This window comes from Streptomyces sp. NPDC030165 (assembly GCF_055573595.1).
The window spans coordinates 170562-227271 of sequence record NZ_JBVIBD010000014.1 but is presented as its reverse complement, the minus strand read 5'-3'; the positions used below and the strand labels follow the sequence as shown (position 1 = coordinate 227271).

The window sequence follows — 56710 nt, the reverse complement described above, 5'->3', positions numbered from 1 at the left end:
CTCCTCGGCCGGGAACGCGCCGCCGACGACCTCCTCGGCGAAGTCCTTGGCCGCAGTCCCCAGGACGTCCCGCAGGTTCGCGTACTTCTTCACGAAGCGGGGCACGTGGCCGCTGGTCAGGCCCGCCATGTCCGTCCAGACCAGGACCTGCGCGTCGCAGCCGGACCCCGCGCCGATACCCACCGTGGGGATGTGCAGCGAGCGCGTGACCTCGGCGGCCAGCTCGGCCGGTACGGCTTCCAGCACGACGGAGAAGGCCCCCGCGTCCTGGACGGCCTTGGCGTCGCGCAGCAGCTGCTGGGCGGCCTCCTCGCCGCGGCCCTGCACCGGGTAGCCCCCGTACGCGTTGACGGACTGCGGGGTCAGGCCGACGTGGGCCATGACGGGGATGCCGGAGGAGACCAGCAGCTCGACCTGGTGGGCGGAGCGCTCGCCGCCCTCCAGCTTGACCGCGCCGACCCCGGCCTCCTTGACCAGGCGGGTGGCGTTGCGCAGGGCCTGGACCGGGCTCTCCTGGAAGGCGCCGAAGGGCAGGTCGGCGACGATCAGGGCGCGCTTGGTGCCGCGGACGACGGCCGCGGACAGGATCGTGATCTCGTCCATCGTGACCGGCACGGTGGACTCGTACCCGAGGTGGCAGTTGCCCATCGAGTCGCCGACCAGCAGCACCGGGATGCCGGCCTCGTCGAAGACGGAGGCGGTCATCGCGTCGTAGGCGGTGAGCATCGGCCACTTCTCGCCGCGCTCCTTGGCGGCGGCGATGTCGCGTACGGTCACCCGCCGCGAGCTCTTTCCTCCGTACAGCGCCTTGCCGGAGCTGCTGTCGGTTGCGGGCTTGGCGGCGGCCCCGCCGGGCGTGGGTGTCCCGTCCGCGGGCGGGTTCTGGGCAGGCGAAAGCTGCGTCATGGTGACGGCTCCTGTTCATCATCTCGAAGCGCCCTGACGGCGTCTCCGGACTCCCTTCCATGCTGGCACGCGCTCCCGGGGGAGCGGAAGGGGCACCGGGAGCAGGGCAGGCCACGCCCCGCGGGGAGGGGGCACTCCGGGCCAGAGCGATACGGAACGGACCCGTATCGGAACCGGCGTACGCTGGCTGCCATGACCAGCTCCCCACCCTCCGGCATATCCGCCGCCCCCCGGCACGTACCCGAGCACATCCACCGCCGCCGCTGGGCGATCCTGTCCGTCCTCATGCTCAGCCTGCTGATCGTGGTGCTGGACAACTCGATCCTCAACGTGGCGATGAAGACGATCGCCACCCCGGCCCCCACCGGCCTCGGCGCCACACAGAGCCAGCTGGAGTGGGCGGTCAACTCCTACACGCTGGTCTTCGCGGGGCTGCTGTTCACCTCCGGGCTGCTCGGCGACCGGCTGGGCCGCAAGAAGGTACTGATCTTCGGGCTGCTGGTGTTCGGCGCCGGCTCGGTGCTGGCCGCCGTCGCCGGGTCGCCCGGCCAGCTCATCGCCTTCCGGGCGGTGATGGGCCTGGGGGGCGCCTTCGTGATGCCCGCCACCCTCGCGGTCCTGATGAACGTCTTCGAGCGGGACGAGCAGCCCAAGGCGATCGGCATCTGGGCGGGCGGCGTGGGCCTGGCCATCGCGATCGGCCCGATCGCCGGCGGTCTGCTGCTGGACCACTTCTGGTGGGGTTCGGTCTTTCTCGTGAACGTTCCGATCGTGCTCGTCGCGCTGGTCGCGATGCTCCTCCTGGTGCCCGACTCCCGGGACCCCCGGCCGGGGAAGCTGGACCCGGTCGGCGTGCTGCTCTCGGTCGTCGGCCTGGTGCTGCTGGTGTACGGGATCATCAAGGGCGGCCAGCTCGCCGACTTCACCGATCCGCAGGTGTTCGGCACGGTCCTGGGCGGCGCGCTCATCCTGGTCGGATTCGTGCTGTACGAGAAGCGGATCGATCACCCGTCGATCGACGTCAACCTCTTCCGCAAGCCGGCGTTCTCCGCCGCCGTCGGAGCCATCGCGCTGGTCTTCTTCGCGCTGATGGGTGTCACGTTCTTCGTCGTCTTCTACGTCCAGAGCGTGCGCGGCTTCACGCCGCTCCAGGCGGGCCTGCTGATCCTGCCGCTGGCCGCCGCCCAGATGATCTTCTCGCCGCGGGCCCGGCACATCGTCGACCGCGTCGGCTCGCGCGCCGTCTGCACGGGCGGGATGCTGCTGGTCGCCGCCAGCATGGCCGGCTTCCTGCTGCTGGGCGCCGATACCCCGATCTGGGTGCTGGAGGTGCTCTTCTTCCTCCAGGGAACCGGTACGGCGCACATCATGCCGCCGGTCACCGTCTCGATCATGCAGGCGCTGCCGCGCGAGAAGGCGGGCTCCGGATCGGCGCTCAACAACACGTTCCGGCAGGTCGGCGGCGTGCTCGGGGTCGCCGTACTGGGCTCGCTGCTGTCCACCGTCTACCGCGACGGCATCGAGGGGACGCTGCGGTCCGTCCCCGGCCTGCCGGACGGCGCCCGGCACGCGGCGGGCGAGTCCATCGAGGCCACGCTCGGCCTCGCCCGGCACCTCGGCCCGGCCGGAAAGGCACTGGCCGACGCGGCGGACACCGCGTTCCTCCACGCCATGCACGTCACCGCGCTCGGCTCGGCCGCCGTCGCGCTGCTCGGCGCCGTGGTGGTCGCGGCCTTCCTGCCGGGCAGGATGGGGGACGGCACGCGCGGTACGGACCGGGCGGAGCAGGACAAGGCGGGAGCACGGTCATGAACGGTACGGCGGGGACGGACGCGGCGGGGACGGAAACAGCGGCGGGAACGGGCACGACGGCCGGTACGGCGGCCGCCCCGGACCCCCGCCGCGGGCGCCCCCGCAGCGCCGCCGCCGACACCGCGATCATCGAGGCCGTCCTGCGCATGATCGAGGACGGCGTCTCCATCGGCGAGCTGTCGATGGAGCGCATCGCCCGTGAGGCGGGCGTCGGCAAGGCCACCGTCTACCGGCGCTGGCCGGGCAAGAGCGCCCTGATGCTGGACGTGATGCGCTCGCTGGACACGGACATCCCGCCGCCGGCCGGGATCTCCGTCCGCGACGACCTCGTGGGCATCATCGAGTTCCTGCGCATCCGCGGCCTGGCCAAGCGCAACTCGGCGCTGCTGCGCACCGTCGTCACGCACGTCAAGGCGCAGCCCGCGCTCTGGCGGGAGTACCACGAGACGGTCGTCCAGGCCCGCCGCGAGGTGCTGCTGACCGTACTGCGCCGCGGCATGGAGCGCGGCGAGGTGCGGACGGACCGGGACATCGACCTGCTCGCCGACCTCTTCGTCGGCCCGGTGCTGTCCCGGGCCCTGCTGCACGAGTGGGCGGACCTGCCGGAGGGGCTGGCCGAGGAGATCGTCGACACGGTGCTGGACGGCGTACGGCCGTCCGCCGGTCCCCCGGCCGCCGTACCGCCGCGAACCTGACCGCCCCGTCCGCCGCCCGCGGACGTCTCACCGTCAACCGGCCGCCGACAGCCCCCCATCGAGCGACAAGCAGCCGCAAAAGGCACATCACCTGACCGCTCCATGACGGGACTATGCCCGTTCTGTCACAGCCGCCGCCGCGGCCCCCGGAGCAGGAACCCCGGGCCGTCAGCGCGCCGTCATCACTTCTAAGAAAGCGCATTACGGGCCATCGCCTAGGGTCGGAGACCACAGGCGGGGCGTACGGAGCAAGGCAGTGAGGACGGCGGCATGGCGCAGGCATACATGACGGAGTCGGGGCAGGGCCACGACCCTGACGGGACTGCCTCCCGAGCGCGGCGCCTGCGTGACTGGTGGCGCCCGGAGGGGATGTGGCGACGGGGCATCGTGCTCGCGGTGCTGGCGGTCCTGCTCGGACTGCTGATGATCCTGCACGCGCACGTCCCGAACACCGTGGGCAACCTCGGCAGCCTGCTGGAGACGTTCCTGCCGTGGCTCGGCATGCTCGGCATCCCGGTGCTGCTGATCGCCGCCGTACTGCGGCGCTCCACGACCGCGGTCGTCGCGCTGCTGCTGCCCGCCGTCGTCTGGGTCAGCCTCTTCGGCGGGCAGGTCACGGACAAGAAGGGCACCGGCGGCAACCTGACCGTCGCCACCCACAACGTCGACGCCGACAATCCCGACCCGGCGGGCACGGCGGAGGACATCGTGAAGTCCGGCGCGGACGTGGTGGCCCTGGAGGAGCTGACCGGCGACGCGCTGCCCAAGTACAAGGAAGGGCTGGCCAAGGCGTACCCGTACCGCACGGTGCAGGGCACGGTCGGGCTGTGGAGCAAGTACCCGCTCTCCGGCGCCGCGCCCGTGAACATCAAGATGGGCTGGACCCGCGCGCTGCGCGCCACCGTCAAGGCGCCCGACGGCCGGGAGGTCGCCTTCTACGTCGCGCACCTGCCGTCGGTACGGGTCAAGCTCAACGCGGGCTTCACCGCCAACCAGCGCGACGACAGCGCGGCCGCCCTCGGTGAGGCCATCTCCAAGGAGAGCGTCAAGCAGGTCATCCTGCTGGGCGACCTCAACGGCACGATGAACGACCGTTCGCTCGCCCCCGTCACCTCGCAGATGCGCTCGGCCCAGGGAGCGGCGGGCGACGGCTTCGGGTTCAGCTGGCCGGCCGGGTTCCCGATGGCGCGGATCGACCAGATCATGATGAAGGGGATCGACCCGGTGTCCTCCTGGTCGCTGCCCCGGACCGGCAGTGATCACCTTCCGCTCGCCGCCTCGGTCAAGATCTGACAAAGCCCGGACGGTCGCCGCACCCCGGCCGAGCAGGCCCTTCCTGCTCTGTGCCGGGGTGTTCCGTTCTGTCCGCCGCTCCTGCGTAACATTCCGTTCTCCCGTCGGAATGAATGGGCTGAGAGACTTTGTTCCGTACAAGAACTTACGGACATCCAGCCGCGTACGCCGTACGGAACCCCGGTGCCCCCAGCGCACCGCACGGACCACCCCGGTGCCCTGTCCCGGCGCACCGCACCACCATCCGTCCCCGGGGGTCGTACGCACCGTTTTCGAAAGGTCTCTCATGCCTCTGGCGCTGCTCGCGCTGGCCGTCTCCGCCTTCGGCATCGGCACCACCGAGTTCGTGATGATGGGCCTGCTGCCCAATGTCGCGGGCGACCTGGGTACGTCCGTGCCCACGGCCGGCTATCTCGTCTCCGCCTACGCCCTCGGCGTCGTCATCGGCGCCCCGTTGCTGACCGCGCTCGGCTCGCGCATCCCGCGCAAGCGGATGCTCCTGCTGCTGATGGCCGTGTTCACCGTCGGCAACCTGGCCTCGGCCCTGGCGCCCAACTTCGGGCTGCTGATCGGGGGCCGGCTGCTCGCCGGACTGCCGCACGGCGCGTTCTTCGGCGTCGGCGCGGTGGTCGCCGCCCGGCTGGTCAAGGAGGGCCGGCAGGCCCGCGCGGTGGCCACCATGTTCCTCGGCCTGACCGTCGCCAACATCGTCGGCGTACCCGCCGCGACCCTGCTCGGCCAGCACCTCGGCTGGCGCGCGACCTTCCTGGTCGTGGCCGCCATCGGCCTGGTCGCGATGGCCTCGCTGGCCCGCCTCGTGCCGCACATGCCGCGCGAGGAGCACGGAGGCGTGGCCCACGAGCTGCGCGCCATGGGCAACCGGCAGGTCGTCCTCGGCCTGGTCACCGCCGTCTTCGGCTTCGCCGGCGTGTTCGCGGTCTACAGCTACCTCGCCTCGATGATGACCGAGGTCTCCGGCTTCGCCGAGGCGTCCGTCCCGCTCGTCCTGGCGCTCTTCGGCGCCGGCATGACGCTGGGCGCGCTGGCCGCGGGCCCGCTGACCGACCGCGCGCTGCGGCCCACGCTGTACGGGGCGCTCGCCGCCCTCGCCGTGACGCTCGTGGTCTTCAACTACGCGGTGCACGTCAAGTGGGCCGCCCTGGTCTGCGTCGTCATCCTGGGCGCGGTCGGCTTCATGACCACCACGCCGCTCCAGATGCTCGTCATGAAGAAGGCCCGGCACGCGCCCACCCTGGCCTCCGCCTCCAACCACTCGGCGTTCAACCTGGCCAACGCGGGCGGCGCCTGGATCGGCGGCGTGGCCATCGCGGCGGGCTGGGGCTGGACCTCACCGGCGCTGGTCGGCGCGGTGCTGGCCGTCGTCGGCCTGGGCATCGCGGTGACCGCTGGACTGCTCGACCGCGACGGTTCCGCCTCCTCGCGCATCGTCGCGAGCAGCGAGGGCGCCGACGAGGTTCCGGCGGAGCTGTCGGACCGGGTGAGCTGACCCCGGCCCGCTGCGTCACAGCTGCATCACACCGAAAGCGGCCCCCGACCACGACCGTGGCCGGGGGCCGCTCACGGTATTGGGGCCGCTCCCGGTACCGGCCGGCAGGCGGGGGCCGGGTGGTGGCGGTCACCCGCGTACGTGTCCGGCGAGGGATGAGGCGCCGGGCCGGGCGTGTGCGGCGGCCCTTTCGCCGTACGCGACCGGACCGGCACCCTCCGGAACCGGGCCGCCGGCGCACGTGAGTACGGAATGAGCGCGAGCTGTGCGCCCGCTGTGTGCAACGGGCCTGTGGCACGGCCGCGCGGCGGCTGTTCCTCGACGGCCGGAAAGCGGCAACAGCGGCTCCCCAGCGTTCCGGACGGGGGCCTTCACCGCTCGCACGTGGGCCTTCACCGGCCCGCACGCCGTACACGATGGACTCGGCCGTGTCGACGGCCACCGTGCACGTCAACGACAACGGGAAGGTCAAGGACTACTCCTTCCTCAAGGCATAGGACTGGTCCGTGAAGCGGGAAGTCCGCTGCCCCGGTGTGCCGCACCGGGGCAGCGGATCTCCTTGGCGCGGCTCGGCGGGACGGGGGGCCTCGCCGGTCCGCGACGGGTCAGCGGTAGGAGACCGGCATGAGGGAATCGCTGGCGTCGCACCACACCTCGTGATGCCGGGTGGTCACGTGTGGGCGCTGATCGCGCCGCCGTCGCTGAGCACGAAGTACACGCCGTTGGCGACGGCGCAGTCGCCAACGCCGCGCCGGCCGGCCCCGACCGTGCCGTGCACCGCGCCGTCCCGGCCGACACGGGGCCGGCCGTACGCCGGCCCCGCTCCCGGCTCACCGGCTCATCGCTGCTTCTGGTACCCGAGGACCGTCATCATCCCGGATTCCGCGTGGTAGACGTTGTGGCAGTGCAGCATCCACAGGCCGGGGTTGTCGGCGTCGAGGTCGACGTCCAGGCGGCGGCCCGGCAGCACGATCGCGGTGTCCTTGCGCGGGCCGCCGTCCGGCAGCGCGAAGGTGTGGCCGTGCAGGTGCATGGGGTGCCACATCGTGGTGTTGTTGCGGAACGACAGCCGTACGCGTTCCCCGGCCCGCACCGGACAGCGCTGTGTCGGCGCGTACTTCTTGCCGTTGACCGCCCAGTCGTACTTCGCCATCGAGCCGGTGAGATCGAACCGGAGGGTGCGGTCCGGCTTGCGGGCCGCCAGGCGTACCGATCCGTCGGCCCTCAGGCGGTCGGCCGTCAGCAGCCGCCCGTCCAGCTCCCCCGGCCGTACGGACGCCTCGGGCGCCGTCCCGCCGCCGGTGCGCAGTAGGGCCAGCGCGGTCCGCTTCTTGCCCTCGGCGAGCGCGGTCAGCGGGAAGACGCCGTCCTTGACCGTGACCACCACGTCGTAGCGTTCGCCCATGCCGAGCAGCAGGGCGTCCGTGGGGGCGTGGGTGACGGGGAAGCCGTCGGTGTGCGTCACCGTCATGGTGTGGCCGCCGAGCGCGACGCGGTACGCGGTGTCGCCGCCCGCGTTGACGAAGCGGATGCGGACCCGGTCGCCGGGCCGTGCGCGGAAGGTCTGCGGGTCCTGCGGCGTACGGCCGTTGACGAGGTGGTACGGGTAGTCCACGTCGCCCGCGTCGCCGCCCAGCAGCTTGCTGGTGGCGCCCATCATCATGCGGGAGGGGCCGGTGGGGGACGGTGCCTTGCGGCCGCCCACGGAGTGCGCTCCGTGGCCTATTCCGCCGGAACCGGAGCGGTCCATACCACCGGAGCCCGAGTGGCCCATACCCCCGTGGTCCATCTCCCCGGACCCGGAGCCGTGGTCCATCCCGCCCATCCCCCTGGACAGTTCGGCCAGCACCGCGTCCGGCGTGCTGCCGTCCACGCCGTCGACCCAGTCGTCCAGGACGACGACCCACTCCTTGTCGTACGCCAGGGGCTCCTTGGGGTCCTCGACGATCAGCGGCGCGTACAGGCCGCGGTCCTGCTGCACGCCGGAGTGCGGGTGGAACCAGTACGTGCCGGGGTGGCTGACGGTGAAGCGGTACGTGAAGGAGCCGCCCGCCTTGACGGGGCGCTGGGTCAGGTCCGGCACGCCGTCCATGTCGTTGCGCAGGGCCAGGCCGTGCCAGTGCAGGGACGTGGCCTCGGGCAGGTGGTTGGCGAGCGCCAGTTCCAGGGTGTCGCCCGCGGTGACCCGTACCTCCTTGCCGGGCAGGTCGTCCCCGTACGCCCAGGTGCTGACCGTACGGCCGCCCAGGTCGAGCCGGGCGGCGGTGGCGGTGAGCGCGACCTTCCGTACGGGCCCTGAGCCGCGCTCGGCCTCGGCGGCGGCCACTTCCGGGCCGTCGGGGGAGACGTAACCGCCCGGCGCCTCGGCCGGGCCGCCGGCGTGGCCCGAGTGGCCCGCGCCCTTCGTGCTGTCCGTGCCGGAGCCCGGCGAGCAGGCGGCGAGCAGGCCGCTGCCGGCGGCTGCGATGCCCGCGCCGAGCACGGCGCGGCGGGTGTGCGTACGCATGGTGGAGAGACACCTCGTGGTGGTGGGAAACGGTTGCGGTGAGCGCGCGTGGGCCGGGCCGTGGACGCGCGCAGGCGTCGGCGGCCGGGCCGCGCGTCTACACGCGCAGGACCGAGAGCCGGGCGAGGTGTTTGTGGCGGGGGACCGGTGGCGGCAGCGGGCGCAGGCCGCGCAGCAGCCGGGCCCGTACGGCGGCCAGGAGGTCGGCGGCCTGCCGGCCCAGCAGCCGTCCTGTACGGACGAGGACGAGGACGCAGAGGGAGAGCACGGCGAGGCAGACCGCGCCGGGGTTCATGGCGTGGTGGTCGTCGGCGGTGGCGGAGCCGTCGGCCGGGGTGAGTGCCGGGGGATCGGCCGGCGCCCGGGCGGAGCCGTGGTGCCGGTCTCCGTGCCCCTGGTGGAGCCCCGGCGCCGGCCCCGAGCCGTGCCCGCCCACCGGGTGCCCCAGCGTGTGCATGCCGACGATGCCGACGAGCAGCGCGGCGAACAGCAGCAGGCGGCCGCACCACGCGGCGGCCTTCCCCTGTCCTCGCGCTCCGTACGGCATGAACGGTCCTCCTGCATCCAGCGGCACCCAGCACCCTACCCCCGCGGGGTATGCCCCTCCCGGGTGCCCCGGCCGCCGGGGCCACCGCAGCACTTTGCTTATCCTTGACCTTGCCCAGCGCCCCCTGGCGTCCGTGTCCGACCACCAGGATGTCCGTGCAGCAGAGCAAGAGCCGCCGTGCCGCCCCCGTACTCCTCCTGCTCGGCGCGGTCACGTACACCGCCTGGGTGCTGGAGGTGGTCCTGTCCACCGGACTCGACCCGGTCCGCACGTACGTCAGCGAACTGGCCGCCGCCGACCAGCCGCTCGGCGGTCTGTTCCGCGCCACGGACCTGCTCGCCGGACTGCTGGTACTGGCCGGCGCGCTCGCCGCGCTCCGCACCCTGCCGCGCCGCCCCTGGGCCACGGCCGGCTGGTCGGCGCTCGCCCTCTTCGGCGCCGCCACCGCCGTCGACTCCCGGCTGCCGCTGAGCTGCGCGCCGACCAGCGACCCGGAGTGCGCGGCCCGCGAGACCGCGGGCCTGGTGCCCGCCACCCACACCGCGCACGCGATCAGCAGCTCGCTGGCCATGGTGGGCGCGCTGGCCGCGCTGGTCCTGCTGACCGTCGCCGCCCGCCGGTACGGCTGGTGGCCGCCGCTCGGCCGCCTCGCGCCGTGGCTGACCGCCGCCGAACTGGCCGCCACCGCCTGGACGCTCAGCTCCATCGCGGCCTTCACCGAAGGCCACGGCACCTGGGCGCTCGGCGTCGGCCAGCGCCTCCAGGTGCTGCTCGTCGCCCTGTACGTGGGGCTGCTCGCGTGGTGTGTCGGGCGAGCGGGCACCACTACGGGGAGGGAAGGGGACACGGCATGAGCGGGGACGGTGGACGCAGGCGGTGGAAGGGCACGAGGGACGGCCCCGGCGGGGCCGCGCACGGGCCGGGCCCCGCCCCCGGCCGCATGCTGCGCGTCGGCGGCGTGGTGCTGCACGTGCTGCGCGAGGGCAGCGGCCCGGTGTGCGTGCTCAGCGGCGGGCTGGGCATGAGCTGGTTCGACTGGGACGCGGTCGCGGCCCGGCTCGTCCCGCACCGTACGGTGGTCCGCTTCGACCGGCCCGGCCTGGGGCTGAGCGCGCCCGCCCAAGAGCCGCCCACCGCGGCGGGCGAGGCCGCCCGGATCGCGCACGTCCTGGACGCGCTCGGCCTGCCCGGACCGTGCACCGTCGTCGGCCACAGCCTGGCTGCCTTCCACGCGGAGGCGTTCGCCCGGCTGTACCCGGACCGCGCCGCGGGCGTCGTGCTCGCCGACGGCAGCGTGGAGGAGGATTCGCGTCCGCTGCTGCCGCGTACCGTCCGTACGGCCTGGGCGGGCGGCCTGGCCTCCGTACTGTCGGCCGCCGGCCTGCCGCGCGCCCTCGGGCCCGCCGCGCGCCGTCTGACCGTCCGCGCCTCGACCGTGCGCGAGCACCCGCGCGACCCGAACGAGGCCGGTGCCTACCGCACCAGCCGGGTGCTGCGCGCCTGCGCCCTGGAGAACGCGACGTACGCCTACCAGGCCGCCGAGGTCGCCGCGCTGCGCCCGGACCACCCGCTGCCCGGCGTGCCGGTGACGGTCCTGGCGGCGTACGAGGGCAGCGAGACGCCGCGCGAACTGCGCTGGCTGGAGCGGCAGCGGGGGCTGGCCACGCAGCTCGGCGGCACCTTCGCCGTCGCCGCCCCGGCCGGGCACCTGGTGATGGCCGACGCGCCGGACGCGGTGGCCACGGCCGTCCTGTCGCTCACCGCCGACCCGGACCTGGAGGGCCCGCAGCAGTACGGGCGCTGAGCCCTGTGCCGTGGCCCCGGCCGGGCGCGGTCACGGGACCGGCGCCGAGCCCCGGGCGGTTCACGGTTTCGCCGTCCGCCGCGCCCGCAGCTCGAAGAACCGCGCCACGGACGCCGCGCCGACGAGCGCGTCCCACAGGCGGTCGGCCTCCGCCCCGGTGGGCGGGGGCGCCACCACCGGGCCGAAGAAGCCGCGTTCGCCGCGGGCCGTGGTCAGGACCGTGACGGGCGAGCCGGCGTCCTCGCCGGAGTACTCCTGCGCCTGCCGGCGGGCGCGGGCCACCGGCCGGTCCAGTGCGGTGTCGTGCAGCACGGGGGTGTACGTCGCGCCGCCCGCCTCCGCCAGGCACCGCTCGGCCAGCTCGGGCGACGGGTCGGCGCCGCCGTCGTGCACCGCGGCGCCGTACGCGGCGTAGACGGCGCCGGTCAGGGTGTCCCGGCCGTCGGCGTGCGCGGCCTCGGCCAGCCGCAGCAGGCAGCGGCTCCCGGCGGCGGCCGGGCGGCGTCCGGCGGGCAGCTCGTCGAGCGGGGCGCCGTCGGTCAGGTCGAAGGCGCGGTACGCGAGCGGGATGCCGCGCCGCCCGGTGGCGTCCACCAGCCACTGCGCGGTGCGCCAGGTCCAGGGGCACACGGGGTCGAAGTGGAACGTCACGGCCGTGACGTCGAAGGGGTCGCTCACAGGGTCTCCTCGGCCGTCGTGCGGGATCGGGCGGTCCGGGCCCGCCACCGGCACGGCCCTCAAGGACGAACCAGAACGATCCGGACTCCCTTCCTCCGGGTACCGCCCGTCGCTCCCGGGCAAACGTGCCGGTGCCGCCGTGCGGCCCGGCGGTTCTGTTCCCGGCCGAGGGTGCGTAATGTGACGGTAACCCCCTCACGTGATACTGGTGTGCCACACCTCGTTGTCCGATGGGGTGCGGACAGGCCGATTGACCTGCAAGGATTGGTGAGCCATGGACAAGCAGCAGGAGTTTGTGCTCCGCACGCTGGAGGAGCGCGACATCCGCTTCGTACGACTGTGGTTCACCGACGTGCTGGGATTCTTGAAGTCCGTGGCCGTGGCGCCCGCCGAACTGGAGCAGGCCTTCGACGAGGGCATCGGCTTCGACGGCTCCGCGATCGAGGGCTTCGCGCGGGTCTACGAGTCCGACATGATCGCCAAGCCGGACCCGGGCACCTTCCAGATCCTGCCCTGGCGCGCCGAGGCCCCCGGCACCGCCCGGATGTTCTGCGACATCCTGATGCCGGACGGCTCCCCGTCCTACGCCGACCCGCGCTACGTCCTCAAGCGCATCCTGGCCAAGACCTCCGACCTCGGCTTCACCTTCTACACCCACCCCGAGATCGAGTTCTTCCTGCTCAAGGACAAGCCGGTGGACGGCACCCGGCCGAGCCCGGCGGACTCCTCCGGCTACTTCGACCACACCCCGCAGAACGTCGGCATGGACTTCCGCCGCCAGGCGATCACCATGCTCGAATCGATGGGCATCTCGGTGGAGTTCAGCCACCACGAGGGTGCCCCGGGCCAGCAGGAGATCGACCTGCGCTACGCCGACGCGCTGTCCACGGCCGACAACATCATGACGTTCCGGCTGGTGATGAAGCAGGTCGCGCTGGAGCAGGGCGTGCAGGCGACGTTCATGCCCAAGCCGTTCTCGGAATACCCGGGTTCGGGCATGCACACCCACCTCTCGCTCTTCGAGGGCGACCGCAACGCCTTCCACGAGTCCGGCGCCGAGTACCAGCTCTCGAAGGTCGGCCGCTCCTTCATCGCCGGCCTGCTGCGGCACGCGGGCGAGATCTCCGCCGTCACCAACCAGTGGGTCAACTCCTACAAGCGCATCTGGGGCGGCGCCAACCGCACCGCGGGCGCCGGCGGCGAAGCCCCCTCGTACATCTGCTGGGGCCACAACAACCGCTCCGCGCTCATCCGCGTGCCCATGTACAAGCCGGGCAAGATGGGCTCCACCCGGGTCGAGGTCCGCTCCATCGACTCCGGCGCCAACCCGTACCTGACGTACGCGGTCCTGCTCGCCGCCGGCCTCAAGGGCATCGAGGAGGGCTACGAGCTCCCGGCCGGCGCCGACGACGACGTGTGGGCGCTGTCGGACTCCGAGCGCCGCGCCATGGGCATCGAGCCGCTGCCGCAGAACCTGGGCGAGGCCATCGAGCTGATGGAGCGCAGCGAACTGGTCGCCGAGACCCTCGGAGAGCACGTCTTCGACTTCTTCCTGCGCAACAAGAAGCAGGAATGGGAGGAATACCGCTCCGAGGTCACCGCCTTCGAACTGCGCAAGATGCTGCCGGTCCTGTGACCGCGCTCCCCGCTCCGCAGGGCCAGGGGCGGCGCAGCAGCGCCTTCTCCCGGCTGCTGCGGTACGGCTTCACCGACCCGTCGGCGGCCGGGCGGCTCCTCGAGGCGCCCGAACTGGCCGCCGTAAGCGACGACTCGGTGCTCCTGGAGGCGCTGGGCGGTACCGCCGACCCGGACCTGGCGCTGACCGCGCTGGTCCGGCTGGCGGAGGCGCAGGACGAGGACGAGCGGCAGAAACTGCTGTCCACGCTGATCACCGCGAAGCCGCTGCGGGACCGGCTGCTGGGCGTGCTCGGCGCGTCCGAGGCGCTCGGCGACCACCTGGTGCGGCATCCGCGCGACTGGCACTCGCTGGTCATGTACGAGGCGGCCGACCTGCACCCGACCACGCCGGAGTTCGAGGCGGCGCTCGCCGAGGGCGTCTGGGGCGAGCCGGGCCGGGACCGGCCGCGCCCGGACGCGCTGCGCGCCGCGTACCGCCGGTGCCTGCTGGGCATCGCGGCGCGCGACGTGTGCGGGACGACCGACGTGGCCGAGACCGCCGCGGAGCTGGCGGACCTGGCGACCGCGACGGTACGTGCCGCGCTGGAGATCGCCGCCGAGGAGCAGCCCACCGACAACGCCGCCTGCCGGCTCGCGGTCATCGCCATGGGCAAGTGCGGCGGCCGGGAGCTGAACTACGTCTCGGACGTGGACGTCATCTTCGTCGCGGAGGCCCGCGACGGCACCGAGGAGGCCAAGGCGCTCCAGGCCGCGACGCGGCTGGCGGGCCGCATGATGCGGGTGTGCTCCGAGGTCACCGCCGAGGGCACGATCTGGCCGGTGGACGCCAACCTGCGCCCCGAGGGCCGCAACGGCCCGCTCGTGCGCACCCTCAACAGCCACCTGGCGTACTACGAACGCTGGGCCAAGACCTGGGAGTTCCAGGCCCTGCTCAAGGCCCGGCCGATGGCGGGCGACGAAGAGCTGGGCAAGGAGTACGTCGCCGCGGTCACCCCGCTGGTCTGGCAGGTCTCCGAGCGCGAGAACTTCGTGACCGACGTACGGCAGATGCGCCGCCGCGTCGTGGAGAACATCCCCGCCGCCCAGGTCGACCGCGAACTGAAGCTGGGCCCAGGCGGGCTGCGCGACGTCGAGTTCGCCGTGCAGCTCCTGCAACTGGTGCACGGCCGCACCGACGCGACGCTGCACAGCCCCACCACCCTCGAAGCCCTCTCGGCGCTGGCGTCCGGCGGCTACGTCGGCCGTGAGGACGCCAAGGCGCTGGACGCCGCGTACTGCTTCCTGCGCACGCTGGAACACCGCATCCAGCTCTACAAACTCCGCCGCACGCATCTGATGCCCGAGGACGAGCCCGACCTGCGGCGTCTCGCCCGCTCCATGGGCCTGCGCACCGAACCGGTGGCGACGCTGCGCAAGGAGTGGAAGTGGCACGCCCGCGAGGTGCGGCGGCTGCACGAGAAGCTGTTCTACCGGCCGCTGCTGGACGCCGTCGCGCACCTGGAGCCCGGCGGCACCCGGCTCTCCGCCAAGGCCGCCGGCCAGCGCCTCGAAGCGCTCGGCTACGCCGACCCGGTCGCCGCGCTGCGCCACCTCGAAGCGCTGGCCTCCGGCGTCACCCGCAAGGCCGCCATCCAGCGCACCCTGCTGCCGGTCCTGCTCGCCTGGTTCGCCGACTCCGCCGACCCCGACGCCGGACTGCTCAACTTCCGCAAAGTCTCCGACGCGCTCGGCAAGACGCCCTGGTACCTGCGGCTGCTGCGCGACGAGGGCGCCGCCGCCGAGAACCTGGCCCGCGTCCTGTCGGCCGGCCGCTTCGCCCCCGACCTGCTGCTGCGCGCCCCCGAAGCGGTCGCGCTGCTCGGCGCCAAGGACGGCTTGCGGCCGCGCGGCCGGGCCGCGCTGGAGCAGGAGGTGCTGGCCGCCGTCGGCCGCGCGGAGGGCGCCGAGCAGGCCGTCGCGGCGGCCCGCGGCGTACGGCGGCGGGAGCTGTTCCGTACGGCCGCCGCCGACCTCATCGGCGCGTACGGCACGGAAGGCCACCCGGCCGAGGCGGACCGCGGCCACGCCGCCGACGTGGTCGGCACCGCCGTCTCCGACCTGACCGCCGCCACCATCGCGGGCGCGCTGCGCGCCGCCGTACGCGACCGGTGGGGCGACACCCTGCCCACCCGTTTCACCGTCATCGGCATGGGCCGCTTCGGCGGCCGCGAGCTGGGCTACGGCTCCGACGCCGACGTGCTGTTCGTGTACGAGCCGCGCGAGGGCGCCGACGAGCAGGAGGCCGCCAAGGCCGCGCACGCCGTCGCCAACGAGATGCGCCGCCTCCTCCAGCTGCCGTCCTCCGACCCGCCGCTGCCCATCGATGCCGATCTGCGCCCGGAGGGCAAGACCGGCCCGCTGGCACGCACACTCTCCTCCTACGCGGCCTACTACCGGCGCTGGTCGCTGGTGTGGGAGTCGCAGGCCCTGCTGCGCGCCGAGCCGGTCGCGGGCGATGCCGGCCTGGGGGAGCGGTTCGTCGAGCTGATCGACCCGCTGCGCTACCCGGTGGAGGGCCTGGGCGACGACGCCGTACGGGAGATCCGCCGGCTCAAGGCCCGCATGGAGACCGAGCGGCTGCCGCGCGGCGCCGACCCGACCACGCACACCAAGCTGGGCCGCGGCGGCCTCAGCGACGTGGAGTGGACCGTGCAGCTGATCCAGATGCAGCACGCCTGGCACGAGCCGGGGCTGCGCACGACCCGGACCCGTACGGCGCTGGCCGCGGCCCGCGACGCCGGGCTGCTGGCCACGGAGGACGCGCAGATCCTCGACGAGGCGTGGTTGCTGGCGTCGCGGGTGCGCAACGCCACGATGCTGGTACGGGGCCGCCCCGGCGACACGTTCCCGTCCGACGCCCGGGAGCTGGCGGCGGTCGGCCGCTACCTCGGCTACGAGGAGGGGCACGTCGGGGAGATGCTGGACGACTACCGGCGGACGACCCGAAGGGCCCGCGCGGTGGTCGAGGAGATCTTCTACGGGGCGGCGGGCTGAGCCGGGCGGCGGACCGGGGGACCGCCCTGCTCACGATGGCTCCCGGAGGCCCGGGAGCCGCTGTCCCGCCGGCCCGTCAGCGCGTGCGGAGCGAGCCGTCCCGGTCCCTGATCCACCGGATGACGGTACCGAGGTGACCGGGGGCCGGGCGGGAGCCGCCGTCCACCCGGACGCGGTGATCAGCGCCGGGGAAGACCTCGACGGTCAAGGCCGCCGCCGGGTGACGGCCGGGGTGGCCGGCCGCAGCGCTGAAAAGGGCGACGCTCTCGGCGACGGGCGCGACCGGGTCGGCCGCGCCGAAGACGGCCAGGTGCGGACAGCGCAGACGCCGTGCGTCGGGCAGCGGATCATGGTCCTGCTTGCGTGTGGGGAATTCCCAGAGGCGGTCGTCCAGTTCCCCCACAGCCTGGGCGCCCAGGAAGGGCTTCCCGCCGCGGCGATGAGCCGCTCAAGCTCCGGGAAGCCGGGCCGCGGCCACCCGCCGCGGCAGCCGGTGCGGCAGCGCCGTGTACCAGGCGAAGGCCAGGCCGATCCCGAAGGCGAGGCACAGGATGCCGCCCACCGCGTCGAGCCAGAAGTGGTTGGCGGTGGAGACGATGACCATCAGGGTCGTCGTCGGGTAGAGCAGGCCCAGGACCTTGGCCCACACGGGCTTGGCGATCAGCGCGATCATCACGCCGCACCACAGCGACCAGCCGATGTGCATGGACGGCATCGCCGCGTACTGGTTGGACATCGAGGCCAGGTTGCCGGAGGCCATCGAGCCCCAGGTGTGGTGGACGATGACGGTGTCGATGAAGCCGCCGCCGTTCATCAGGCGGGGCGGGGCCAGCGGGTAGAAGTAGTAGCCGAGGAGGGCGACGCCCGTGGTCGCGAAGAGCGCGAGGCGGGCGGCCGCGTATCGGCCGGGGTGCCAGCGGTAGAGCCAGACCAGCACACCGATGGTCAGTATGAAGTGCAGGGTGGCGTAGTAATAGTTCATCGAGACGATGAGCCAGGTCACCGAGTCGACGGCGTGGTTGACGGTCTTCTCCACCGCTATGCCGAGGGTCTGCTCGGCCTGCCAGATCCAGTCCGCGTTCTTCAGCGCCTGGGCCTTCTGCTCGGGCACGGCGTTGCGAATCAGGGAGTAGACCCAGTAGCTGACCGCGATCAGGAGGATCTCGAACCACAGCCGCGGGGAACGGGGAGAGCGCAGGCGGGCCAGCCGGCCACCGGAGGGCGCGCTCGGCGCGGCGTCCTCGGTGGGTGGCGGCACGGCCGTACGGCCGTCAAGAGTCTTCACATGCGCTTCACCCATAGGCAGACAGTCTGCCAGAAAGGGGTCGGCGGCCGATCACCCTGTGGTCGGGACCCGGAGGGCCCGCGCGTAGCACCTCAGACGGAGACGCCACCCCTCCCAGGGTCAGGGTTGGCCCTGATCTACGGCGGAGGCGGAAGGGTTCCATCCGTATCAGCGGGTGCTGCCGGAGCGGGAATCCGGGCGGTCTTCGGCGCCGAAGCGGTTGAACCGCGAACGACCAGCTCCGGGTGGAAGACGAACTCGCTGTGCGGCGCCGGGGTACCACCGACCTCCTCCAGCAGGGCGCGCACCGCAGCCTGCCCCATCGCGGTGACCGGCTGGCGGATCGTGGTCAGCGGCGGGTCCGTGAAGGCGATCAGCGGGGAGTCGTCGAAGCCGACGACGGAGACCTCCCGGGGCACCTCCAGGCCCTGCTGCCGGGCGGCCCGGATCGCGCCGAGCGCCATCATGTCGCTGGCGCAGACCACCGCCGTGCAGCCACGGGTGATCAGTGCGCCGGCCGCGGCCTGCCCGCCTTCCAGGGAGTAGAGGGAGTGCTGGATCAGCTCCCGGGCCGCCTCCCGGTCCAGGCCGAGCTGCTCCTTCATGCTGTGCAGGAAACCCTCGATCTTGCGCTGCACGGGCACGAAGCGCTTCGGCCCGAGGGCCAGCCCGATCCGCTCGTGGCCCAGCGCCGCCAGATGGGTGACGGCGAGGCGGATCGCGGCCCGGTCGTCCGGTGAGACGAAGGGCGCCTGCACCTTGTCGGAGAAGCCGTTGATCAGGACGAAGGGCACGCCCTGGCCGCGCAGCTGCTCGTAGCGCTGCATGTCGGCGGAGGTGTCCGCGTGCAGTCCGGAGACGAAGATGATGCCGGCGACGCCGCGGTCCACCAGCATCTCGGTCAGCTCGTCCTCGGTGGAGCCGCCGGGCGTCTGGGTGGCCAGCACCGGCGTGTAGCCCTGGCGGGTCAGTGCCTGGCCGATGACCTGCGCGAACGCCGGGAAGATCGGGTTTTCCAGCTCCGGCGTTATCAGGCCGACCAGTCCGGCGCTGCGCTGCCGCAGCCGGACCGGGCGCTCGTATCCGAGCACGTCGAGCGCGGCCAGCACGGACTGGCGGGTGGTGGCGGAGACGCCGGGTTTTCCGTTGAGCACCCGGCTGACGGTGGCCTCGCTGACACCCGCCTGTGCTGCGATGTCGGACAGCCGGGCGGTCATGGAGGGGACTGTACCCGTCGGCTGTCGGATTGCCCATGTTGCCCGCACCGTCCGGCGGGCCGGGCGGCAGCACCGTACGGCCCGCCGGACGCGACCGTCAGACGGACCACCAGGTGCAGGAGTCGCCCGGCAGGACGGCGGTGGTGCCCTCGGCGGTGAGCGTCGCGGAGGAGAGCAGCAGCCGTCCGGGGAGCGGGAGTTCGACGGCGTGGTCCAGGGTGTTGAGGGTGCACAGGAACGGGCGGCCCGACCGGCCGTTCCGGGTGAAGGCCAGCAGCCCTTCGGGGGCGTCGGCCCAGGCGAGGTCGCCGTCCCCGAGGCAGGGGTGTTCGCGGCGCAGGGCGAGCGCCGCGCGGTACAGCTCCAGCGTGGAGGACGGGTCGCCGGTCTGGGCCCGTACGGACAGGTCCTTCCAGGCGCGCGGCTGGGGCAGCCAGCTGCCGCCGGGCCCGAAGCCGTACGCGGCGGTCTCGCCGCACCAGGGCATCGGGACGCGGCAGCCGTCGCGGTACCCGTCCTGCCCGTCACCGCGGAAGAACGCGGGGTCCTGGCGGACCTCGTCGGGCAGGTCGGTGACCTCCGGCAGGCCCAGTTCCTCGCCCTGGTAGAGGTAGGCCGAGCCGGGCAGGGCGAGCATCATGAGCGTGGCGGCGCGGGCGCGCCGCAGGCCGCCGAGGCGGGTCGCGTGCCGGACCACGTCGTGGTTGGACAGCACCCAGGAGGTGGTGGCGCCGACCGAGGTGGTCGCGGCGAGGGAGGCGTCGATGACGGCGCGCAGCGAGGCGGCGGACCAGTCGGCGGTCAGGAACTGGAAGTTGAACGCCTGGTGGCACTCGTCGGGTCGGACGTACAGGGCGAGGCGTTCGGGGCTGGGGGCCCACGCCTCGGCGACGCCGATGCGCTCGCCGGGGTAGGAGTCCAGCAGGCGGCGCCAGGAGCGGTGGATCTCGTGGACGCCGTCCTGGTCGAAGAAGGGGAGCACCTGGCTGCCGATGAGTTTGGCCTGCTCCTTGCGGCCGATGTCGGGCAGGCCGGGCGCCTTGACCATGCCGTGGGCGACGTCGATGCGGAAGCCGTCCACGCCGAGGTCGAGCCAGAACCGCAGGACGGACTCGAACTCGGCGTGCACGTCCGGGTCGTCCCAGTTCAGGTCGGGCTGCTGCGGGGCGAACAGGTGCAGGTACCAGTCGCCGCGCTCGGTACGGGTCCAGGCCGGCCCGCCGAAGACCGACTCCCAGTCGTTGGGCGGCAGCTCGCCGGACGCGCCCTTGCCGGGGCGGAAGATGTAGCGCCGCCGGGCCAGTTCCGGGTCCTGGAACCAGGGGTGCTGGTCGGAGGTGTGGTTGGGCACGATGTCGACGATCACCCGCAGGCCCAGCGCGTGCGCGGCCCGTACCAGGTCGTCGGCGTCCTGGAGGCTGCCGAACAGCGGGTCGACGGCGCGGTAATCGGCGACGTCGTACCCGCCGTCGGCCTGCGGGGAGGCGTAGAACGGGGTGAGCCAGACGGCGTCCACGCCCAGGTCGCGCAGGTACGGCAGGCGTTCGCGGGCGCCGCGCAGGTCGCCGATGCCGTCCCCGTCGCAGTCGGCGAAGGAGCGGACGTACACCTGGTAGATGACGGCGTCGCGCCACCAGCCGGGACGCCGGCCGGGCGGTGCCGCCGCGCGGCCGGGATCGGTCGAAGTCAGCTCCTGGGTCATCTGGTGTCCCTGTCGAGAGTGGGGCGTTTCGGGGCAGAGCGTCCATGCATCGTCTTGCAGGGTCCAGGCATCGATCGGCGGACGGTCGTCTACGGGCTCAACGCGCGGGGCACGGCGGGGTGACGGGCCGGTGGGGCGCTCGGAGCCCTGGTGAGCGGCCTGCCGGCGTGCGGTGGGCGTGGCGTGCGCGGGCGCCGCCCCCTGCAACGCCTTCCGGAATCCTTGCAGAAATTTATCGCAAGGTCTTTCGGTTTCATTTCCGCGCTGTTACGTTCCTGTCCGCCATCACAGGCGTTCCGAACGGCCGGGCGAGGCGTTTTGACGCCATCTCGGGCGTCCCCCTAAGGAGTTCACATGCGGCGTGGCATAGCGGCCACCGCGTTGGTCGCGGGTCTGGCAATGGCGGCGACAGCGTGCGGAGGTGACGGCGGAGGCGGCCGGCAGAGCGGCGGTGAGCTGTCGGGCACCGTGACCTTCTGGGACACCTCCAACGACGCCGAGAAGGCCACGTACAAGAAGCTGGCCGAGAGCTTCGAGAAGGAACACCCGAAGGTCGACGTGAAGTACGTCAGCGTCGCGTTCGGCGAGGCCAACGCCAAGTTCAAGAACGCCGCCGGCGCCGGCGCGGGCGCCCCCGACGTGATGCGCACCGAGGTCGCCTGGGTCGCCGACTTCGCCAACCTCGGCTACCTCGCCCCGCTGGACGGCACCCCGGCCCTGGACGGCACCGGCGACTACCTGCCGCAGGCTCTCGGCAGCACCAGGTTCAAGGACAAGACCTACGCGGTGCCGCAGGTCACCGACACCCTCGGCCTCTTCTACAACAAGCGGCTGCTCAAACAGGCCGGCGTCGAGGTGCCCAAGACCTTCGCCGAGCTGACCGCCGCCGCCAAGCAGATCAAGGAGAAGACCGGCGCCACCGCGCTGTACCTGCGCGGCGACGACCCGTACTGGTTCCTGCCGTACCTCTACGGCGAGGGCGGTGACATGGTCGACGCCCGCGACAAGATCGTCACGATCGACGACGACGCCGGCGTCAAGGCGTTCAAGGCCGTCAAGGACCTGGTCGAGTCCAAGGCCGCCGTCACCGACGCCACCGACGGCCAGGAGAACCAGCTCAAGGCCCTCAAGGACGGCAGCGTCGCGATGGCCGTCAGCGGCCCCTGGGACATCGAAGGCGTCCGCGCGGGCAAGGAGTTCAAGGACAAGAAGAACCTCGGCGTCGCGCCCGTACCCGGCGGCAGCGCCTCCCAGGGCTCCCCGCAGGGCGGCTGGAACCTCTCGGTCTACGCGGGCTCGAAGAACCTCCAGGCGTCCTACGCCTTCGCGAAGTACATGAGCTCCGCGAAGATTCAGCAGCAGACCACCGAACAGCTGAGCCTGCTGCCCACCCGCAAGTCCGTGTACGAGGTGCCGTCCGTCAAGAACAACGAGATGGTCGGCTTCTTCAAGCCCGCCGTCGACAAGGCCGTCCAGCGCCCCTGGATCGCCGAGGGCAACGCGCTCTTCGAGCCGGTCAAGGTCCAGATGAACAAGGTCCTCACCGGTGCCAGTACGCCCGAGCAGGCCGCCAAGGCCGTCGGCGACAGCTACCGCAAGATCCTCAAGGACTACAAGTGACGGACACCGTACGGATGTCCCGGCCCCGGCGGAAGGAGGCCGCCGCCGCACCGCCGGGCCGGGTGCGCAGGGCCCTGGGCACCCACTGGTACGCCTGGACCATGGTCACCCCGGTGGTCCTCGTCATCGGCGTCATCATCGGCTACCCGCTGCTCCGCGGCGTGTACCTGTCGCTGACCGACGCCGACGAGGCCAACGTCGAACGCAACATCGGCATGAACCACATCCCGGCCACCTACAAGTTCACCGGTCTGGACAACTACACCGAGATCCTCGGTGACGGCGTCTTCTGGGGCCGGCTCGGCTGGACCGTGGTGTGGACGGTGGCCTGCGTCGGCCTCACCTTCGCCATCGGCCTGACCCTCGCCAACCTGCTCAACCGCACGCTGCGCGGCCGCACCTTCTACCGGCTGGCGCTGATCCTGCCCTGGGCCATCCCCGCCTTCGTCTCCGTCTTCACCTGGCGGCTGCTCTACAACGAGAAGAACGGCCTGCTGAACAAGGTCCTGGCCGGCGGCGGCATCGACGCGGTGCCGTGGCTGAACGATCCGACCTGGGCCAAGCTGTCGGTCATCGCCGTCAACGTGTGGCTGGGCGTACCGTTCATGCTCGTCGCGCTGCTCGGCGGTCTCCAGTCGATCCCGGGGGAGCTGTACGAGGCCGCGGAGATGGACGGCGCCAACGCCTGGCAGCGGTTCTGCAACATCACCCTGCCCGGGCTGCGCGGCGTGAGCAGCACCGTGATCCTGCTCTCCACCATCTGGACGTTCAACATGTTCCCGGTGATCTACCTGCTCACCCGGGGCGGCCCCGGCGACGCCACGGAGATCCTGGTGACGTACGCCTACCGGCTCTCCTTCGTCGACAGTCCGCGGGACTTCTCCGGCTCGGCCGCCTGGGGCGTGCTGATCCTGCTCCTGCTGTCCCTGATCGCGGTGGTCTACCGCCGCTCGCTGCGCAAGCAGGGTGAGGTGTGGTGATGGCCAAGACCACGCGCAACAGGCGCGGCCCGCTGGCCTCCGCCGGCCTGCACCTGACCCTGCTGGTCGCCGCCGCCGTCGCGGTCTTCCCGCCGCTGTGGCTGCTGATCACGTCCTTCAAGCCGAAGAACGACGCCTTCTCCACCGAGCTGGTCACCCATTTCACCTTCGCGAACTACCGGCACGTGGTCGCCGACACCGAGTTCCTGACCTGGTTCGGCAACTCGCTGGTCGTCGTCGGCATCACCACCGTCATCGGTGTCTTCGTCGCGGCCACCACCGGCTACGCCGTCAGCCGGTTCCGGTTCCCCGGGATGCGCCCGCTGATGTGGCTGCTGCTGATCACGCAGATGTTCCCGGTCGCCGTGCTGATCGTGCCGCTGTACAACCTGATGGCGGACCTGGGCCTGCTCAACCAGCCGGCCGGCCTGGTCGTCACGTACCTGACCATCGCCGTCCCGTTCTGCGCCTGGATGATGAAAGGATTCTTCGACACCATCCCGGTGGAGATCGACGAAGCCGGGCGCGTCGACGGCCTCAACCCCTTCGGCACCTTCTGGCGCCTGGTCCTGCCGCTGGCCCGCCCCGGCCTGGCCGTCACCGGCTTCTACACCTTCGTGACGGCCTGGGCCGAGGTCGCGTACGCCTCCGCCTTCATGACCGGCGAGGAGAACCTGACCCTCGCCGGCGGTCTGCAGACCTTCGTCAACCAGTACGTCAACGACTGGGGCTCGATGACCGCCGCCGCCGTGATCATCGCGGTGCCCGCCGGCCTGGTCTTCGCCTTCGCCCAACGCCACCTCGTCGCCGGACTGACCTCCGGCACCACCAAGGGATGACATGACCACCCAGCACCCCGCCACCGGAGCGACCGCCGCCGCGGACCCGGCCGCGTCCGCAGCCACCCAGTGGTGGCGCGACGCGGTGATCTACCAGGTCTACCCGCGCAGCTTCGCCGACGGCAACGGCGACGGCATGGGCGACCTGCCCGGCATCCGCACGCGCCTGCCGTACCTGAAGGACCTGGGCGTCGACGCCGTCTGGCTCAGCCCCTTCTACGCCTCCCCGCAGGCCGACGCGGGCTACGACGTCGCCGATTACCGCGTCATCGACCCGGCCTTCGGCACCCTCGCCGACGCCGAGGCCGTCATCCGCGACGCGCACGGCCTGGGCCTGCGCATCATCGTCGACGTCGTCCCCAACCACTGCTCCGACCAGCACGCCTGGTTCCGGCAGGCGCTGGAGGAGGGACCCGGCTCGACGCTGCGCGACCGCTTCCACTTCCGCAAGGGCCGCGGCGAGAACGGCGAACTCCCGCCCAACGACTGGGAGTCCGTCTTCGGCGGCCCCGCCTGGACCCGCGTCGCCGACGGCGAGTGGTACCTGCACCTGTTCGCCCCCGAACAGCCCGACTTCAACTGGGACCACCCCGCCGTCCACGACGAGTTCCGCTCCATCCTGCGCTTCTGGCTCGACCTGGGCGTGGACGGCTTCCGCATCGACGTGGCCCACGGCCTGGTCAAGGCCCCCGGCCTGCCCGACATGGGACGCACCGATCAGCTCAAGCTGCTCGGCAACCAGGTGCTGCCCTTCTTCGACCAGGACGGCGTCCACGAGATCTACCGCTCCTGGCGCCGCGTCCTGGACGAGTACGCAGGCGAACGCATCGGCGTGGCGGAAGCCTGGACCCCGAGCGCCGGCCGCACCGCCCTGTACCTGCGCCCCGACGAACTCCACCAGGCGTTCAACTTCCACTACCTCAACACCACCTGGGACGCCGCCGGACTCCGCGCCGTCATCGACGCCTCCCTCGACGCGATGCGGCCGGTCGGCGCCCCCACCACCTGGGTCCTGTCCAACCACGACGTCGTACGGCACGCCACCCGACTCGGCGGCGGCGCCCGCCGCGCCCGCGCCGCGGCCCTCCTCATGCTGGCGCTGCCCGGCTCCGCGTACGTCTACCAGGGCGAGGAACTGGGCCTCCCCGAGGTCACCGACCTGCCCGACGAGGTCCGCCAGGACCCCGCGTTCTTCCGCGGCGACGGCCAGGACGGCCTGCGCGACGGCTGCCGTGTCCCCATCCCGTGGTCCGGCGACACGGCCCCCTACGGCTTCGGCACCGGTGGCAGCTGGCTCCCGCAGCCGCCGGAGTGGGCGGGGCTGAGCGTCGCCGCGCAGACCGGCGACCCGGACTCCATGCTGGAGCTGTACCGTACGGCCCTCAGGCTGCGCCGCACCCACCCCGGGCTCGGGGCGGGCGACAAGGTCGAGTGGCTGGACGCCCCCGAAGGCGTCCTGGCCTTCCGCCGCCCCGACGGCTTCGTCTGCACGGTGAACACCACGGCGGAGCCGGTACGGGCCCCGGCCCAGCCGGCCTGGCGGCCGTTGTTGTCCTCCGCCGAACTCCTCACCGTCGACGACGAACCGACCATCCCGGCGGACACCGCCGTGTGGTGGGAAGCGTGACCGACCACCCCGAGGTGCCGCCGGCCGGGGGCAGCGGCCCCCGGCTGGCGCACATCGCCGCGCAGGCGCAGGTCAGCGAGGCGACCGTCAGCCGGGTGCTCAACGGGAAGGCGGGCGTGGCCGGCGGGACCCGGCAGCGGGTGCTGGCCGCCCTCGACGTCCTCGGTGGCGAACGCCCCGTACGGCTGCGCCGCGCCAGCGCCGGACTGGTCGGCCTGATCGTCCCCGAGCTGACCAACCCGATCTTCCCGGCCTTCGCCCAGCTCATCGAACAGGCCCTGGCCGGCCACGGCTACACCCCCGTCCTCTGCACCCAGCTTCCCGGCGGCGCCACGGAGGACGAGATCGTCGAACAGCTGGAGGCCCGGGGCGTCACCGGCATCATCTTCCTCTCCGGCCGCCACTCCGACAGCACCACCGACCCCGCCCGCTACACCCGCCTCACCGACCGCGGCCTCCCGTACGTCCTCATCAACGGTTACCACGAGGGCATCGCCGCCCCCTTCATCTCCCCGGACGACCGGACGGCGGCCCGCATGGCCGTGCGCCACCTCGCCGAACTCGGCCACCGGAACATCGGCCTGGCCGTCGGCCCGGTCCGCTACGTCCCGTCCCGCCGCAAGGCCGAAGGCTTCGTAGCGGCACTGACCGAGGTGTTCGGCCTGCGGAGGGGGCAGGCCGAACACCTCGTCCGACACACCCTGTTCGGCGTCGAAGGCGGCCACGCGGCGGCGGCGTCGCTGCTGGACGCGGGCTGCACGGCGGTCGTCTGCGGCAGCGACCTGATGGCCCTCGGCGTCGTACGGGCGGCCCGTCAGCGCGGCCTGGACGTACCGGCGCGGGTCTCCGTCGTCGGCTTCGACGACTCCCAGCTCATCGCCTTCACCGACCCGCCGCTGACGACCGTACGCCAGCCGGTACGGGCGATGGCCTCGGCGGCAGTGGACGCGCTGGTCGAGGAGATCCGCGCTCTGGCGGACGGCGACCGGTCACCGGACCGGCACACGGAGTTCGTCTTCCAGCCGGAACTGGTGGTACGGGGCTCGACGGCACGCAACCCGCCTGCGGCGGGGTAGGGCCGACGGCGGCGAATGGCAGGATGACCACGTCGATCGTGTGATCAGCGCAGCCACTTACGGGAAGGTGCCGGACCATGGCCGTCATCCACCACACCACCCTCTCGCCCACCAAGCTGGAACTGCTCGCCCGCTGGCTCCCCGCCCGGCCCTGGTACGCGGGTGACGGGGCCGCCCCCGACCTGACCAAGGCCGGCGGCTTCCGCCTCGACGACCCGGAGGGCGAGGTGGGCATGGAGTTCATGGCCGCCACCGACTCGTCCGGCGCCGAACCCTTCACCTACCTCGTCCCCCTCACCTACCGGGGCGCCCCCCTGCCCGGCGCCGGCCACGCCCTCATCGGCACCCTGGAGCACGGCGTACTCGGCAAGCGCTGGGTCTACGACGGCACCCACGACCCCGTCCTGGTCACCCAGCTCTTCGCCCTCCTCGCCGGCGCCACCGACGCCCACGCCCAGAGCGAGAACGACACCCTCGACCCCACGGTCCACGCGCGGCTCACGGGCACGGACCACAGCCCCCTAGCGGGCCCCGAGTCGGTGACGCAGAGTGCGACCGCCACCGACATCCGCGTCCGGCCGGCCCGCCCCCTCACCCTGCGCCTGCAGCGCGTGCTGACGCCGGGCGGGGCCGACGGCGGGTCCACGCTGGGGCATGTCAGCGCCACGTGGACGGAGTTGTCGGGGGAGAGGGTGCGGGGGGTGTTCGTCACGGTGCACGAGGCGTTGGGCTGACAGCCGCCCGGACCGGGCTCACGTGCCGAGGGGCGCACCGAGCAGCCAGTTGCCCGGGGCGTCCGGGTCCGGGCTGAGGTAGAACTCCTCGATGGCCTTGCGGAACTCGGCGTGGCTGATGGCGCCGTCGCCGTCACGGTCCAGCCGCTGGAAGGCGGGGGCGGAGGTCGCCGGGTCGATGTGCAGCGCCTCGTACATCCGTACGTACTCGTCGGCGGTGATCCGGCCGTTGCGGTCGGTGTCGAGGGCCCGCATCAGCGCGTCGACGATCTGGAGCACGACGTGCTCGAACGTCTTCGGATCGGTGACGTGCGAGCGCATCAGGCCGAGGAACTCCGCACGGCCCACGCGCCCTTCACCGTCCGTGCCGCCCGCGTCCCGCAGCACCTCCCACCACCGGGCGAACGCCTCCCGCAGCGCGGCCCGGCTCTCGTGGTCCTCGGGCGGCACCACCGCCATGAACAGCCCGGCCATCACCTCGAAGTCCTCATGGGTGAGCCAGCCGTCCTCGGTACGGTCGAACCAGTCGAAGAGGATGCTGAACTTGCGGTCGAGAGTGTCGTTCGCCATCGAACCCACCGTCCTTCCGCGGTCCGCGATGCGTCGGGTGCGCGTCCCATGCAACTGCCGACGCGGGGCGCGGTCAACGACGGTTCGGGTCAGGTTGCCTGGCGGGCGGCGTACGGGAGGAGAGCGGTGGAGGTGGCGGGAGAGGCGGCGGCTTCCACGGGTTGGCAACCGTGGGCGCGGGCCTCCTCGATCGCGTCGCGTACCTGCCACAGGACCAGGGGCCGGCAACGGTGACCGCTGGTACCGCCACCGCCTGGCGAGCGGTACCTGGACCAACAACGGGTCGAAGGGGCCTGGCCCGCGCCCGGCAGGACGTGCGGCCTCAGGGCTGTACGTCCCGCCGGGCGCGGCGCTTTGGTGGTGGGGACGGCCGTAACGCCGCTGCAATGCCTTGCGCAAACTATTGAAACAATCAACCGCGGCGGATACAACAACGGCTGAACACCTCCCACCCCCTCAGGAGGAACGATGTCTCCCACCCGCCGACGCCGGCCCGCCCGCAGACTCGTGGCCGCCGCGCTCGCCCTCCTCTCCGGCGCGGCGACGGCCGTCCTCGCCCCGCCGCCGCAGCCCGCGCACGCCGCGCCGCCGGGGACGAAGGACGTGACCGCCGAACTCTTCGAGTGGCGGTACGACGCGGTCGCCGAGGAGTGCGGGAAGACGCTGGGCCCCGCCGGATACGGCTATGTGGAGGTGTCCCCGGCCACCGAGCACATCCAGGGCGGCCAGTGGTGGACCTCGTACCAGCCCGTCAGCTACAAGATCGCCGGGCGGCTCGGTGACCGTACGGCCTTCAAGAACATGGTGAACGCCTGCCACGCGGCCGGGGTCGAGGTCGTCGCGGACGCGGTGATCAACCACATGTCGGCCGGGTCGGGTACGGGAACCGGCGGCTCGTCGTACACGAAGTACGACTACCCGGGGGTCTACCAGCGCCAGGACATGGACGACTGCACCGGGGAGATCACGGACTACCGCGACCGGTGGAACGTGCAGCACTGCGAACTGGTCCGGCTGGCCGACCTGGACACCGGCGAGCCGTACGTCCGGTCCCGCATCGCCGCGTACCTGAACGACCTGCTGTCGCTCGGCGTGGACGGCTTCCGGATCGACGCGGCCAAGCACATGCCGGCAGAGGATCTGGCCGCCATCAAGCGGCAGTTGAAGAATCCTTCCGTCTACTGGAAGCAGGAAGTGATCCACGGGGAAGGCGAGGCCGTCTCGCCCACCGAGTACCTGGGCAACGGTGACGTGCAGGAATTCCGGTACGGCCGCGACCTCAAACGCGTGTTCCAGAACGAGAAGCTGGCCTACCTGAAGAACTTCGGGGAGGGCTGGGCCTACCTGCCGTCCGGCCTGGCCGGCACCTTCGTCGACAACTGGGACACCGAGCGCAACGGCTCCACACTCAGCTACAAGGACGGCGCGGACTACACCCTCGCCAACGTCTTCATGCTGGCCTGGCCGTACGGGGCACCCGACGTCCACTCCGGGTACGAGTTCTCCGACCACGACGCGGGGCCGCCCAACGGTGACGCGGTGCGCGCCTGCCGGCCTGGGGGCACCTCCCAGGCTTCCGGCACCGGGGGAGGCTGGAAGTGCCAGCACAACTGGCCCGAGATCCGCAGCATGGTCGGCTTCCGCAACGCGACCCACGGCACACCCGTCACCCACTGGTGGGACAACGGCAATGACGCGATCGCCTTCGGGCGCGGCGACCAGGGCTACGCCGTGGTCAACCACGAGGGCAGCGCGCTGACCCGGACGTTCCAGACCTCGCTGCCCGCCGGCACGTACTGCGACGTCCAGAGCCGCAAGCCGGTGACGGTGGACGGCGACGGGCGCTTCACGGCCACGCTCGCCCCGGACACGGCACTCGCGCTGCACGTCGGCGCCCGCACCTGCGGCTGATCACCCGAACGTCCTGAAGGAGTCCTTACGTGAGGCGCACCCTCCGCCGTACCGTCGCAGCCGTGGCCATGGCCCTGTGCGCGGCGGTCCTGCCCGCCCCGCCCTCCGCGAACGCCGCACCGCCACCGGCTCCGGCCCAGGCGGCAGCGCAGTGGATCGACCGCGACACCGTGGTCTGGAAGGGCGCCCGGCACGCGGACGCCCGGCTGGAGTTCGGGGCGGAGGGGACGGCGGAGGGTGAGGCGGCCGGGAAGACGGCCGGGAAAGCGGCCGGGCGGATACGGCTCACGCCCGGCACCCTCACCCCCGCCGAGCAGGCCGCCTACCCGCACCTGAAGAACTTCCCGGCGTTCACCGTCGACCCGCGTGACCAGGAACTCGCCCCCGCAGCCCTGCGGGACCGGCTCGTCGCCGTCCAGCCGGACGCGGACGGGCGGCCCGTCAGCACCGGCGTACAGATCCCCGGCGTACTGGACGACCTGTACGGACCGGCCGCGGCCGAGGCGCCGCTCGGCCCGGTCTTCCGGCGCGGCCGCCCCACCCTCTCCGTCTGGGCACCGACCGCCCGCACCGTCACGCTCGAACTCGACGGCCGTACGGTGCCGATGCGGCGGGACGACGCGAGCGGTGTGTGGCAGGCGCGGGGGACACGCGGCTGGGCGGGCAAGCCGTACCGGTACGTCGTGACCGTCTGGGCGCCCAGCGTCGGCCGCTTCGTCACGAACAAGGTCACCGATCCGTACGCGACCGCCCTGACCGCCGACTCCGCGCGCAGCCTCGTCGTCGACCTCGCCGACCCGCGCCTCGCGCCGAAGGGCTGGAACCGGCTCAAGAAGCCCGCCGCGGTGCCGCTGAACCGGGCCCGCATCCAGGAGCTGCACATCCGGGACTTCTCCGTCGAGGACCGCACCTCCCGCCACCCCGGCCAGTACCTCGCCTTCACCGACCGCCGCTCGGCCGGGATGCGGCACCTGAAGGCCCTCGCCGACGCGGGGACCTCGTACGTCCACCTCCTGCCCGCTTTCGACATCGCGACCGTCCCGGAGCGGCGCGCCGACCAGGCCCGGCCGGACTGCGACCTGGCGGCGCTGCCCGCCGACTCCGAGCGGCAGCAGGAGTGTGTGGGGAAGACCGCCGCGCGCGACGCGTACAACTGGGGGTACGACCCGTTCCACTACACCGTGCCGGAGGGCTCGTACGCGTCCGACCCGGATTCCCCACGCGCGCGGACCGGGGAATTCCGGCGCATGGTGCAGGGCTTGAACGGCGCCGGGCTGCGTACCGTCATGGACGTCGTCTACAACCACACCGCCGCGAGCGGGCAGGACGCGCTGTCCGTCCTCGACCGCATCGTGCCGGGCTACTACCACCGGCTGCTCGACGACGGCTCCGTCGCCGCCTCCACGTGCTGCGCGAACACCGCGCCGGAGCACACCATGATGGGGCGGCTCGTCGTGGACTCGGTCGTCACCTGGGCCAGGCAGTACAAGGTCGACGGGTTCCGGTTCGACCTGATGGGACACCACCCGAAGGCCAACATCCTCGCCGTCCGCAAGGCCCTGGACGCACTGACCGTCGCCAAGGACGGCGTGGACGGCAAGGCGATCGTCCTGTACGGGGAGGGCTGGAACTTCGGCGAGGTCGCGGACGACGCGCGCTTCGTGCAGGCCACCCAGCGGAACATGGCGGGCACCGGGATCGCCACCTTCAACGACCGCGCCCGTGACGCCGTACGCGGCGGCGGGCCCTTCGACCCCGACCCGCGCGTCCAGGGCTTCGCCTCCGGCCTCCTCACGGACCCCAACTCCTCACCCGCCAACGGCACCCCGGCCGAACAGCGCGCCCGCCTGCTCCACTACCAGGACCTGCTCAAGGTCGGCCTCACCGGCAACCTGGCCGACTACATGTTCACCGACACCTCCGGCCGTACGGTCAAGGGGTCGGAAGTCGACTACAACGGCAGCCCGGCCGGGTACGCCGCCGCCCCCGGTGACGCCCTCGCGTACGCCGACGCCCACGACAACGAGACGCTGTACGACGCCCTCGCCTACAAACTCCCGCAGGGCACCCCGGCCGCCGACCGCGCCCGGATGCAGGTCGTGGCCATGGCCACCGCCGCGCTCTCCCAGGGCCCGGCCCTCTCCCAGGCGGGCAGCGACCTGCTCCGCTCCAAGTCCCTGGACCGCAACTCCTACGAGAGCGGCGACTGGTTCAACGCCCTGCACTGGGACTGCCGGGACGGCAACGGCTTCGGCCGCGGCCTGCCGCCCGCCGCCGACAACAAGGACAAGTGGCCGTACGCCCGGCCCCTGCTCGCCGACCCCGCCCTGCGCCCCGGCTGCGCGCAGATCACCGCCGCCTCCGCGGCCTACCGCGACCTGCTGCGCATCCACGCCACCGAACCGGCCTTCGGGCTCGGCAGCGCCGACGCCGTGCAGAAGGCGCTCTCCTTCCCCCTGTCGGGGACGGCCGAGACACCGGGTGTCGTGACCATGCGGCTGGGCACGCTCGTCGTGGTCTTCAACGCGACGCCGCAGCGGCAGCTCCAGCGCGTACCGGAGCTCGCGGGCACGCGGTACGGCCTGCACCGCGTGCAGGCGCGCGGCGCGGACCCGGTGGTGAGGACGGCTTCGTACGAGAAGCGGACGGGGACGTTCGGCGTCCCGGCGCGTACGGTCGCGGTGTTCGCGGCGCGGTAGCCGCCGCGTGGCTGTTCGCGCGTGGCCGCCTTGTGGGGCCGTCCATGGGCCGCCCTGCCCATGGACGGCCCATCCGCCGTCGGCGGTTCCGGGGCCCGTTTCCCCCGTGGATCGTCCCCATGGTTCCCCCATCCGTCCGCCGGAGCGGACTCCATGGGCCCCCGTGATCCCGTGCCCTCAGGCCCCGGTGACACCACTGTGAGGCCCCCGGGAATTGTCCGAAAGCCCTGGAGGCGCCGGACAAAGGGCCGTACAACCTGTCCCGGTTGCGCGACGGACCGGCGCGCGCCCGCGTTCCGCGCCGGGCATGCGCCCCACCCGCCGGCGCCTACGCTCCCGGTCCGGGCTCCTGCCGCACCCGCTTCTCCAGCAGCGTGACGGTATACCTGCTCCCGTCCGAGCCCTCCTTCGCCCGCTGCTCGCCGACGACCCGGTAGCCCGCGCTCTCGTAATACGGCCGCAGACGCGGATTGCCCGACTTGCAGTCGAGGCGGCTCAGCGGCCGGCCCGCCTCGGCGATCCGCCGCTCGGCCCGCGCCAGCATCGCGCGGCCGGTGCCCGCCGGGGCCCGGTCCCGGTCGACCATCAGCCGGTGCAGATAGCCCGCGACGGGCGGTTGCGGCCCCCAGGCGGGCAGATCCTCCCACCACAGTTCCCAGGCACCGGCGGTCTCCCCGCCCACCTCGGCGAACCACACCTCGTCCTGCTTGATCCGCAACCGGAAGTGCTCCGCGTCCCGTTCACCCGGCGTCCACTGGTCGATGCCCCGGCCCTGCATCCAGCGGGCGGCCCCGTCGTAGAGCGCGACGAGGGCGGCCACGTCGGCGTCGGTGTCCGCGGCGAGGCGGAAGGTGATCATGTCCATGCGCGGATTGTGCCGCAGGGGCGGCGGAACGGGCCCGTCCGTCTCACGTCGGCTGCGGCGCCAGTGCCAGCAGCCGGGTGAGCAGATCGCCGAACGGCCCGTCGGTCGGCTCGCCGGCCAGCACGCGGCCCAGGACGCCGGCCATCTCCTCGTCGTACGCGGCGCTCACCGCCGCCAGCGCCGCGAAGTCGTGGACGAGCTGGCGTTCCAGTTCACCGCGGGGGACGGCGCGGCTGTCGAGCCAGATCAGCGCGGTGGTCTCGGCGAGCGAGATCCAGGAGCGGACCACCAGCTCCATGCGGGGAGCGGCGTCCCGCACACCGAGGTGGGCCAGTATCTGCTCGTACGCGGCCTGGCGTACCCCGTCGATCATCGCGCTCGTCCGGCCCGGACCCACGCCCTCCATGGCGCCGATGGACGGGCCGCCGCGCATCAGGGCGGAGAAGCCGGGGCCGTGCTCCTCGACGAAGTCGAAGAACCGTTCCATCACGCGGAGCAGGCGGGCACCGAGCGGGCCCTCGTGCGGTTCGACGAAGCGCGCGGCCAGCTCGTCGGCCGCCCGGCGCAACGCCGCCTCGTACAGGCTCTGCTTGCCCGGGAAGTAGTGGTAGACCAGTGGCCGGGAGATACCGGCCGCCTCGGCGATCTCGTCGATCGAGACCTCCTCCGGAGCCCGGCGGCTGAACAGGCCGAGCGCCACGGCGATCAGCTGCTCACGTCGTTCCTCGACACCCATCCTGCGGCGCACCCCGTTGGTCATGCGCACACCCTAACGACCGGGTGCGCGCCGCGGAATCGAGCGGCCGGGGGCCGGACACCGGCCCGGCCCCCCTCGCCCGGGGGACCGTCCGCCTCAGAGGTCGAGCACCAGCCGCTCCCCCCGGGCCCGCGAGACGCAGATCAGCATCGAGTCGTCCCGTTCGGCGTCGGTGAGCAGTTCATCGCGGTGGTCCACCTCGCCGGAGAGCACCCGCTGCTGGCAGGTGCCGCAGAAGCCCTGCTCGCAGGAGTACGGGAGGTCCGGCAGCGCCTGTTCGCGGATGGCGCGCAGGGCGCTGCCGTCCGCCGGGACGGTGACCGTACGGCCGGTACGCCGCAGCTCCACCTCGAACCCGGCGTTCCCGCCCGGGGGCAGCGCCGCGGCGGGCGCGAACCGCTCGGTGTACAGGGTCAGTCCCCGCGCCCCCTGCGGCAGCAGCCCGGCCACGGCGTCCATCAGCGGGTCCGGGCCGCAGCAGTAGACGGCCGCGTGCGGCGGGGCGCCGGCGAGCGCGCCCGCCAGGTCGGGCAGGCCGTCCTCGTCCTCGGCGACCACCGTCACCCGGTCCGACGCGGCGCCCGCCAGCTTCTCGACCTCCTCCAGGAACGGCATCGACGCGCGCGACCGCCCGCCGTACACCAGCCGCCAGGGCACGCCCTCGGACTCGGCCTGCCGCAGCATCGGCAGGATCGGGGTGATGCCGATGCCGCCCGCGAGGAACAGGTAGGCGTGGCACTCCTCCAGCCGGAAGCGGTTGCGCGGCCCGCGCACCTCCACCACCGTCCCCTCGTGCAGCTGCTCGTGCACCTCGCGCGAGCCGCCCCGGCCGTCCTCGACCAGCCGCGTCGCGATCGTGTACGAGCCGGTGTCGGCCGGGCTGCCGCACAGCGAGTACTGGCGTACGGCCCCCGAGGGCAGCACCACGTCGAGGTGGGCCCCCGGCTCCCAGGCCGGCAGGTTGTCGCCCTCCAGACGCAGCCGTACGACGCCTTCGGCCTCCTCGGCGCGCTCCGCGACCAGGAGCCGCAGGGGGCCGGAGCGGTCCCGGCCCTGGCCGGAGACGGGCTGTTCGAGCGCGGGCACCGGCCACAGCGGCGACCGGCCGATGCGCCGGCGCAGCGCCCGCCGGACGGCCAGCGCGGCGCCGGCGGCGACCAGGACCGTACGTATCCGGGGGAGGGACGGCATCTCAGGCGGCTCCTGTCGGGTCGGTCGTCGGTGTGCCGGGCTCCGCGGCGGTGGGCCCCGGACGCGCCTCGGCGGCGGTCGCGGCGGGGGAGCCGGCCAGGTAGGCGGCGGCCTGCTCGGTGCTGCCGTACCGCGACGGGTGGTAGGACCGGCTCAGGTACTGCGGGACGGACCGGGCCATGTCGGCGGCGGTGGGCAGCACGCCCTCGCGCCCGGCCCGTACGAACTCCCGGAAACTGGCCCGGCCGTCCGGCAGCGACGGGTCGTTGGCCATGAAGAAGCGGGTGCCGCGCTGCCAGAGGAAGACGAGCGCACCGAAGGCGGTGGCCCAGGTGCGCACCCGCCGTCGGTACCCGCCGTCCAGGTGCATGAACAGGTCGAAGGCGACCGAGCGGTGTTCGACCTCCTCGGCGCCGTGCCAGCGCAGCAGGTCCAGCATCGTCGGATCGGCGCCCCTGGCGTCCAGCGCCCGGGCGTTGAGCACCCAGTCCCCGAGGAACGCCGTGTAGTGCTCGATCGCGGCGATGATCGCGACGCGCTCCATCAGCCACCACTGGCGTGCCCGGCCCGGCGGCGAAGAGGGTGCCACCCACGCGTTGAGCAGTGGGGGACGGTCGCCGAGCAGCTTCTCGAAGAGCCAGTCGACCTGCGCGGTGTAGGGGGCCGGGTCCAGGCCGAGCCGCTTGAGGTGCGGCAGTACGTCGTCGTGCGCCTGGGAGTGCATCGCCTCCTGGCCGATGAATCCGATCACGTCCGCCCGCAGCCGCGCGTCCCGTATCTGCGGCAGCACCTGCTGGTAGACGTGCACGAACCAGCGTTCACCGGCGGGCAGCAGCAGGTGCAGCACGTTGATGGTGTGGGTGCTGTCCGGGTCGCCGGGTATCCAGTGCAGGGGGTGTCCGCCCAGTCGAAGGCGGCGTTGCGTGCCTTCAGCGGGGTGTGCTCGGACGCGACCGGCCGGGGCCGCAACGAGGCCGTATTAGACATGGCGTCAATGTACTGGCGGGTACGGGATCGGCAACAGGCTTCGGACAGGGATTTCCCGGGAGACCGACGGAAAGACCGCCGGGACGCCGAGGCCCGGTGCCTCACCGCAGCCCCGTCACCCGCCCGCCGCTCCGCAGCCGCCCCGACAGCTCGGCCCGGGCGCCCGCCGTGGCCGGTACGGCCAGCTGGGAGCCGGCCGCGCGGCCCGCGGGTCCGCCGCTCGCGCTGATCTCCGTGAGCTGTCCGCTGCCCGCGGCCACCAGCCACCACTGCCCGCCGGGGGCCTTCCACAGCACCCCGGCCAGCGCCCACGGCTCGCGCGGGCCGCAGCCGGGGCCGCCCGTGGAACGGGCCACCACCGCGCCCGGCGTGTACCGCTGTCCGACCGTGGGCGGCGTCTGGACCTGCGCGAAGGTGCGGCTGCCCGCGCCCCGCCAGGTCTCGGCGCGCGTGCACACCCACGTCGCGGTGCCGCCCCCGGCGGGCAGCTGCTGCTGGGCGAACTCCCAGGAGTTGACCGTGCGGACGCCCTGGCCGCGCAGCCCGCCGAGGTGGCACGCCGTGCGCGCCCAGGCCGTACGCGCCTGTGGGCCGTACGGTTCGCCGGGCCGGTCCGGGGCGCCGGACGTCAGCCGGGCCGGGAGCAGTTCGCCGAGGTCGGTGAAGAGACGGCCGTCCATCCGCAGGGCCTGCCAGGCCGTGCAGGTGGTGGCCTGTGCCGGGGACGGTACGGGGCCGGTCGTGCCGTCGTCGCCGAGGGGCAGGGGCCGGGCGGCGGCGGTGGGCTTCAGCAGGTCGGTCAGTTCGGCGCGTTCGGCCCATGGTGCGGTCAGGTAGCGGACGTTGCTGTCCGCGCGGCTGAGCACCAGGGCCGTGGCGGAGGTGTCGTCCGCGCCGTCCGTACGGGCGAAGTCCAGCGCCGCGCCGCCCTGCCCGCCGGAGCCGTCCGACGGTTCCGCGTAGCGCACCACGCGCAGCCCGTCGTACAGGAGCACCACCGCGGCACGGTCCGCCACGCCCGCGTAGAGCAGCTGTGGCGGACCGGCCGCGGGGCCCTTGGCGGTGCCCGGGGTCGCCGAGACCTGTACGTCCGGGCCGGGCCTGGCCCACACGGCCAGCGCGCGCCGCAGCAGCGCCTGGTCGTGCGTACGGTCTCCACGGGCGGGCCAGGCCGACAGGTCCCGCCGTGTCGCGTTCCGCCACGTACCGGCGGCGGCCCGCGTCACCTTGGCGGGGTCCAGGGCGGCCTGCGCTGCCGCGTTCTCGGCGTACGGGGGAGCCGCGGCGCCATCGGGGCCCCGACCGCCGCCCGGCAGGGTCAGCAGCGCACCGCACACCAGCACCGCCGCCCCCGCCGCCAGCGCCGTGCGCGTGTGCCGGCGGCGGCGCAGGAGGTCGGTGGGCCGGGCCTGGAGGGAGCAGGGGTCGAACTCGGCGGATCCCAGCAGCGACCGGTCCCGGCCGCCCGCTGCCGGTGCCGTACCGGCCGCGGCGGCGAGCGCGCCCGGCACGTCCTCGGCCCCGGCCGCCCCCAGGACCGCCCGCACGTCCGCGTCGCCCAGGCCCTCCAGTGCGCGCAGCACGTACGCCGCGCGGGCCGGGGCGGACAGCGCCGACAGCGTCCGGGCCAGGGTGAGTTCGTCCACGCCCCCGGAGCGGGGGAACAGCCGCAGGCCCCGGACCTGCGGCAGCAGCGGCGGCAACGGGGGTACGGGCACCTCGCGGCGCAGCAAGGGCACCCGTACGCGGGGGTGTTCGGCCGCCAGGGCCGCGCGCAGCACCCGCAGTCGCACCAGCGCGTAACCGGGATCGGTGGCCGGGCGTCCGGGGCGGCGCTGGGACGGCAGGGCGGGGGTGTCCTTGCGCGGCAGGGCGCGCTGGACGACCGAATGCGCTGTCAGGACGCGCCGGTTGCGCCCCAAGGTGGGCGGCAGGACCAGGTAGGCGAGGCGTGTCAGCCGCGGATAGTGCTCGACGAGGGCCGCCTCGGCCTGCTCGACGCCGACGAAGGCGGCCGGGACGTCACCGGTGCCGGGGCGGCGGCTGTCCGGACGGGGTGCTGTTGCCTGCTGCTGCTCCACGTTCGGTGAAACGAGTGAATCCTGGGATGGTCACCTCGCCACGGGCGTCCCGTAAGGGCGGAGCGAACCCGCAGGCGGCGGTACGGCACCGGGAGCGACAGCGCCCCGTACCGCCGCCCGAACCGTGCCCGTTACTGCGGACGCTGCGCGCGGTCGAGGTCGAACTCGCCGTCCCGCGCGCCCAGGACGAACGCGCGCCACTCGGCCTCGGTGTACCGCAGCACCACGTCCGGCTCCTTGGAATTGCGCATGGCCACCGCGCCCTTCTCCAGGAAGGCGATCTCCACCGCCTCCTCGGACTCGCCGGGAGCGCGCTGCCAGGTGGCGCCGGAGATGTCGAGGGCGTAGAGCCACTCCTTGTCCGCTGCGGTACTCATGAGGGGAACTCCTCGCTCGCGTTCCGTACGGGTCTGCGTACGGATCGTCAGCGTACGCGGTGGCCGGACGAGCTTCCAGGGGACCCAAGAGGTGTGCTACAGGAGTCTGGTGGGGCGGGTTTGGCGACGGCCCGCTCGACCAGCTCCTTGGCCTGCGCCGGGTCCCGCTCGGTCAGCGCCTCGACCGTGCCCAGGTCCATGCCCATCGCCACCAGCCGGGCCTGCGCGCCGTCGTGCAGGTCCCGTTCGATGCGGCGCAGCTCGGCCGCCGAGGCGTCCACCGCGTCGTGCCGGGTCTCGGTGAGCCGCGCCACCCTGGCGGCCGGCTCCGCCTTCGGCGGCGTGAGGAATGCCGCGGCGAGCCCGAGCCCACGTGCTCCGGCAACCAGTGTTCGGCGGACCCTCATCCGTACGCTCCCTGCGCTTCACGCGCCCGGACGCCGGGCACGGGAACAGTCTGCCGCGTGGAGAAGACCAGGTCACTGGGTTCAGCCCCCGGAAAGGGGTGGAGCCGGCCCCACCACGACGGGCGGCCGGGGGCCGGTGTCGGCCATGTGCCGCCGGGGCCCGGCGGCCCCGGCCGTCGTCTCCTTTCTCCCGTCCCCGCGACCCCTGCCGGCCTCATCACGTCTCGACTCCTCCGGACGGAGAGCCCCATGAGCGTCCCCGCGACCGTGTCCGCCGCCATCCCTCCCGCCGCTACGCCAGTCGCCCCTCCCGCCGCCCCGCCGGCCGCGTACGAAACCTCGATCGCCGGCACACCGGAGCTGGTACGCGCCGCCCAGCGCCTGCGCCACCAGGTCTTCGGCGAGGAGCTGGGCGCCACCCTGCACTCGCCGCTGGCGGGCCACGACATCGATCCCGTCGACGACCTCGCGGACCACCTGATCGTCACCGAGACCGCGACCGGCGACGTGGTCGGCACCTACCGGCTGGTGCCGCCGGGACGCGGCGACCGCCTCTACTCCGACGGCGAGTTCGACCTGTCGGCGCTGGCCGCGCTGCGCCCCTCGCTCATCGAGGCGGGACGTTCCTGCGTCCACCCCGGCCACCGCAGCGGCGCCGTCATCAACCTGATGTGGGCCGCGCTGGCCCGCTACACCCTGCTCTCCGGTCACCGCTACCTGGCGGGCTGCGCCTCCGTACCGCTGGCGGACGGCGGTACGGCCGCGGCCGCAGCCTGGGAGCTGGTCCGCACCCGGCACGCCGCACCGCCCGCACTGCGCGTCACCCCGCATCGCCCGTGGCGGCCCGCGGGCCCGGGGCCGGACGCGCGCCCGGCCCCGTCGCTGCTGCCGCCGCTGCTCCGCGGCTACCTGCGGATCGGCGCGTGGGTGTGCGGACCGCCCGCGCACGACCCGGAGTTCGACGTGGCCGACTTCTTCGTGGTGCTGGACATGGAGCGCCTCGACGCCCGGTACCGGCGGTTCTTCCTGGGGGACGCGCAGTCCGGGAGCCGGGCGTGAGCACCTGGGAAGTACGGTCCGAGTGCACGACGGGCTGCGCCGCGCACGCCGTGCCGCGGGTGCCGTTCACGGAGACCGCCCGGCGTTGCGCCGCCTTCACGCACGCCGCGGGCCGCGCGCTGCGGGACGGCGGGCGGATGGCCGAACCGGCGCGGCTGCGGGCGCACGCGCGGGCGGTGCTGGGCGCGATCGGCGTACGGCTCGTCGTCGGGACGGCGGCGGACACGGCGGGGCTCACCGTCCCGTGTCCGCCCGGCTCTCCGGCCGCACCCCGCCCCGGCACCCTCGTCGTCGCCAACCACATCTCCTGGCTGGACATCCCCGCCCTGCTCGCCGTCGAGCCGGTCACCCTGCTCGCCAAGCGCGAGGTCGGCGACTGGCCGCTGGTCGGCACCCTCGCCCGCCGCGCCGGGACCCGCTTCATCGACCGCGACAGCCCGCGCCAACTGCCCGCCACCGTCGCCTCCTTGGCGGGACTGCTGCGCTCCGGGCGGTCGGTGGCCGCGTTCCCGCAGGCCACCACCTGGTGCTCGGTGGCGTACGGCGCCTTCCGGCGGGCCACCTTTCAGGCGGCGCTGGACGCGGGCGCCCCCGTACGGCCGGTGACGCTCGCGTACGAGCAGCACGGGCTGCCCAGCACGGTCGCGGGCTTCCTCGGTGACGAGGAATTCCTGTCCTCCGTACGGCGGGTGGTCGGCGCGCGCGGCCTGACGGTCCGCGTCACCGTGCACCCGCCGCTGCTGCCGCGGCCCGGGACGCACGACCGGCGCGCGCTGGCGGAGCTCGCCCGCACGGCCGTCACCGGGACCGTACGGGAGCCGGCCCGGCGGCACGGAGGGCTCGTACGTACGGGTCAGGCGCTCGGTACGTACTTGTAGCCGACGCGCCGTACGGTCACGATCGACGACCGCAGGCCCGCGCCCAACTTGCGTCGCAGCCGGGCGACATGCACATCGACCGTACGGCCGTCACCGACGTGCCCGTACCCCCACACCGTGGTCACCAGCTGGTCGCGGGTGTGCACCCGGTGCGGGTGCGCCACGAGGTGGGCGAGCAGCTCGAACTCCAGGTACGTCAGGTCCAGTGCCCGGCCGTGGACGTGCACGGTCCGCTGCTCGGGGTCGATGCGGACGTTCGCGTCACCGGTCAGGCTGCCGGCCGCGTCGCCGGCCGGGGCAGTGGCGGCGGCCGGCACCCGCTCCGCCGGGACGAGCACGAGGTAGCCGACCATCGCCGGCTGCCCCGGGAGCGCGGGCAGGCTGTGCTGCGGCGCGGGCAGCCAGGTCGCGCCGGAGGTGAGCAGGTCGGCGACGGGCGGCAGCTCGTCGGGCGCCACGGCGCGCAGGCGCTGTCGCTGCCGGCCGGGCACGGTGGGGACGGGGGAGGCGGTGGCCGTCGCGGAGGCCGGGGCGGCGGAAGGGGCAGGCAGGGTACGGACGTTCGTCATGATCGTCAGCTCTTTCGCGCAGAGGGGCGTCGGTGGACGTCGTGCGCGCGGGCAGGGCTGGAGACGCTCTGGAAGGCGTCGGTGAGGCGTGTGCGGGCCCGCGCTCAGTGCGCGCGGCAACACAGACGGTCGAAGTGATGTCCCTGCCGGGACGGCCAGAAGGGCTCTAGGTCACTGCGACCCGTCGCGGTGTCGGTAAGGCTGGCCATGCCCCCATTCAACCAGACAGCCGTTGATCTGTCCTTCACGTGGCCCGCGGACCGGCGCGAAACGGGCGGCGGAGGGAGGCGGCCGTACGGCGGCGATTCCGGAACGCGGCACCCGTGGCCGTACGGCGGCGGACCTGGAACGCGGCGCCCGCGCCCATGCCCAGCAGCAGCGCCGCCAGGTGACCCGCGTCCGTGAAGTCCCGCCCCCGGCGCAGGACCGGGCTCACGCCCAGCGCCAGCATGCCCGCGGTCGCCGCGGCCCGCGCGCCGCGGTGCGGTACGGAGACGGCGAGCGCGCCCACCGTGGCGTAGAAGCCGTAGCTCGCGCCCACGTCCACGGCCCGCTCGGTGTCGGGGGTGACCGCCTTGTGGGACAGCGCGCGGGCCGCCCGCAGCCCGCCGTACACGAGCACGCTGGCGCCGATGTGCCCGGCGGCGAACATTCCGGCGGCCCGCCGGGTGCCCCACGCCGCCTCGGCCGTACCGAGCGCCGCGAGCAGCGCCAGCCCGTACGGGACGGGCAGCGGGCTCTCGACGAACACGGCACTGGTCGCCAGCGTCCGCCAGCGGCCCGCCCGCAAGTTGTCGACGTTGGTGGAGTGCGCGCGCAGCAGCTCGGCGCGCTCCTGCGCGGGCAGCCGCGCGGTGGCGTACGCGCCGAGCTGGACGGCGCCGACGTACAGCGGGGTGAGCCAGGGTGCGTAGGCGGAGGGCGCTCTCATGCCCTCCATCATCCCCGGCCGCGGCCCGCACCGGCCGGGCCGGTGCGGCGGCCGGGATCAGCCGAGGCGGATCTCGACCGGCTCGGCCGCCCCGCCCCGCACCGTGACCGCGGCCCCGGCGGCCAGCGACGCGCCGCCCCGCTCCGACCGGCACTCGACGGTGTAACCGCCGTCGGCGCCGGCGGAGAGGGCGAAGCGCCCCTCGTCGTCCGTGAGCGCGGCCACGTCCGGGAAGGACCCGGGGCCCGCGGCGAGATACACCCGGGCGTCCGGGACGGGCCGGCCGTCCGCGTCCACCACGATTCCGGAGATCGCCGCCATGCCGGGACCTTTCGTACGGTTGTCTGCGGTCACGCCTTCCACGCCACGTAGTTGTTGTACACCGGCGTGGTGATCCGCGTACCCGAGTTGGTGACCGCGCCGCCGTACGCGTGGATCGCGATGCCGTACCGGCCGCCGTTGTAGAAGTGGTAGACGGAGCTGCCGCTCTGGCCGCCCGCCGTGTCGATGTCGTAGTACACCTTGCGCGGACCGACGGAGGCGACGCCGCGCGCGTCGTACCACTGTGTACCGGCCGGCTTGTCGCCCGGGTACCCGGAGATGTTGCCGACGGTCTTGAGCAGGTCGGCGTCGGACCACACGCCGAAGCCGAACCAGCCGGTGGTGTTGCCGAGGTTGGTGGGCAGGATGATCGCGCCGTAGTCGTAGTTCTGGTCGCCGTTGTTGGACCAGCCGCTGACCGTACGGAAGCTGGTGCTGGTGACGACGCCGTACGGGAGGGTGTTGCCGTTGCGGCCCGGCATCACGTTGATGCTCTTGACCCAGCCGTCGCGCCCGGCGACGCCGCTGTTCTTGATGTAGACGACGTGTCCCGCGGTGGCCAGGGTGTGCGGGCCGATGAACCAGCCCGTACCGATCCAGCGCGAGTTGTCCGCCGCGGTGATCAGCAGCGAGCAGTGCACCCGCCACGGGTACACGGACGTGTCGGTGATCTGCACCCGGTCGTCCGGGCCGTGCACGGTCTCGGCGGCGACCGGCGGTGGCCCGAAGGACGCCTCGCCGATGTCCGGCAGCGCCGCGGTCGGCGGCTGCCAGAGCTGCTCGGGCGTGCCTTCGGGGCGGTTGTATCCCCGTACGTTCTCCAGGCCGTCGGCAGTCGCCCGGGCCGCGTCGCCCTGCGGCCCCTCGGACGGTTGCTGTACTGCCAGCTCCTCGGCGGTGAGGACGACTTGCTGTTCCTCCGGCTCGTTCGATACGGCGGTGTGGAACTCGATCGGCATTGCTGGTCACCGGGCCTCTCGGGTCTCGCGGTGCACTGGGGGACCTCCTCGAAGGAGTCCTCTCCTTGTACTGCGGTCCCCGGAGCCGGACAACGAAAGTTGCGGCGAATTCTTGCGGATGGCCCTCTACTACGCCATCTGTCCCGAAGTGCCCCGGCAACAGCACGAGACCCCCCGCGAAGACAGGACGCCCCGGCCCCGGGAGAACTTCCGCACGGAGAACGGGCACGGCCGGACCTTGCGGGCGGTTGCGGGAGGCGCCACGACGCGCGCGGCGGGCGCGCGCGAGCGCGGGGGCGTGCGGTGCCGGGGTGCGGGCTGCGTGCGGTGCGAGGTGGGGGTGCGCGTGCCGCGGGGCACACTGGCGGGCATGACGACGACCTTGCGCATCGGACTCCTCGGCACCGGCCCCTGGGCACAGCGCGTCCACGCCCCCGCTCTCGCCGCCCACCCCGGCGTCTCCTTCACGGGCGTCTGGGGACGGCGCCCGGAGGCTGCCGCCGCACTGGCCGCGAGCCACGGCACCCGCCCGTACGCGACCCCCGAGGAACTGTTCGCCGACACCGACGCCCTCGCCGTCGCCCTCCCGCCGTCCGTCCAGGCGGACCTCGCCGTACGGGCCGCCGAAGCCGGCCGGCACCTCCTCCTGGACAAGCCCGTCGCCACCACCGTCACCGAAGCGCGCGCGGTGGCCGACGCCGCCGACCGGGCGGGCGTGGCCACCGTCGTGTTCTTCACCGCGCGCTTCGGGGCCGCCGAGGGGGAGTGGATCGACCGGGCGGCCGCGGCCGGCGGCTGGTTCACCGCGCACGCCGACTGGCTCGGCTCGGTCTTCGCGGCCGACAGCGACAGCCCGTATGCGGCATCTCCCTGGCGCCGCGAGAAGGGAGCTCTGTGGGACGTCGGCCCGCACGCGCTGTCCCTCCTGCTGCCCGTCCTCGGGGACGCCGAGCACGTCACGGCCGCCCGCGGGCCCGGCGACACCGTGCTGCTCACGCTGCGGCACGCGGGCGGCGCGGCGAGTTCGGCGACCGTCAGCCTGACCGCGCCGCGCGCCGCCTCCGGGGTGTCCGTCACGCTGTACGGCACCTCGGGCGCCACCTCGCTCCCGCGCCGCCAGGACGGCCCGGAAGTGGCGTACGAGCGGGCCGTGGACGCGCTGCTCACGGCCGTACGCGGCGGCGAGCGGCACCCCTGTGACGCACGGTTCGGGCTGCGGGTGACGGAGGTGCTGGCGGCGGCGGAGGCGTCGTTCGAGGTGGGTGGAGGGGCCGGGGCAGCACTTATTTGAGCAGCTGCTCGACCAGCTGCTCGGTCGGTTACTTGATCAGGGCGTTCGCCACCGCGATCAGCAGCCCGAGCGCGGCATCGGCCACGCCGATCAGCACGGCTCCGCGCCTGCGGTAGCCCGTCCGCAGCGCGGCGGCCGTGCCCCACCCGAACAGCAGCGTGGCGTTGAGCGTCAGCCCGGCCGCCGTGGTGGGCCCCTCGGGCCAGTTCCAGTGCCCGGCGGCCAGCAGCAGTGCCACCGTGGGCAGCGAGGCGACGACGAGCGGCCACTCGTCGATCAGCCGGTGCCCGAGCGCGTACCAGCGGTGGCCGGCGCTGTGGGCGCGGTGGGTGGACATGTGGTGGGCGTACCCGTGCGCGAGGGCCGCGGTGGCGGCGGTGACCAGCACCCACAGCGCGTCGTACACCGGCGTGAACGGCGTGCCCTCGCTCTGCAGAGCGGCCAGCAGCGCACTGGCGAGCACCGTTCCGTACACGCCTCCGAACAGCATGTTGGAACGCACGGGCATCTCTCTCTTCGGTGACTCGGTGACTTGGCAACCCGGCGATTCGGCAACCCGGCGAATTGGCGATCTGGCAATGGCGTGATGAGCCGTCCACGGTAATCGCCGCCGCTGCCCCTTTCCTCACCGTAAAGGGGGAGAAAGAAATGGCCGAAGGTATGACAACGCATGGCGACGGCGTATCTCGCCGGCTCCGGCGATTACCGCACCGACGCCCAGGGCATGGAATGCGGCGCGGCCGCCGTGGAACACGTCGTACACACCAGCCGGTGATCCCGGCGGCGTGGCGCACGGGTCCGCCCCCGCCTTCCGCCTTATGCCTGCCCGGGTATCGCCACATGCCGGAATTGGTCTTGGAAGGCACGGAAGTTCCCGCCTAACGTCGTGCTCGCGCCCTTCGCGCTCCCCATCCGCCCGCACTCCGCGCCGCGCGCCTGTGCGCTGTACGACAAGGAGGCGCAGCTCATGACAGCGTTCACGAGTTACGTCGAGAACATCCTCCAGGAACTGGCGGACCACCCGGAACGCCGGGTACTGACCACCTCCGACGGGCGGGACATCACCGCCGCCGCATTCCACGACAGCGTGCACCGCACGGCGGCGGAACTGGCCGACCGCGGCGTCGCGCGCGGCCACACCGTCTCGATGCTGTCCGGCAACCGGCCGGAAGCCCTGTCCGCCCGGTACGCCGTCAACCTGCTGGGCGCCAGGATCGTGCTGCTGTACGAGGGGCAGGCCCCGGAAACCCAGGCGCGCGTCGTGGAGAGCGCCGAGACCGCCCTGCTCCTCGTCGGACCGGAATCGGCCAGGCCCGCCGCGGAACTCCTCACCCACCTCGACGGCCCCGCACCGGACGTCCTGCTGCTCGGCCCCGGCGGCAGCGGCCTGGACGCCGAGGACCTGACCGCCGCGGCCGCCGCCCGCCCGACGGGCCGTACGGTCGAGAGCGCGGCCCGCCCCGACGACGACTGGTGCATCCGCTACACGGGCGGCACGACCGGTGTCCCCAAGGGCATCCAGATGGCGCACCTGCCGTACGCGAAAGCCGTGACCCATCCCTTCGAGTCCGCGGGCGACCCGCCCCGCCTGCTCGCCTGCACCTCGCTCGCCCACCTGGCCGGACAGCTGTCCGACATGACGCTGGCCGCCGGCGGCAGCGTCGTCCTCCAGGAGGGGTTCGACACCGGCGCGGTCCTCGCCGCCGTCGCCCGCGAACGCATCACCCACATGTGGCTGCTGCCGCCCCTCCTCTACCAACTGCTCGACCACCCCGACCTGCCCACCACCGACCTCAGCAGCCTCACCCGCATCACCTACGGCGGCTGCCCGGCCTCCCCCTCCCGGCTCCGTCAGGGCCTCGACGTCCTCGGCCCGGTCCTCTACGGCTGGTACGGGCAGTCCGAGGCCCTGCTGCTCACCGAGATGAGCCCCGAGGAACACGGCAGGACCGGGCAGGGCGGCCAGATCACCGTCGGCCGCCCCGTACCCGGCGTGGACATCGAGATCCGCGACGAGGACGGCCACCGCCTCCCGCCGGACACCAGCGGCGAGGTGTACGTCAGCTCCGAGGGCATGATGACCGGCTACTGGAAGAAGCCCGAACTGACCGCACAGGTCATCCGCGACGGCTGGGTACGCACCGGCGACGTCGGCTATCTGGACGACGACGGCTACCTCTACCTGATGGACCGGGTCAAGGACATGGTCATCGTGGTCGGCGGCCACGTCTATCCGGGCGAACTGGAGGATCTGCTGCACACCCACCCGGACGTCGCGCACTGCGCGGTCTTCGGCGTACGCACCGCCGACGAGGTGGAGGAGGTGCACTGTGCCGTCGTCCCCGCACCGGGACGCACGATCGACCCCGGCGCCATCACCGACTTCGTGGTGGCGCACAAGGGCAGGATGTACGCGCCGAGCGGTGTGCACCAGGTGGACACCATCCCGCTCACGTCGGTCGGCAAGCCGGACAAAAAGCGGCTGAAGGCGGAACTGGTGGAGGGGTAGGGGCCGCGGGCGTCCGCTGTAGCCCGCGCATCGGCTCCCGGCGACCGGCCCCGGGCCCCGGAGGGCCGGGACGGTCGCCGTCGTCAGCGGCGTGCCCCATCCGTCATCAATTTCTCACACAATGCGAGACACGACGTCACGAACGGCGCGCATCATGGTCAGCTCCCGCCCTCGCCGTACGCTTTCGACGAGCGTTCGCCCGGCCCCGCTTCGGAGAACACCGCCCCATGACCCGTGTGCTGCTCATCGAGGACGACCCCGCCGTACGCAAGGGCGTCCATCTCGCCCTGCGCCGCCGCGGACACGAGGTGGAGACGGCGGCCAGCGGCGAGACCGGGCTGCTCGCGCTGGAACGATTCCGGCCGGAGCTGGTGCTGCTGGACCTGATGCTGCCCGGCATGAGCGGCCTGGAGGTGTGCCGCCGCATCCGTGAGACGCAGCAGATCCCGATCATCATCCTGTCCGCGCGCGGCGACGACATCGACATGGTGGTGGGGCTGGAGGCCGGCGCGGACGACTACGTGGTCAAGCCCGCCGGCGGCGAGGTGCTCCAGGCACGGATGCGGGCGGTGCTGCGGCGGGTGGTGGGGGAGGGGTACGCAGACGGGACGCGGGAGACGGGCGCCGCTCCCGGCGCGCCCGGAACCGCCACGCCCGCAGCCGTCATGCCCGGAACCGGTGTGCCCGCAGCAGCCGCGTCCCCGTCCCGCACCTCCTCCGTGACGTACGGCGCGCTGACCGTCGACCGCGCGGCGCTCCTGGTCACCAAGAACGGCCACGAAGTCGTCCTCGCCCCCTCCGAACTCAAGCTGCTGCTCTTCCTGTCCGATTCCCCCGGCCAGGTCTTCAGCCGCCAGCAGCTCCTCGAACAGGTCTGGGAGCACAGCTTCTACGGGGACGTGCGGCTGGTGGACGCCTGCGTGATGCGGCTCCGCTCCAAGATCGAGGACGATTCGCGCGCGCCCGTGTACGTACAGACGGTACGGGGGTTCGGCTACCGGTTCGGGCCGCTGTGAGCACACCACCACCCCGACGGCGCGGGGCCGCGCCGACGCGGGGCCACGAGTGGACGCGGGGCCGCGAGTGGCTGACCGCCGCGTACACCAGGCTGCGCGGACTGCGCACCCGCCTCATCGTCGGCTTCCTCGTCGTCTCCGCGCTCAGCGCGCTGATCACCGCGGCGCTCACCTTCCGGCAGGCCCGTACGGCCATACTGGCCCGCACGCAGAACACCGCCGTGCACGATTTGCGCGCCCAGATGGAATCCCTCGGCCCCGACCTGCCCCTTCCTCCGCAACGCGACGACCTGCGAAACCTCGTCGTCCAGCTCGACCGGGCGGGCGGAACCCGGAACTGGCACACGTACGCGCAGTACGGGGACGGGCCGGTGGTGCCGGGGCCTTGGGACGCGGGCGGCGGGGAGGGGGATGCGGACGGCGGCGGGCCGGGGGGCGCGGAGAGCCGTGCGCCGTCGGGCGTGGGCGGCCGTGCGCCGGGGAGTGCGGACAGCCGTGCGCCGGAGCGCGAGCGCGGGAGCGCGGTCACCGACGGCCTGCGTGCCGCCGTACGCGATCACCACGCGCCCATCTTCCAGCGCGTCGACCGGGGTGGGGTGCCCTGGCTGGCGATCGGCGTGCCGGTGGACTTCACCGCCCCGGACACCGGGAACCGCGGATCCGGACCGGCCGGCACCGGCTCCCCCCGCCCCGCACCCTCCCCACCTTCCTCGGCTTCCCCCTCCGTCCCACCCGGCAAGACCAAACCCTCCGGCCTCATCGTCTACGCGGAATTCGCCCTCGACGACGAACAGGCCGACATCTCCGCCCTGGTCACCGCCGCCCAGGCCGGCGCGCTGCCCGCGCTCGCGCTGGCCGTCGTCCCCGCGCTGTTCGCCGCGCGTCGCGTCCTGCGGCCCGTACGCCGCCTGCGCGAGGCCGCCGAACGCATCACCTCCGGCGAACTGGACACCCGCTCCCCGGTGACCGGCCGCGACGAACTCGCCGACCTCACCGTCACCTTCAACGAAATGGCCCGCGCCCTGGAGAAGGACGACGCCGAACTGCGCCGCATGGAGGCCAACGCCCGGCGCTTCGCCGCCGACGTCTCCCACGAACTGCGCACCCCGCTGGCCGCCATGGCCGCCGTCACCGAGGTCCTCGACGAGGACGCGGCCCGGCTGGACCCGGACACCGCCGACGCCGTACGCCTGATCAGCGACGAGACCACCAAGCTCGCCCGCATGGTGGAGGACCTGATAGAGGTCTCGCGCTTCGACGCGGGCGCCGCCGACCTGCTCCTCGACGAGATCGACGTCGCCGTCGCCCTGCGCAAGACGCTCCAGCTGCGCGGCTGGCAGGACCAGGTCGAGACCGGCCTCCCCGAAGGCCTGCGGGCCCGCCTCGACCCGCGCCGTATCGACGTGGTCGTGGCCAACCTGGTCGGCAACGCCCTGCGGCACGGCGGCGCCCCCGTACGGCTCACGGCCTGCGCGACGACGGGACGGCTCCGTATCGACGTGGCCGACCAGGGCCCCGGCATCGACCCGGACGCACTCCCGCACGTCTTCGACCGCTTCTACAAGGCCGACGCCGCCCGCGCACGCTCCAGCGGCAGTGGACTGGGCCTGGCCATCGCGATGGAGAACGTACGGCTGCACGGGGGCACGCTGCGCGCGGCCAACGCGCCGGGCGGGGGAGCGGTGTTCACGGTGGAGCTGCCGATGGACCCACTGACACCCGCCCCCGAGGACCGCACATGAGCAGCCCGGCCCGGCCAGCCCGACCGACCCCCTCCACCACCCCGTACAAGACTCCCCTCGCCACCGCCCTCCTCCTCATCGCCGCCCTCCTCCTCGCCGGCTGCGGCATCGCCCCCACCGGCTACGTACAGGCAGGCGCCCCCGCGCAGGGCATCCGGCAGCCGGGCACCGACACCTACACCGCCCGGATCTTCTTCCTCTCACCCCTCGGTGTGCACGCCGCCGCCCGCCCGGCCGACGGACCGGTCGGCCCCCAGGAGGCTCTGGACCTGCTGGTGAAGGGGCCCACCGCGGCCGAAAAGGCGCGGGGGCTGGTCAGTGCGGTGCCGACGATGCCCGGCCGGCTCACCGCCGTGCCCGCGACCGGAGCGGTCAGCGTCCACCTCCCGATTCCGGTGTCCCGGATGGAGGCGGCGGCCGTCCACCAGATCGCGTGCACCGCCGCCCACGCCGCCATCCCCGGCGGCCGCCCCGCCACTCAGGTGGACGTCCGGATGTACGAGCCGGTGAGCCGGGAGCAGCCCTGGACGGTGCGCTGTTCCAGCAACGGCATCGCCCTGCCGACCGCCGGCCCGGACACCTCGCGGAACCCCGTCCCGTAAGCCTCCCCGCCCCCGCCCCCGAACACCTCCGGAACCCCCACTCCCAACGCCTCCCGCCCCCCTGCCCCTGACGCCCCCCGGACCCCGCCCCCACCCCTCCCAAGTACTCCCTGACCAGGCGGCTTTGTCAGTGGTCGGCACTAAAATTGGAGGCAGAAAGGAAGCAGTCCAGGACCGCTTCTCCGCTGCCCCAGGAGGTTGCCGATGGCCGTAGCCACACTGCCCGCGAACACCACGGTTCCGAAGAAGACCACGACGGCCAAGGCGGCCACGAAGGCCACGGCGACCGCGTACGGGAAGACCGCCGCGCGCCGGGCGGCCCGCCACGCGCCGATGGTCAAGAAGCCGCTGCCCGCCGGTCTCCCGCGCGAGTGGTACGAGGCCCACAACCGCCGCCTGAAGGCCATGCGCCTGGCAATAGCCCTGCTCGACGGCGGTGTCTACACCCCGGAGCGGGCCCGCAACCGCACCATCCGCACCACCGCGGCCCGTATCGGAGTGCACCCGCCCTCCAACACGACCTGCCGCCTGGTCCGCTCCCTGATCACTGAGAACGCCCGCTGACCCGGCAGGCGACGCGCCGCCTGCGCGCGCACACGAGCGACGACTCCCACCGACCCTGACCGCAGCCCAGCAGCCGCCGCACTCCTGACCTGACCCGGTCCCTCCCGGCCCACCCGGGAGGGGCCCCAGTCATGCCGTCACGACAGCCGGCCGCTTTCCCGCGCCCTCACCCGCCCGTCACCTCACACCGGCTGCCCGCCGAGCAACCACCCGGGCCGCCGAAGTCCCCAGCCCGGTGGGCCCGCCACTCCACGCACCGGACGCGGCTCCGGCCCCGGCCCTCCTTCCGGTTCCCGTTCCTGTCCCCGTTCCGGCTCCCGTCGGCGCACCCACGCCCCCCTTGTGCCGTCGCAGGTCCTCCTCCCGGTACCGCCGGCACCCCTGATGCCAGGTGAGAATCCCGGACATCCAGTTCTCCAGCTCCTTCACATACCCGTCCAGCAGCCCCCGCGCTTCCTCCGACAAGCCGAAGTCGTCGTACAGCACCGGCAGTTCATCGGCCGCCACGTGCTGGAACTCCCGCATGCGCGACGTCATGAGGTCGTGGACGATCGCGAGCGCCGTCGGATAGTCGCAGTCGAAGAAGTTCTGCACCACCAGAATCCCGTTGTGCACCTCTCCCTCGTACTCGATCTCCTTCTGATACGAGAACACGTCGTTCAGCAGCGTCGCGTAATCGACGGCCGCGTTCTCCAGGGAACGCATCGGACCGCTCCGGTAGATCTCCTCCGGAACGCGCCGCCCGTGTCCGATGCGGCTCAGACTCATCGTCATGTCGGAGCCGAATGTCGCCCGCCGCATCTCGATGTAGTCCACCGGATCGGGAATGTGGTGCAGTGCCTGGTTCTCCAGCTCCCAGATCCACCCGGCCGTCATCACCTCGACGGCGTCCCGGAACATCTGCCGCGCCCCGGCATCCATCGACTCCGTCGTACGACGCCACAGATCCGCCAGCCCGCGCTCCATCGCATTCCCCGGCTCGGGCATCGCCTCCCCGTCCGCCACGGGCATGAACGCCGAAAGCCGCGCGTTGCACGCCTTCGCCCCGGCAACGTCCCGCGCCGCCCCGAACACCGCGGGGTAGTAATCGTCCCCGTACGTCCCCCAGGTCAGCCACTGCGACCCCAGGTCCAGTTCCTCCGGCGTCGCCTCGGGATGCAACCCGGCAGCACACAACGGAAAGTCGTAGTCCGCCACCTTCTCGGCACTCCAGACGTCCGACAGCGGCACCCCCGCCTGCGGCCGCAACATTCCCATCCGCCGCGCCCACTCCACCGCGTTCACCCGGGCCCCGTCCAGATGCGGACTCAGCGTCGTCGTGAACGGCATATAGAAGTCCGGCAACTGCGAGGGCCCCACCCTCTGGAACGGCACATGCGAGAAATTGCGCAGCCGCTTGGCCCCCGTGGCGGCCACCGCCCGCCGGACATCCACCCCCGAAGTCCCCAACCCCTTGAACGCGAAGGGCGACCAGCCACCCCCCGACTCCGGCTCCGCCGCCTTCCCGCCCCCATTCATGTACCGACTCGACCGCATGTGCCATTCATGCCCACCCGACTGCCAGTCCTGCAGACCCTTGGCGTAAGCCAGCACATCCGCACACTCCTGCGGGCTCAAGCCCTGCTCCGCGAACAGCACCGGCAGCTCCGTCACCACCGTGTTCTCGAACTGCTGCACCCGCGAGGTGATCAGATCATTGACAGCGTCCGCCGCCTCCTGGGTGCCGCACCCGAGGAAGTTCTCAAGCACCAGCACTCCATTACTGAGCTCCCCTTCCTCCTCGGTCTCCCGCTGATACGAAAACAGATCGTTCCGCAGATGCACCCCGTCCGAGAACGAGTCCTTCAGCACCCGCAACGGCCGCGACCCGGCCACCGCCGACGGCACCTCGGCCCCCGCCGCGAACTCCACCAGCCCCGCCGACCACGGCGCACCACCCACCTTCCGCCGCATCTCGATGTACTCGACGGGATTGGGCAACCGCCCCGCGTTGATATTTGACAGCTCCCACAGCGACTCGTTCAGCAGATGCTCAGTACTCTCCCGGAACCGGGCCCGCCACCCCTTCGACATCGAAGGCACCGTCCGAGCCCACAGATCCGCCAGCCCCGCCTCCACCGGATTGGTCGGCTCCGGCACCGGCGTGTCCAGCTCCATCGGCATGAACAACGGCAGCCTGTCCAGATACGCCTTCCCGCCGACCCGGTCCTGCGTCCGCTTGAACGCCTCCAAAAAATGATCGTCGAAGAAGAACACCCACACATACCAGTCCGTCACCAGGGACAACACATCCGCCGAGCAATCCGGATGCGTATACGCACACAACAACGCGTAATCATGTGCATCCAGATCCCCCTCCTCCCAAATCCCCGACCCCTCCAGCATCCCCATCCCACGCGCCCACTCCTTGGAGTGCTCCCGCGCCTTCTCCAGGTGCGCGTTCAACCGCGCCGGATACGGCAGATAAAACCCCGGCAATTCAAACGGCTGCCCCACCACGACCCACCCTCTCCTCGTCCGTCTCACCTACCCGCCAGAGCCACTCCGCCGCCCCCGCGCCCCCAGCGGCCACAGCACTACCCACCCCACCCACCACTTATCCACGCTCTTGACAAACCGCAAGCACACATGATTCGGGCTACTCGCTCCCGCCGCTCCACACAACCGCCCCACACCGAGCCATGAAACCCTCAGGGTCTCCACCACTCACCAAATTCGCGCATATTTGCGATCGTGTGCGGGGGCCGGTCCACCCGGAGGCGTAGGCGGTTCCGGTCGCCTCAGCCACGGCTGGCTTCTTGCCGGCGCAGAGCGCACGAGTGCGAGCGGACGGCGGGCAGCTGATCCGCATCGGCACCTTCAGGACGTCACCGTCAGTGTCGGTGACAACTCGTAGGCTCTGTGGCATGAGGAATGTTTCGGTCACTGAAGTCGATCTCGACAGGGCGATGGACGTCGTCGGGAACAACCGGCAGTCGCTGCCGCGGGACGATGTCGCCGTCCAAGCACTCGCCGCAGCGATATCGGTGCTACGCCGGTTACAGGGGGACGAGGGGGCCACAGGCGACGAACTGCTGGCGGCGCACGATCGGCTGCACGCAACGATGCGACACAGCAACGGCGGCCACTTGGCTGCACTGGCCGAAGCGCTGCTGAGCCGCGGGATCGTGCCATCACCTGGCGACTACGGCGGTGACTGGTGGTTGTGGTGGCCGAAGAAGGGCCACGGGCCGTGTCGTAACTGCCGTCAACAGCGCTCGCTGACGCGTTACGCGGCCAAGTGGGGCAAGCCGTACAGGTACTTGTGCACGCGCTGCCGCAAGCTACCCACGCGAGAATCGGCTCCGATTCCTTCCGTACGAGGACGTGTGCGGCGATTTCCCGCAGTCGTTCTCTGTGCTCGACGAAGAAGCGGGACTCACAGTAGCTCTAGAGGGGGACGAGGCGGTCAAGCTGGTCGAACGCCGAACCGGTGCATGGGGGTTGCTCGACGCAACTCGTGTCCGTGTGGTGGCGGGGGCTGATCCGGACGCTGCTGAGACATTCGAGGCTGAATCGCTGCTGGCCCTGTTCCGCCCGGCAGCCCTGTACCGGAAGATGCCGGTTGAAGACCTCATAAAGGAAGCTGTGCAAGATCCGGATCTTGGCGCCTACCTGAACTGGGCCGTTGGTCTGGCCGGCCGCGACGTGCACCCCGATCTGGTCCCCGACGCGGCGGCCCTGGGCGTTGCTGCCTGGTGCTGGCGGAACGACACGGAGGTGGAGGCGCACCATCTCCCTTCGGATGTTCTGATGGCCCGCGTGAACATCGCAGTGACCCGTGCGGTGATGCCCCACGTCTGCCCGTACGAAGGTATCGACTGGGACGGGATGGAACGGTCATTGACGGATGCGGACTGGAAGCTCCCCAACGGTCGGACGGTCTCCTCCCTGTTCGGCGATGGTTGGCCGAAGGTGCGGTCGACGGTGCGGGAGCAGATCCGGAAATGGCATCGCCTCGACACCGATCTCCTCGGCCCGGAAACCACGTTGCGACTCATGACTATCGGCGGCTCGACCAGCTATACCCGTCACTGGTGGGGGCAGGGGCGATGGCGCGCGATGTGCGAAGAAATCGTCCGTGACGCGGTCGAAGCCGGCTTCACCTTGCCGCAGCCGTACGACTGCCGTGGTCCTGAGGCGTTGATCGACGACCTGGAACAACCGGATATGCAGTCCGACGCAGTGCTGGACTGGTTGATCGATATGCCTGAATCCACCGAGTCGGGCCCTTACGGGTTGCGCCACCACCCAGCCACTCGGCCGATCGTGCGCAAGTACGATCCGTGGTGGGCAACCCCGGAGGGAAGCCGACCTCAGCTGTAGGCAGCGTCTCGGCCTGCCGGGCCCCGAGCTGTGGGTGCTGATGAGATCGTCAACTGTCGTACTTTTCAGGTGCTGCGCAGTGTCCCTTTCTTGGGTGGAGAAAAACAACTGAGCGTTTGCCTCCGCCTGTGTCAGGCGGAGGCAAACGCTCAGAAGGTTATTCGGGTATTACTCGCCGAGTCGATCTCTAACCCTTAGATGTCGAAGTAAAGCTCGAACTCGTGCGGGTGCGGGCGCAGCTGGATCGGGGCGATTTCGTTGGTGCGCTTGTAGTCGATCCAGGTTTCGATGAGGTCGGAGGTGAAGACGCCGCCCTGCTGGAGGTACTCGTTGTCCGCTTCCAGGGCGTCGAGGACGGCCGGGAGGGAGGTGGGGACCTGGGGGACGCCCGCGTGCTCCTCGGGGGCGAGTTCGTAGAGGTCCTTGTCGATCGGCTCGGCGGGCTCGATCTTGTTCTTGACGCCGTCCAGGCCCGCGAGGAGGAGGGCGGAGAAGGCGAGGTAGGGGTTCGAGGACGGGTCCGGGGCGCGGAACTCGACGCGCTTGGCCTTCGGGTTGGA

Annotated in this window: 46 protein-coding genes and 2 pseudogenes (2 of these 48 only partly in view); 25 read left to right on the top strand and 23 right to left on the bottom strand. The window is 72.5% G+C overall.

The window, feature by feature from the left end; genetic code table 11:
• Positions 1 to 906, bottom strand: partial view of a 3-methyl-2-oxobutanoate hydroxymethyltransferase gene (gene panB / locus ACZ4Z1_RS25895; RefSeq protein WP_468488994.1) — the 5' portion only. It extends 15 nt beyond the left edge of the window; 906 of the gene's 921 nt are visible here — the first part of the coding sequence; it begins with the start codon at positions 904 to 906; the stop codon falls past the left edge of the window.
• A 192-nt stretch (positions 907 to 1098) separates the two neighbouring features.
• Between panB and ACZ4Z1_RS25890 the strand changes: the two genes are divergently transcribed.
• From ACZ4Z1_RS25890 to ACZ4Z1_RS25875, 4 genes are all read left to right on the top strand, one after another.
• Positions 1099 to 2718 (top strand): MFS transporter, encoded by a 1620-nt coding sequence (locus ACZ4Z1_RS25890; protein WP_468488993.1) that lies wholly within the window; start codon positions 1099 to 1101, stop codon positions 2716 to 2718.
• Positions 2715 to 3413 (top strand): TetR/AcrR family transcriptional regulator, encoded by a 699-nt coding sequence (locus ACZ4Z1_RS25885; RefSeq protein WP_468488992.1) that lies wholly within the window; start codon positions 2715 to 2717, stop codon positions 3411 to 3413. The genes ACZ4Z1_RS25890 and ACZ4Z1_RS25885 overlap by 4 nt, the downstream gene beginning before the upstream one ends.
• Before the next feature lie 285 nt (positions 3414 to 3698).
• Complete coding sequence (locus tag ACZ4Z1_RS25880) at positions 3699 to 4706, top strand: endonuclease/exonuclease/phosphatase family protein (protein ID WP_468489045.1); 1008 nt, start codon at positions 3699 to 3701, stop codon at positions 4704 to 4706.
• 286 nt (positions 4707 to 4992) lie between these two features.
• A complete protein-coding gene (locus tag ACZ4Z1_RS25875; RefSeq protein WP_468488991.1) occupies positions 4993 to 6213 on the top strand; it encodes an MFS transporter in 1221 nt (406 codons plus the stop codon).
• Between the two features lie 838 nt (positions 6214 to 7051).
• Here the strand turns inward: ACZ4Z1_RS25875 and ACZ4Z1_RS25870 are convergent.
• Together ACZ4Z1_RS25870 and ACZ4Z1_RS25865 are read right to left on the bottom strand one after the other, a co-directional pair.
• Entirely contained in the window at positions 7052 to 8719 is a 1668-nt protein-coding gene (locus ACZ4Z1_RS25870; protein WP_468488990.1) for a multicopper oxidase family protein, read from the bottom strand.
• A gap of 97 nt (positions 8720 to 8816) precedes the next feature.
• Complete coding sequence (locus ACZ4Z1_RS25865; protein ID WP_468488989.1) at positions 8817 to 9266, bottom strand: hypothetical protein; 450 nt, start codon at positions 9264 to 9266, stop codon at positions 8817 to 8819.
• A gap of 149 nt (positions 9267 to 9415) precedes the next feature.
• On the opposite strand from ACZ4Z1_RS25865, the gene ACZ4Z1_RS25860 reads away from it, so the two are divergent.
• Both ACZ4Z1_RS25860 and ACZ4Z1_RS25855 read left to right on the top strand, forming a co-directional pair.
• Entirely contained in the window at positions 9416 to 10120 is a 705-nt protein-coding gene (locus tag ACZ4Z1_RS25860; protein ID WP_468488988.1) for a DUF998 domain-containing protein, read from the top strand.
• Positions 10121 to 10206: 86 nt separating this feature from the next.
• Positions 10207 to 11070, top strand: a complete 864-nt coding sequence (locus tag ACZ4Z1_RS25855; protein WP_468489044.1) for an alpha/beta fold hydrolase — start codon at positions 10207 to 10209, stop codon at positions 11068 to 11070.
• 60 nt (positions 11071 to 11130) lie between these two features.
• Here ACZ4Z1_RS25855 and ACZ4Z1_RS25850 read toward each other — a convergent pair whose 3' ends face one another.
• Complete coding sequence (locus tag ACZ4Z1_RS25850) at positions 11131 to 11748, bottom strand: mycothiol-dependent nitroreductase Rv2466c family protein (protein WP_468488987.1); 618 nt, start codon at positions 11746 to 11748, stop codon at positions 11131 to 11133.
• Between the two features lie 274 nt (positions 11749 to 12022).
• Here ACZ4Z1_RS25850 and glnA (ACZ4Z1_RS25845) point away from each other — a divergent pair, with 274 nt between their 5' ends.
• Together glnA (ACZ4Z1_RS25845) and ACZ4Z1_RS25840 are read left to right on the top strand one after the other, a co-directional pair.
• Positions 12023 to 13384 (top strand): type I glutamate--ammonia ligase, encoded by a 1362-nt coding sequence (glnA, locus tag ACZ4Z1_RS25845; RefSeq protein ID WP_365846403.1) that lies wholly within the window; start codon positions 12023 to 12025, stop codon positions 13382 to 13384.
• Positions 13381 to 16419, top strand: coding sequence for a bifunctional [glutamine synthetase] adenylyltransferase/[glutamine synthetase]-adenylyl-L-tyrosine phosphorylase (locus ACZ4Z1_RS25840; protein ID WP_468488986.1), 3039 nt, complete (start codon positions 13381 to 13383; stop codon positions 16417 to 16419). Before glnA (ACZ4Z1_RS25845) ends, ACZ4Z1_RS25840 begins: the two co-directional genes overlap by 4 nt.
• Positions 16420 to 16495: 76 nt before the next feature.
• Here the strand turns inward: ACZ4Z1_RS25840 and ACZ4Z1_RS25835 are convergent, their stop codons facing one another.
• The 4 genes from ACZ4Z1_RS25835 to ACZ4Z1_RS25820 all read right to left on the bottom strand — a co-directional run bounded on the left by ACZ4Z1_RS25835 (position 16496) and on the right by ACZ4Z1_RS25820 (position 20623).
• Positions 16496 to 16822, bottom strand: coding sequence for an alpha/beta hydrolase family protein (locus ACZ4Z1_RS25835; RefSeq protein WP_468488985.1), 327 nt, complete (start codon positions 16820 to 16822; stop codon positions 16496 to 16498).
• Between the two features lie 45 nt (positions 16823 to 16867).
• Positions 16868 to 17719 carry a phosphatase PAP2 family protein gene (locus tag ACZ4Z1_RS25830; RefSeq protein WP_468488984.1) on the bottom strand — a complete coding sequence of 284 codons (852 nt, stop codon included), beginning with the start codon at positions 17717 to 17719 and terminating at the stop codon, positions 16868 to 16870.
• Between the two features lie 122 nt (positions 17720 to 17841).
• Positions 17842 to 18921, bottom strand: a complete 1080-nt coding sequence (locus tag ACZ4Z1_RS25825) for a LacI family DNA-binding transcriptional regulator (protein ID WP_468488983.1) — start codon at positions 18919 to 18921, stop codon at positions 17842 to 17844.
• Positions 18922 to 19018: 97 nt separating this feature from the next.
• Positions 19019 to 20623, bottom strand: coding sequence for a glycoside hydrolase family 13 protein (locus ACZ4Z1_RS25820; RefSeq protein ID WP_468488982.1), 1605 nt, complete (start codon positions 20621 to 20623; stop codon positions 19019 to 19021).
• Between the two features lie 354 nt (positions 20624 to 20977).
• Between ACZ4Z1_RS25820 and ACZ4Z1_RS25815 the strand changes: the two genes are divergently transcribed.
• The 6 genes from ACZ4Z1_RS25815 to ACZ4Z1_RS25790 all read left to right on the top strand — a co-directional run bounded on the left by ACZ4Z1_RS25815 (position 20978) and on the right by ACZ4Z1_RS25790 (position 27499).
• Positions 20978 to 22243, top strand: coding sequence for an extracellular solute-binding protein (locus tag ACZ4Z1_RS25815; protein ID WP_468488981.1), 1266 nt, complete (start codon positions 20978 to 20980; stop codon positions 22241 to 22243).
• Positions 22244 to 22257: 14 nt separating this feature from the next.
• A complete protein-coding gene (locus tag ACZ4Z1_RS25810; protein WP_468489043.1) occupies positions 22258 to 23223 on the top strand; it encodes a carbohydrate ABC transporter permease in 966 nt (321 codons plus the stop codon).
• Complete coding sequence (locus ACZ4Z1_RS25805; RefSeq protein ID WP_468488980.1) at positions 23223 to 24062, top strand: sugar ABC transporter permease; 840 nt, start codon at positions 23223 to 23225, stop codon at positions 24060 to 24062. Before ACZ4Z1_RS25810 ends, ACZ4Z1_RS25805 begins: the two co-directional genes overlap by 1 nt.
• A 1-nt stretch (position 24063) precedes the next feature.
• Positions 24064 to 25689 (top strand): glycoside hydrolase family 13 protein, encoded by a 1626-nt coding sequence (locus ACZ4Z1_RS25800; protein ID WP_468488979.1) that lies wholly within the window; start codon positions 24064 to 24066, stop codon positions 25687 to 25689.
• Positions 25686 to 26765 (top strand): LacI family DNA-binding transcriptional regulator, encoded by a 1080-nt coding sequence (locus ACZ4Z1_RS25795; RefSeq protein ID WP_468488978.1) that lies wholly within the window; start codon positions 25686 to 25688, stop codon positions 26763 to 26765. Before ACZ4Z1_RS25800 ends, ACZ4Z1_RS25795 begins: the two co-directional genes overlap by 4 nt.
• A 77-nt stretch (positions 26766 to 26842) precedes the next feature.
• A complete protein-coding gene (locus ACZ4Z1_RS25790; RefSeq protein WP_468488977.1) occupies positions 26843 to 27499 on the top strand; it encodes a maltokinase N-terminal cap-like domain-containing protein in 657 nt (218 codons plus the stop codon).
• Between the two features lie 18 nt (positions 27500 to 27517).
• Here the strand turns inward: ACZ4Z1_RS25790 and ACZ4Z1_RS25785 are convergent, their stop codons facing one another.
• Entirely contained in the window at positions 27518 to 28069 is a 552-nt protein-coding gene (locus ACZ4Z1_RS25785; RefSeq protein ID WP_468488976.1) for an EF-hand domain-containing protein, read from the bottom strand.
• Between the two features lie 468 nt (positions 28070 to 28537).
• Between ACZ4Z1_RS25785 and ACZ4Z1_RS25780 the strand changes: the two genes are divergently transcribed.
• Positions 28538 to 29980 carry an alpha-amylase gene (locus tag ACZ4Z1_RS25780; RefSeq protein WP_468488975.1) on the top strand — a complete coding sequence of 481 codons (1443 nt, stop codon included), beginning with the start codon at positions 28538 to 28540 and terminating at the stop codon, positions 29978 to 29980.
• A gap of 68 nt (positions 29981 to 30048) precedes the next feature.
• The gene (gene pulA / locus ACZ4Z1_RS25775) at positions 30049 to 32679 is read left to right on the top strand and encodes a pullulanase-type alpha-1,6-glucosidase (RefSeq protein ID WP_468489042.1); all 2631 of its coding nucleotides are present in this window, start codon (positions 30049 to 30051) and stop codon (positions 32677 to 32679) included.
• A gap of 328 nt (positions 32680 to 33007) precedes the next feature.
• On the opposite strand, the gene ACZ4Z1_RS25770 is transcribed toward pulA, so the two are convergent.
• The 7 genes and pseudogenes from ACZ4Z1_RS25770 to ACZ4Z1_RS25740 all read right to left on the bottom strand — a co-directional run.
• Positions 33008 to 33544, bottom strand: a complete 537-nt coding sequence (locus ACZ4Z1_RS25770; protein WP_468488974.1) for a GNAT family N-acetyltransferase — start codon at positions 33542 to 33544, stop codon at positions 33008 to 33010.
• Positions 33545 to 33587: 43 nt separating this feature from the next.
• Positions 33588 to 34304 (bottom strand): TetR/AcrR family transcriptional regulator, encoded by a 717-nt coding sequence (locus tag ACZ4Z1_RS25765; protein WP_468488973.1) that lies wholly within the window; start codon positions 34302 to 34304, stop codon positions 33588 to 33590.
• A gap of 93 nt (positions 34305 to 34397) precedes the next feature.
• On the bottom strand, positions 34398 to 35492 hold the full coding sequence (locus ACZ4Z1_RS25760; protein ID WP_468488972.1) for a PDR/VanB family oxidoreductase: 1095 nt from the start codon (positions 35490 to 35492) through the stop codon (positions 34398 to 34400).
• A gap of 1 nt (position 35493) precedes the next feature.
• Positions 35494 to 36479: pseudogene (locus ACZ4Z1_RS25755) on the bottom strand (metal-dependent hydrolase).
• Positions 36480 to 36580: 101 nt separating this feature from the next.
• Complete coding sequence (locus tag ACZ4Z1_RS25750) at positions 36581 to 38560, bottom strand: hypothetical protein (RefSeq protein ID WP_468488971.1); 1980 nt, start codon at positions 38558 to 38560, stop codon at positions 36581 to 36583.
• A gap of 131 nt (positions 38561 to 38691) precedes the next feature.
• A complete protein-coding gene (locus tag ACZ4Z1_RS25745) occupies positions 38692 to 38937 on the bottom strand; it encodes a DUF397 domain-containing protein (RefSeq protein ID WP_468488970.1) in 246 nt (81 codons plus the stop codon).
• A 128-nt stretch (positions 38938 to 39065) separates the two neighbouring features.
• Positions 39066 to 39299, bottom strand: a pseudogene (locus tag ACZ4Z1_RS25740) (histidine kinase); the annotation flags it as partial.
• 294 nt (positions 39300 to 39593) lie between these two features.
• On the opposite strand from ACZ4Z1_RS25740, the gene ACZ4Z1_RS25735 reads away from it, so the two are divergent.
• Complete coding sequence (locus tag ACZ4Z1_RS25735) at positions 39594 to 40403, top strand: GNAT family N-acetyltransferase (RefSeq protein ID WP_468488969.1); 810 nt, start codon at positions 39594 to 39596, stop codon at positions 40401 to 40403.
• Entirely contained in the window at positions 40400 to 41281 is an 882-nt protein-coding gene (locus ACZ4Z1_RS25730; protein WP_468488968.1) for a lysophospholipid acyltransferase family protein, read from the top strand. The genes ACZ4Z1_RS25735 and ACZ4Z1_RS25730 overlap by 4 nt, the downstream gene beginning before the upstream one ends.
• Here ACZ4Z1_RS25730 and ACZ4Z1_RS25725 read toward each other — a convergent pair.
• The 4 genes from ACZ4Z1_RS25725 to ACZ4Z1_RS25710 form a co-directional block, all read right to left on the bottom strand.
• Complete coding sequence (locus ACZ4Z1_RS25725; RefSeq protein ID WP_468488967.1) at positions 41257 to 41850, bottom strand: winged helix-turn-helix domain-containing protein; 594 nt, start codon at positions 41848 to 41850, stop codon at positions 41257 to 41259. The genes ACZ4Z1_RS25730 and ACZ4Z1_RS25725 overlap by 25 nt on opposite strands.
• Positions 41851 to 42094: 244 nt before the next feature.
• Positions 42095 to 42781 (bottom strand): rhomboid-like protein, encoded by a 687-nt coding sequence (locus ACZ4Z1_RS25720; protein WP_468488966.1) that lies wholly within the window; start codon positions 42779 to 42781, stop codon positions 42095 to 42097.
• Between the two features lie 57 nt (positions 42782 to 42838).
• Positions 42839 to 43135 carry a carboxypeptidase-like regulatory domain-containing protein gene (locus tag ACZ4Z1_RS25715; RefSeq protein WP_468488965.1) on the bottom strand — a complete coding sequence of 99 codons (297 nt, stop codon included), beginning with the start codon at positions 43133 to 43135 and terminating at the stop codon, positions 42839 to 42841.
• On the bottom strand, positions 43132 to 44061 hold the full coding sequence (locus ACZ4Z1_RS25710; protein ID WP_468488964.1) for a trypsin-like serine peptidase: 930 nt from the start codon (positions 44059 to 44061) through the stop codon (positions 43132 to 43134). Before ACZ4Z1_RS25710 ends, ACZ4Z1_RS25715 begins: the two co-directional genes overlap by 4 nt.
• A 370-nt stretch (positions 44062 to 44431) precedes the next feature.
• Between ACZ4Z1_RS25710 and ACZ4Z1_RS25705 the strand changes: the two genes are divergently transcribed.
• Entirely contained in the window at positions 44432 to 45352 is a 921-nt protein-coding gene (locus ACZ4Z1_RS25705; protein ID WP_468488963.1) for a Gfo/Idh/MocA family protein, read from the top strand.
• Between the two features lie 28 nt (positions 45353 to 45380).
• Here ACZ4Z1_RS25705 and ACZ4Z1_RS25700 read toward each other — a convergent pair whose 3' ends face one another.
• Positions 45381 to 45860: a hypothetical protein gene (locus ACZ4Z1_RS25700; protein WP_468488962.1), complete on the bottom strand. Its 480-nt coding sequence runs from the start codon at positions 45858 to 45860 to the stop codon at positions 45381 to 45383.
• A gap of 459 nt (positions 45861 to 46319) precedes the next feature.
• Here ACZ4Z1_RS25700 and ACZ4Z1_RS25695 point away from each other — a divergent pair, with 459 nt between their 5' ends.
• The 5 genes from ACZ4Z1_RS25695 to ACZ4Z1_RS25675 all read left to right on the top strand — a co-directional run bounded on the left by ACZ4Z1_RS25695 (position 46320) and on the right by ACZ4Z1_RS25675 (position 51785).
• Positions 46320 to 47861 (top strand): AMP-binding protein, encoded by a 1542-nt coding sequence (locus ACZ4Z1_RS25695; protein WP_468488961.1) that lies wholly within the window; start codon positions 46320 to 46322, stop codon positions 47859 to 47861.
• Between the two features lie 227 nt (positions 47862 to 48088).
• Positions 48089 to 48877: a response regulator gene (locus tag ACZ4Z1_RS25690; RefSeq protein ID WP_468488960.1), complete on the top strand. Its 789-nt coding sequence runs from the start codon at positions 48089 to 48091 to the stop codon at positions 48875 to 48877.
• 242 nt (positions 48878 to 49119) lie between these two features.
• Positions 49120 to 50619, top strand: coding sequence for a sensor histidine kinase (locus ACZ4Z1_RS25685; protein ID WP_468489041.1), 1500 nt, complete (start codon positions 49120 to 49122; stop codon positions 50617 to 50619).
• A complete protein-coding gene (locus ACZ4Z1_RS25680) occupies positions 50616 to 51221 on the top strand; it encodes a hypothetical protein (RefSeq protein WP_468488959.1) in 606 nt (201 codons plus the stop codon). Before ACZ4Z1_RS25685 ends, ACZ4Z1_RS25680 begins: the two co-directional genes overlap by 4 nt.
• Before the next feature lie 204 nt (positions 51222 to 51425).
• On the top strand, positions 51426 to 51785 hold the full coding sequence (locus ACZ4Z1_RS25675) for a hypothetical protein (RefSeq protein ID WP_468488958.1): 360 nt from the start codon (positions 51426 to 51428) through the stop codon (positions 51783 to 51785).
• A gap of 177 nt (positions 51786 to 51962) precedes the next feature.
• On the opposite strand, the gene ACZ4Z1_RS25670 is transcribed toward ACZ4Z1_RS25675, so the two are convergent.
• Positions 51963 to 54281, bottom strand: a complete 2319-nt coding sequence (locus ACZ4Z1_RS25670; RefSeq protein WP_468489040.1) for a terpene synthase family protein — start codon at positions 54279 to 54281, stop codon at positions 51963 to 51965.
• Positions 54282 to 55181: 900 nt separating this feature from the next.
• On the opposite strand from ACZ4Z1_RS25670, the gene ACZ4Z1_RS25665 reads away from it, so the two are divergent.
• On the top strand, positions 55182 to 56150 hold the full coding sequence (locus ACZ4Z1_RS25665) for a hypothetical protein (protein ID WP_468488957.1): 969 nt from the start codon (positions 55182 to 55184) through the stop codon (positions 56148 to 56150).
• Positions 56151 to 56344: 194 nt separating this feature from the next.
• Here ACZ4Z1_RS25665 and glnA (ACZ4Z1_RS25660) read toward each other — a convergent pair whose 3' ends face one another.
• Positions 56345 to 56710, bottom strand: partial view of a type I glutamate--ammonia ligase gene (glnA, locus tag ACZ4Z1_RS25660; RefSeq protein ID WP_468488956.1) — the 3' end only. 1044 nt of this gene lie beyond the right edge of the window; only the last 366 of its 1410 coding nucleotides appear in the window; the start codon falls outside the window, past its right edge — the gene reads right to left on this strand; it ends in the stop codon at positions 56345 to 56347.

Excerpts from the sequence above, each read along its gene's own strand:
- ACZ4Z1_RS25890 (WP_468488993.1), top strand. The coding sequence starts at position 1,099 with ATGACCAGCTCCCCACCCTCCGGCATATCCGCCGCCCCCCGGCACGTA.
- ACZ4Z1_RS25885 (WP_468488992.1), top strand. The coding sequence starts at position 2,715 with ATGAACGGTACGGCGGGGACGGACGCGGCGGGGACGGAAACAGCGGCG.
- ACZ4Z1_RS25880 (WP_468489045.1), top strand. The coding sequence starts at position 3,699 with ATGACGGAGTCGGGGCAGGGCCACGACCCTGACGGGACTGCCTCCCGA.
- ACZ4Z1_RS25875 (WP_468488991.1), top strand. The coding sequence starts at position 4,993 with ATGCCTCTGGCGCTGCTCGCGCTGGCCGTCTCCGCCTTCGGCATCGGC.
- ACZ4Z1_RS25870 (WP_468488990.1), bottom strand. The coding sequence starts at position 8,719 with ATGCGTACGCACACCCGCCGCGCCGTGCTCGGCGCGGGCATCGCAGCC.
- ACZ4Z1_RS25865 (WP_468488989.1), bottom strand. The coding sequence starts at position 9,266 with ATGCCGTACGGAGCGCGAGGACAGGGGAAGGCCGCCGCGTGGTGCGGC.
- ACZ4Z1_RS25860 (WP_468488988.1), top strand. The coding sequence starts at position 9,416 with ATGTCCGTGCAGCAGAGCAAGAGCCGCCGTGCCGCCCCCGTACTCCTC.
- ACZ4Z1_RS25855 (WP_468489044.1), top strand. The coding sequence starts at position 10,207 with ATGCTGCGCGTCGGCGGCGTGGTGCTGCACGTGCTGCGCGAGGGCAGC.
- glnA (WP_365846403.1), top strand. The coding sequence starts at position 12,023 with ATGGACAAGCAGCAGGAGTTTGTGCTCCGCACGCTGGAGGAGCGCGAC.
- ACZ4Z1_RS25830 (WP_468488984.1), bottom strand. The coding sequence starts at position 17,719 with ATGGGTGAAGCGCATGTGAAGACTCTTGACGGCCGTACGGCCGTGCCG.
- ACZ4Z1_RS25825 (WP_468488983.1), bottom strand. The coding sequence starts at position 18,921 with ATGACCGCCCGGCTGTCCGACATCGCAGCACAGGCGGGTGTCAGCGAG.
- ACZ4Z1_RS25820 (WP_468488982.1), bottom strand. The coding sequence starts at position 20,623 with ATGACCCAGGAGCTGACTTCGACCGATCCCGGCCGCGCGGCGGCACCG.
- ACZ4Z1_RS25815 (WP_468488981.1), top strand. The coding sequence starts at position 20,978 with ATGCGGCGTGGCATAGCGGCCACCGCGTTGGTCGCGGGTCTGGCAATG.
- ACZ4Z1_RS25810 (WP_468489043.1), top strand. The coding sequence starts at position 22,258 with ATGTCCCGGCCCCGGCGGAAGGAGGCCGCCGCCGCACCGCCGGGCCGG.
- ACZ4Z1_RS25805 (WP_468488980.1), top strand. The coding sequence starts at position 23,223 with ATGGCCAAGACCACGCGCAACAGGCGCGGCCCGCTGGCCTCCGCCGGC.
- ACZ4Z1_RS25800 (WP_468488979.1), top strand. The coding sequence starts at position 24,064 with ATGACCACCCAGCACCCCGCCACCGGAGCGACCGCCGCCGCGGACCCG.
- ACZ4Z1_RS25790 (WP_468488977.1), top strand. The coding sequence starts at position 26,843 with ATGGCCGTCATCCACCACACCACCCTCTCGCCCACCAAGCTGGAACTG.
- ACZ4Z1_RS25785 (WP_468488976.1), bottom strand. The coding sequence starts at position 28,069 with ATGGCGAACGACACTCTCGACCGCAAGTTCAGCATCCTCTTCGACTGG.
- ACZ4Z1_RS25780 (WP_468488975.1), top strand. The coding sequence starts at position 28,538 with ATGTCTCCCACCCGCCGACGCCGGCCCGCCCGCAGACTCGTGGCCGCC.
- pulA (WP_468489042.1), top strand. The coding sequence starts at position 30,049 with ATGGCCCTGTGCGCGGCGGTCCTGCCCGCCCCGCCCTCCGCGAACGCC.
- ACZ4Z1_RS25770 (WP_468488974.1), bottom strand. The coding sequence starts at position 33,544 with ATGGACATGATCACCTTCCGCCTCGCCGCGGACACCGACGCCGACGTG.
- ACZ4Z1_RS25765 (WP_468488973.1), bottom strand. The coding sequence starts at position 34,304 with ATGACCAACGGGGTGCGCCGCAGGATGGGTGTCGAGGAACGACGTGAG.
- ACZ4Z1_RS25760 (WP_468488972.1), bottom strand. The coding sequence starts at position 35,492 with ATGCCGTCCCTCCCCCGGATACGTACGGTCCTGGTCGCCGCCGGCGCC.
- ACZ4Z1_RS25745 (WP_468488970.1), bottom strand. The coding sequence starts at position 38,937 with ATGAGTACCGCAGCGGACAAGGAGTGGCTCTACGCCCTCGACATCTCC.
- ACZ4Z1_RS25735 (WP_468488969.1), top strand. The coding sequence starts at position 39,594 with ATGAGCGTCCCCGCGACCGTGTCCGCCGCCATCCCTCCCGCCGCTACG.
- ACZ4Z1_RS25725 (WP_468488967.1), bottom strand. The coding sequence starts at position 41,850 with ATGACGAACGTCCGTACCCTGCCTGCCCCTTCCGCCGCCCCGGCCTCC.
- ACZ4Z1_RS25720 (WP_468488966.1), bottom strand. The coding sequence starts at position 42,781 with ATGAGAGCGCCCTCCGCCTACGCACCCTGGCTCACCCCGCTGTACGTC.
- ACZ4Z1_RS25710 (WP_468488964.1), bottom strand. The coding sequence starts at position 44,061 with ATGCCGATCGAGTTCCACACCGCCGTATCGAACGAGCCGGAGGAACAG.
- ACZ4Z1_RS25705 (WP_468488963.1), top strand. The coding sequence starts at position 44,432 with ATGACGACGACCTTGCGCATCGGACTCCTCGGCACCGGCCCCTGGGCA.
- ACZ4Z1_RS25700 (WP_468488962.1), bottom strand. The coding sequence starts at position 45,860 with ATGCCCGTGCGTTCCAACATGCTGTTCGGAGGCGTGTACGGAACGGTG.
- ACZ4Z1_RS25695 (WP_468488961.1), top strand. The coding sequence starts at position 46,320 with ATGACAGCGTTCACGAGTTACGTCGAGAACATCCTCCAGGAACTGGCG.
- ACZ4Z1_RS25690 (WP_468488960.1), top strand. The coding sequence starts at position 48,089 with ATGACCCGTGTGCTGCTCATCGAGGACGACCCCGCCGTACGCAAGGGC.
- ACZ4Z1_RS25685 (WP_468489041.1), top strand. The coding sequence starts at position 49,120 with ATGGAATCCCTCGGCCCCGACCTGCCCCTTCCTCCGCAACGCGACGAC.
- ACZ4Z1_RS25680 (WP_468488959.1), top strand. The coding sequence starts at position 50,616 with ATGAGCAGCCCGGCCCGGCCAGCCCGACCGACCCCCTCCACCACCCCG.
- ACZ4Z1_RS25675 (WP_468488958.1), top strand. The coding sequence starts at position 51,426 with ATGGCCGTAGCCACACTGCCCGCGAACACCACGGTTCCGAAGAAGACC.